The organism is Pseudomonas sp. 2835 (assembly GCF_050435905.1).
Lineage (GTDB): Bacteria > Pseudomonadota > Gammaproteobacteria > Pseudomonadales > Pseudomonadaceae > Aquipseudomonas.
The window spans coordinates 390,993-442,133 of sequence record NZ_JBNDLE010000002.1 but is presented as its reverse complement, the minus strand read 5'-3'; the positions used below and the strand labels follow the sequence as shown (position 1 = coordinate 442,133).

Here is a 51,141-nt window from a genome sequence, read left to right as displayed (position 1 = left end):
TCTGCATGTACCGGGTGTGAACAAGACCAAGCCGAACGAGCAGACACCGCCGTTGTGAGACCGGGGGACGCTGCGCGCCCCATCGCCGGCAAAGCCGGCTCCCACAATGGATTTGCATAGGCCGGACCTGCGGGAGACCCGCTACGGCTATGCCCACGGTGGTGAGCCGGTGCACTTCGTCGCCAACATCCGCCGCTACTACGACATCCTCACCTGGGTGACCCAGCCGCAGCTTGAAGGCAGCCAGGTGGCCGAAAGCAATCTGCATGTACCGGGTGTGAACAAGACCAAGCCGAACGAGCAGACACCGCCGTTGTGAGACCGGGGGACGCTGCGCGCCCCATCGCCGGCAAAGCCGGCTCCTACAATGGATTTGCATAGGCCGGACCTGTGGGAGCCGGCCTTGCCGGCGATGGGCCGCAAAGCGGCCCCGGGCTCAGGCCTTGGCCCGCCGCGCCTTGAAGAACTCGGACAGAATCGCTCCGCACTCCTCTGCCAGCACCCCGCCCTCGAACAACACCCGATGGTTGAGAAAGCCCTGGGTAAAGAACTGCCCCTGGCTCTGCACCACGCCCGCCTTGGGCTCCAGCGCACCGTACACCACACGGTTGATCCGTGAGTGCACGATCAGTCCGGCGCACATGCTGCACGGCTCCAGGGTCACGTACAGGGTGCTGCCCGGCAGCCGGTAGTTGCTCGCGGCCTGGGCGGCGGCGCGGATGGCGACCATCTCGGCATGGGCACTGGGGTCGCTGCCGCTGATCGGGCAGTTGAAGCCACGGCCAATTACCTGGCCATGCTGGACCAACACCGCGCCCACCGGCACTTCGCCCATGGCCGCGCCTTGCGCCGCCAGCTCCAGTGCCAGGCGCATGAATTGCTGGTCGCGGCTGCGATCGATGATCTGCGGTTGACGCATCAGGCCACCTCGATCGCGGCCATCAGGCCGGTTTCCATATGATCGATCACGTGGCAGTGGAACATCCAGGTACCCGGGTTATCCGCCACCAGGGCTACCCGTGCGCGCTCGTTCTTGCCCAGCAGGTAGGTGTCGGTGAAATACGGTTCGATCTTGCGCTTGTTCGAGCCGATCACCTTGAAACTCATGCCATGCAGGTGAATCGGATGCTGGTACTGGGTCATGTTCTTCAGCTCGAAGATGTAGCTCTTGCCCTTTTGCAGCGTGGCGATCGGCCGGTCGGCACAGGTCTTGTCGGTGATGTCCCAGGCCTTGCCGTTGATCTGCCAGAGGCTCGGCGGCTTGCCGTTGTCGGTATTCACCGAGACCGAGCCGACCCACTCGAAATTGAAGTTGAGCTTTTCGGCGTTGGCCAGGTCCGGCTCGGCGATCGGGTTGGCCGGCAACGCTGGCGGCCAGTCACCGGGGGCTTCGCTGCTGGCCACCGAACGCAGGGTGCCCAGACGCACGGGGCCATCACGCAGCGACAGCTCTTCACCGGCTGGCGGCATCTTGATTGCCAGGCAGATGCGCATGCCCGGGCCCAGCCAGTAATCCTTGCCCAGCGGGCGCGGAGCGATGGGGTTGCCATCGAGGGCGTAGACCCGCGCCTCGAAGTTGCCCTTGAGGTTGATGCGATAGGTCAGGGTATTGTCGAGGTTGAGCAGGCGCACCCGCACGATCTGCCCGGCGGGCATCTCGACCACGGCGTTGGCCTGGCCGTTGATGGTGATCAACCGCCCGGCGGTGCCGCCACGGGCAGCCTCACGGGGGATGCTGAAGGGCAGGTAAGCGCCCTGCTCGTCGACGTGCCAGTTCTTCAGGCTCAGGGTGCGTTCGTGCTTGAAGCCGGTGGGCTCGCGCTCCTCGACGATCAGCGGGCCGACCAGGCCGCGGCCGAGTTCTTCGGAGCTGTTGACGTGCGGGTGGTACCAGTAGCTGCCGGCATCCGGCACGCGAAACTTGTAATCGAAATACTCGCCCGGCAACACCGGCAGTTGCGATACGTAGGGCACGCCGTCCATTTCCAGCGGCAGGCGGATGCCGTGCCAATGGATGGTGGTGGCCACTGGCAGGTGGTTGATGAAGCGTACCCGCAGCCATTCGCCCTGGCGCACCCGCAACTCGGTACCCGGCGCCGACGGGCCGAACGCCCAGGCTTGTGTCTTGAACCCGCAGACCAGCTCGACATCCAGCGGCGCGGCGATCAGCTCGTAGTCATGCCCGGCATTCGGATCGGTACGCCCCAGCCAGTAACGGGACGCACCACCGGCGCCCAGGCCAATCGCCACCAGGCCGCTCAGGCCACCGAGAATTTGTCGCCGGGTAAAGGACATGCCGCAGGTACCTCACATCGCAGGAACAACATGCCGGCACCTGGCGGCAAAGTGCCAAGGTACCGGCGATGAAGGGCGAATACGATACACCTGCAATTGAGAAAGATTAAGTGAAGAGTTGCCGCAGGACCAGGTCAGCCTCCTGGGCGGATTACCCCCGGTGGCGCTGTAGCCGGATCGAGAAACACCGCCGGCCGCTCCAGGGTTTGCAGCGCCAGGCGCAAATCCCCCTGAACGATACCGTCAGGGTTGCCCATGCTTGGCAGGAAGTACTCACCCGGATCCAGGGTGATGCCGCTGGCCTGCCCCGGCCCGGCATCGACCACGCGCAGGCCGGGGACACCCTGCAACTCGGCCAGCCCCGGGACGCGTTTGTACAGGTTGCTGTGGGTATTGCCGACCAGGGCCACCCATTTATCTGCAGGGTGTTCAGCTTGCCTGGCAGAAATAACCTGATTGGCATGGTAGTTCATGACTTTTTGCCGCAAGGGGTTGCCCGGCTGTTCCACGGTCAGCCCCTCCAGTTGATAGCTGGCGACACAATCCACGGCCTGTACGCGGATACCGCTGGCGCGGGTTTTCCTTACCAGTTCGAGAAAGCTGTAGCGCCCGCCAGGGTCGGTGGCATGGCCGGTGTCCAGCCGCTGCAGGTAGCGCCTGAGCTCGACGCTCATGCGCCCGCTGCGGTGAAACACCTCGAGATCAGCCTGGTGCAGGTCAGTCATCAGGTGCTCGAGGTAAAGGGTGCGCACCCCTTTGGCGTACATCGGATTGAGGTTTTCCATGAGCCAGCGCTTGCTGGCAATCGAGGCATGCGACTCACCGAGCACCACGCCGGCATGCTCATCGAGCAACTGCATGAACGCACGTTGCGGGCTGACCGTTGCCACTGGGGCATTCACCCTGAGCCTGGGCAGCATCACGTGGACAAAGAAGTTGCTGGCATCGGTTCGCAAGCGCTGGCGTATCTGTTCAAGGCTGTCGCGCACCTGCATCAGCGGCGAGGCAGGATCATAATAATCACCGCCGATTGCCCGGCGGTTGCCGGCACTGATCAGCTCTCGCACCGCGGGACGGGCACTTTCGGGCACCTCGTAACTGCCGGGGCTGGCGACAAAGGGCGAGTAGTCCGCCACCCCAGCTGGCTGCTCGGGGGTCAACCCACCCAGGCACTGACCGCCGCCGCGCAGACAGGCAGATTCGAGCACTGCCCACTGGCCCTGCTCGTCAAGACGAATCGGGATGCCATTGAAGGCAAAGGGGTTATCTTCCGGCACAATCAGCCAGGCGCCTATGGCCTTGTCAAAGCGCACCCGGTACGGCACCCCGTCCATTTCCACGTACTGGCCACCATCGGCAAGCGTACTGACGCCCCGCCCGGCGCCGCTTTGCGCCGGCGCCACGTCGATGATTTCATTCCCTTCACGCTCGCGCAGCAACTGGCCAACATCGCGCCCCAGGGGTATCAGGAACGGCAGGTTGAGCAGCACATCGACCCCGGCCAGGATCGCCCCGAGCAAGCCCGCTTTGCGCTCCTCGGGACTATCGCCATCAACGGCCTGTGCGATGTTCACCCCCAGGCTGGCGCTGCCAACTGCCACCGCCAGAAGTGCCAGCGGCCACCCCGCCGGCGCCACATAGCCAAGCAAGCGGCGCGCCACCCCGAGGTAGCCTACCCACAACTGCAGGCGCAGCTCGGCATTGGTACGCAAGGCAGCATCGGTTTCAGCCTCCATATGTTGCCTGGCGTTATCGCGCATCCAGGTGAAGACCTCGCCGTTGATCGGTGCGGGTCGCACCTGGGCAGCAAATGCCTCAACCGAGCCTTGCGCCCAAGAGGCGAGTTGATCACGCAGCCTCTGCACCTGTTGCGGATCGCTGGAGAAATAAGCCAACAATTGCTCACGGCTGGCGGCCACCTGCAGCCAGCCAAACAGCCATTCGACCAGTTCCCGCTGGCTACCGAAAGGATGGAACGACGGCACAGCACCGGGCATATAGAGCACATGCTGCGCCCCCGGCCCCTGCAACCAAACCAGCGCCGATGATGCTTGCCCAGCCAGGCTCAAGGTCGCAAGCCGAATGCCGGCGGCAGGTTGCTGGAGCTGTTCAATATGCTGCAGACGCGTTGCGACACCGCTGTCGAAGCCGACAGCGTCGAACACCAGTTGCAGCTGCTGCTCGTTCAGTTGCCCGCCCAGGCCAGCCTGCAACGCTTGCGCGAGGTAAGTGAGCTTGCTGAGGGATCGCACGTGCTCACCGTGCTCGACCCAGAACGCCTTGCGCCGACGCTGGAATCCTGCGCCAAAGTCCATCTGCCACAGGGCGTTGAGGACCTTTTGCGGATCCAGACGCACTTCATTGCTTTCATCGAAACGCTGCGCCTCTGGCCCCTCGGTATAGAAGCCGCCGTACAACTGCAGAAGGTCGGCGTTGTCCTGGTCACTGACGCGAAAGCGGCGCATGACTAATTCAGTCAAGGTCCAAGACTGATCAGGCGTTCCATAGTGCTCCCAGCCGGTGTAGCTGCGGTTGCTGCTGGCGGCGTGGGAAAAACGATTCCAGTAGATCTTGTCCGGATCCCCGTGCTGGTTGGTTTGTGTGACTAGCAGTTGCATCGCCGCAGCGCGAGCGCTGGCATGCAGGTCTGGAAAGGCGGCGAACACCGTTTCGGCAAGCTGGCGCAGCGATGCACGCGCCGCCTCCAGGTGCAGGTTGGACTGATCAACAGACTGCGAATGTTCCATGACATGAGTTCCTTTGCGTAAGAACCCCTCAGCCTGGGTCATGCGTCGTTGCCATCAGTCCTAAATAAGTATCCCCGTCAGTCATCAGCTAAACAGCGAAACGGCTTAGAAAGACGTCAGGAATATCTGTTTCGTCGTAACAACAAATAACTATGACAACAGGTATGACGCAGACTTTCTCAATGGGCATTCGCCTACAAGGAGATGCACATGCCTTATCAATTAAATGTTCATGCCGATTCCCTGGCCTCCAGCCAAGCTCAGAAGCAAGCGCTCGACACGATCGCCAGCACGCTGGTGACTAAATGCCCGGATATGTGGGAAATGGCCCGCGAGGTTGCCCGAAACCTGTTACTCAAATTCACCGAAAAGACCCCGGAACCAGACTCAATCTACTGGCACCGCTTCGATGGCGCGGTAAGCAGTACACGAAGTTTCACCGGCTGGGAGCATTACGGCCCACCGATTGAATCGATGACTTTGCCGCAGTTGGTCATGCGCCGTTTCAACAGCCACGACCAGGACAACAGCGATCTTCTGCAACAAAACAGCGGCTTTTACCGGGCCGGGCCGCACAGCCCGGTTTTCAACGAAACCAATGAAATACGCATGCTGGGCCAGGATGTGCTCAACGAACTCTGGCACATCGACTTCAGCACGCTGTTCAAACACAGGCTTGATACCTTCTGGCAAGCCCATGCCGATGATTTTCGTCTGATGGCAAAGGTCAACTTCCTCGCCAAGGCGTATGAGGACTACCAAAGCGGTGCACTGTACCCGCAGCACTGCCAGGCGATCTTCAAGGCAGTGGCGGGCGACTTGCGTGCACCGATCACCCGCAAGCAATTGGCTGATGAGGTGCAGGCGGCGCAGGGCTGGAGCTTGCGGACCTTCGACATTGGCGGTTACCTGGCAAGCGACATCGTGCGTATTGTCTCCCCTGAAGGTCATCAGTTTGTCTATGTGCCCGGGGAAACAACCAGCCTGCACAGCTTCGAAACCAACAACGACCTGCACATCTGGGTGCTGCAACAGGCCTGTACCGACTTGGTCAGCCTCGCCCGCTTCGAATCGCATTTTCCATTGTCGGCCCATCCGCCACGGGGCTCGGGTGTCGGCCTGAACAACCTTATCGAACTGTTAGTCACCAGTTACGGTCATGGTGACCATTCGTTGATCAACCAGCTCGACCGGCCAATCAGCGCAGATCTGTTCAGCTACCTGCGAGACCAGGCCCGCGAACGCATGTATGCCGACGCTGATACGGCACTGCGCTCGAACACCGAACTGCGCAAGCAGATGTGGATCGGTTACCTCAATGCCTTTACCAACACCTTTGGTGTCATCGGTGCAGTGTGCTGGCCAGTGGCTTTGGCGGTGGTCGGCGCGGACCTGGCCAGCCTGGGGCTGAACATCGACCAGGCGGTCAACGGCGACACCACGGCAGAACGCAAGGCCGGTGTTACTGGCGCGATCATCAGCGCCGTCAGTGCCGCTTTCGATGCCACCCTCGTATTGGGTGCCAGCGCAGCCGGCGAAGTCGCTGAAATAGCCGACCCACTTGAAGCCGAGCGCAGTGCCAGCGGCATACGCACACCTCGACCAGCCTTCGCCAGTGAATCCCGTCCCCTGCCAGAGATGCTTGATCTGCCCTTGGAGCGACCACTCGCCAATGTCATTGTCGATGGGCAAAGCCTGCAACTGGAAGGCAACCTGCGCGGCACATATCTGCTCGATGGGCAGACCTACATCACCCTCAACGGTGATCCTTATGCAGTTCGCTACGTTGGTGAAATGAAAACCTGGGTGATCATCGATGAACAGAACCCGTACGCGTTCTACCGCAGTCAACCCGTGAGGCTCAACGCCAATGGCCAGTGGGAACTGCTGCCCAAGCCTGGCCTGCAAGGCGGCGGCAAGTTCTGGAGCAAACATCCCTGGGGCTCGAGCTCGGCAGCGCAAGCACCCGTCGTTCTGCCCCCGTCGCCCTACGAAGTACCCGTCGAACTACGCGCAAAACTGCAAAGCGCCGCCAGCAAGCCAGGCGATAAGTTGCTCGAAGGCTACGTCGTCATGAATGATCCCGAGCTCAACGCAGCGGGCAGATCTTTCATCCGGATACGCGAGCAGTTGGCAGAGGAAAGCCGCACGTACCTTGGTACGGTACAGGTGCCGCCCCGGGTAGAGATCCCATCGCTCCCGGCAAGCAGCACGCCCAAGTCAATTATCCAGGAGGTTTTTCAGCGCGCCGAGGGGCTGGTGATTGGCGAGCGTCACAGCTCGATTGCGAGCAAGAAGTTCCTGATCGAGAACATGGAGCTACTTGCCAAGCAAAAAGTCCGCACGCTGTACATGGAGCATTTACTGACCGACTTCCATCAGGCCGACCTGGATACTTTCATGCGCACAGGGAAAATGCCCAAGAGTTTGAGCAAATACCTGGAAAGCCTTGATCGCGGGTTCGGAACCGATCCGTCAGGCCAGTTCACTTTTCTCAACCTGGTCAAGGCTGCGCAGCGCAACCACCTGCGCATCCAGGCCATCGACTGCATGGCCAGCTACCGTCAGACGGGCCTGGTGGATCCGGAGGGCACCCTGCGCATCGAAATGATGAATCGCTATGCCACTTCAATCATCAGTGCTGTAGAACAGCAAAGCCCGGGGCGCTGGATTGCGCTGGTAGGAGAGTCCCACGCCAATACCTTCGAACAGGTGCCAGGGCTCAGCGAGCTGAACAAGGCCATTGGCCTGCGGGTAGCCGATGCCGAAGCAGGAACCACCGTCGGCCTGTTTGTCGATGAAGGCAGGTTTGGCGAGCTGTCCAAAAGCGAGCCACCACGCTTCGTCAAGAACGACCTGGTCTTGCGAATGGTAACTACGGGCTCCTGGCCTGCTGATGTAGTGGCTACCCACGAAGCTCGCCTGCCGCGGACCGGTATGTTCCTGATCGAACGCCAGGGCGACCAAACCCTGCTGTTCCATCGCAGCAACAACCGTTCGATCGTACGCACCGTTATTCGCGTTACCGAGGACCATGTCTCAATCGACCGACCCTCCTGGCGGAGCGTCCACAAGCGGCGCTTCAACGACCTGCGCGAACTGGCCGCGGCGCTCAAGCTCATAGGGCTGACCGAGGCCTGAAAAAACAAACGCCCCGACATGTCGGGGCGTTTGCTTCACGCGCTACAGCGGTTCACGCAGCGGGATCATTCCCACTCGATGGTCGCTGGCGGCTTGCTCGACACGTCGTAGGTGACGCGGGAGATGCCTTCGATCTCGTTGATGATCCGGCCGCTGACGGTTTCCAGCAGCTCGTAAGGCAGGTGCGCCCAACGGGCGGTCATGAAGTCGATGGTCTCGACCGCACGCAGGGCCACGACCCAGGCGTAACGACGGCCGTCACCGACCACGCCCACCGATTTCACCGGCTGGAACACCACGAAGGCCTGGCTGACCTTGTGGTACCAGTCGGCCTTGCGCAGCTCTTCGATGAAGATGTGGTCGGCGCGACGCAGCAGGTCGGCGTACTCCTTCTTCACTTCGCCGAGGATGCGCACACCCAGGCCCGGGCCTGGGAACGGGTGACGGTAGACCATGTCGTACGGCAGGCCCAACTCCAGGCCAAGGCGACGGACCTCGTCCTTGAACAGCTCGCGCAGCGGCTCGACCAGCTTGAGGTTCATCTCTTCCGGCAGGCCACCGACGTTGTGGTGCGACTTGATCACGTGGGCCTTGCCGCTCTTGGCGCCAGCCGACTCGATCACGTCCGGGTAAATGGTGCCCTGGGCCAGGTACTTGATGTTGTGCAGCTTGCTCGACTCGGCATCGAACACGTCGATGAAGGTGCGGCCGATGATCTTGCGCTTCTTCTCGGGGTCGGCTTCGCCGGCCAGGTTGCCGAGGAACTGCTCTTCGGCGTTGGCGCGGATTACCTTGACGCCCATGTTCTCGGCGAACATGGCCATTACCTGCTCGCCTTCGTGCAGGCGCAGCAGGCCGTTGTCGACGAATACGCAGGTGAGCTGGTCGCCGATGGCCTTGTGCAGCAGCGCTGCGACCACCGAGGAATCAACGCCGCCGGACAGGCCGAGCAGGACGTTATCGGTGCCGACCTGGGCGCGGATCTGGGCAATGGCGTCTTCAGCGATGTGCGACGGGGTCCACAGCGCTTCGCAACCGCAGATGTCGAGGATGAAGCGCGAGAGGATACGACCGCCCTGCTTGGTGTGGGTCACTTCCGGGTGGAACTGCACGCCGTAGTAGCCACGGGTGTCGTCGGCCATGCCGGCGATCGGGCAGCTCGGGGTGCTGGCCAGGATGTGGAATTCTTCCGGGATGCGGGTGACCTTGTCACCGTGGCTCATCCATACGTCCAGGCCAAACACGCCATCGGCGTCAACGTGGTCTTCGATGCCGTCGAGCAGGCGGCTCTTGCCGACTACATCGACGCGGGCATAACCGAACTCACGCAGCTCGGAGCCTTCAACCTTGCCGCCCAGCTGTTCGGCCATGGTCTGCATGCCGTAGCAGATACCGAATACCGGTACGCCCAGGTCCCAGACCGCCTGTGGCGCGCGTGGGCTGTTGGCTTCGTGCACGGACTCGGGGCCGCCGGCGAGGATGATGCCGCGCGGGGCGAATTCGCGAATCGCTTCATCGTCCATGTCGAACGGGTGCAGTTCGCAGTACACACCGATTTCGCGCACGCGGCGGGCGATCAGCTGGGTGTACTGGGAACCGAAGTCGAGGATCAGGATGCGGTGAGCGTGAATGTCGAGGGCCATGACTCAATCTCTGATGCAGCTGCAAGCTTCAAGCCGCAAGCTGCAAGTTGTTCGGGAATTACGCGGTAGCCGCTGCAGAGCAACTACCGCTTGGAGCTAGAAGCTTGTCACTTGCCGCTGGAGGCGTTAGCCGACCCGATAGTTTGGCGCTTCTTTGGTGATTTGAACGTCATGCACGTGGGACTCGGCCATGCCGGCACCGGTGATGCGCACAAATTCTGGCTTGGTGCGCATTTCTTCGATGTTGGCGCTGCCGGTGTAACCCATCGAGGAACGCAGGCCGCCCATCAGCTGGTGGATGATCGCGGTCAGGGTGCCTTTGTACGGCACACGGCCTTCGATACCTTCCGGTACCAGCTTCTCGGCACCGGCCGAGGAGTCCTGGAAGTAACGGTCGGAAGAACCCTGGGCCTGGGACATGGCGCCCAGCGAGCCCATGCCGCGGTAAGCCTTGTAGGAACGGCCCTGGAACAGCTCGATCTCGCCCGGAGCCTCTTCGGTACCGGCGAACATCGACCCCATCATCACTGCCGAGGCACCGGCAACGATGGCCTTGGACAGGTCACCGGAGAAGCGGATACCGCCATCGGCGATCAGCGGGATGCCCGTGCCTTCGAGGGCAGCGGCAACATTGGCGATGGCGCTGATCTGCGGCACGCCGACACCGGCGACGATACGGGTGGTGCAGATCGAGCCAGGACCGATACCGACCTTGACCGCGTCAGCGCCGGCTTCGGCCAGGGCCTTGGCAGCAGCGCCGGTGGCGATGTTGCCGCCGATGACCTGAACCTGCGGGAAGTTCTCTTTTACCCAGCGAACGCGATCGATCACGCCTTTGGAGTGACCGTGGGCGGTGTCGACCACCACCACGTCAACGCCGGCGGCAACCAGTGCCGACACGCGATCACCGGTGTCCTTGCCGGTACCGACCGCGGCACCGACGCGCAGGCGACCCTGGTCGTCCTTGCTGGCCAGCGGGTAGGCCTTGGCTTTTTCGATGTCGTTGACGGTCATCATGCCCTTGAGGGCAAATTTGTCGTCGACGATCAGTACGCGCTCGATGCGGTGCTTGTGCAGCAGCTCACGGGCTTCGTTCTTGTCGGCGCCTTCCTTGACCGTGACCAGGCGCTCTTTAGGCGTCATCACTTCACGGACGGTGGCATCCAGACGGTTTTCAAAGCGTACGTCGCGGGAAGTGACGATGCCGACCAGGTCGCCATTGTGCAGCACCGGAACGCCGGAGATGTTGTTCAGCCGGGTCAGCTCGAACAGGTCACGGACCGTGGCATCAGCCTCGATGGTGATCGGGTCCTTGACCACGCCCGCCTCGAACTTCTTGACCTTGCGCACTTCGGCAGCCTGCTGCTCGATGGTCATGTTCTTGTGGATGATACCGATGCCGCCTTCCTGGGCCATGGCAATGGCCAGGCGGGCTTCGGTCACGGTATCCATGGCGGCGGAAACCAACGGAATATTCAGCTCGATGCCACGGGTCAAACGGGTCTTGAGACTGACTTCATTGGGTAGCACCTCTGAATAACCAGGCACTAGGAGAATGTCGTCGAAGGTCAGGGCTTCTTGGCTGATACGCAGCATCGCGGGGGCTCCCGGGCGGGAAAAATGGAAGCGCGCCATTATACTCATCCAGTGCCCTTCGCTCAATGCAAAGATGGGCCTTCGGTCAGTTACCTTCGCGGCTTACCTGCACCACGGCCACCGGCTGGTCCAGCCAATCGGCGAAGTTATCCAGAAAACCCTGCTTGAACCCCGCCGCGCTCCAGTTATTGAAGATGAAACCGAGGTTGGAAAACGCACAGGGCTGCAGGAACAGAAAGCCGTTGATGTCATCTTCATGACCGCACAGCGGGCAGACGAAGTTTTCCGTGCGCCCGGGCATCCAGTCTTCCAGGCTCTCGAACAGCGCCACGCCGACTTCCTTGCGGCACTCGGCGCAGCCGGCTTCTTCGAGAAAGCCCTCGGTGGGGGTATAGATGCAGCGCTTGGTAATCACTTCGAGGCCGTTGACCGGCTGCCCGAATGGCAGCAGTTCGGGCCGCTCGACCACCTTGCGCGCGCCCTCGGCGATGGCATAAGCCATGCGGTTGCCGGTGCTGCCACAGGTGCTCAGTTGCTCCTCGATGACTTTTTCGCGCACCAGCCAGCGCAGGGTCGCCCGGGCGCGGGCCTCATGGACGGGTACGGTGGAAATCTTCGGGACAATAATGCTCTGGTTTGTCATCACAGCGGCCAAACAGGTTCAAAGATGCCAGTTTACCTCACTCAGGTAACGGCCGATCAGGGCAATGCCGCTGGCCAGCACCAGCCAGGTGACCAGGCGCACGAAGCTCTCGCGCGACATGTTCAGGGTCAGGCGCCGGCCCAGGTACACACCGGCCAGCATCATCGGCGCCAGGCACAGGGCCAGCAGCAACAGCGGCAGGTCGGCATACACGCCGGCAATCAGGAACAGGCTCAGGCGTACCACGGTGCTGCAACTGATCAGCGCGCTCTGGGTGGCCCGCACCTGCTCTTTGGAGGGCAGCCGGGCATTGAGGTAGAGGGCATAGAGAAAGCCGCCGCTGCCGAACAGCGCGCCGAACAGGCCACCCGCCGTGCCCATCGGCACCGACCAGGCCGCCGACAGCTGCGCCGGCTTGACCTTCACCGCCAGGCTGTAGAGGGCATAGGCGCTGATAAACAGCCCCATCAACAGCAGCAACACGTCGGACTTGAGGTTGAGCAGGAACACCACGCCGAGGGTGCAGCCCAGCGCCATGCACGGTAGCAGGCGCATCAGTTCCGCGCGCGCCACCGCCTTGCGCGCCGGCAGCCAGTTGCCGAAGGCGGCGACAAAATCCAGCAGTACCAGCAACGGAATGATCCGCGACAACGGCATGAAGTTGATCAGCACCGGGCCGGCCACCAACGCCGTGCCGAAGCCGGCGATGCCGAAGACGATATAGGCGGCGCCAATACCCAGCAGGATTGGCAGCCAGTCAAGGGTGGTAAACGGCAATTGGGCAAACAGGGTCGAGAGCATGGCGGTCTTCACCAGAGGAGGTGTGGAAACTTTTGCCAGCCGCAAGCCATGCCGACTAATATGCAATTACCTTACAAGCCATCTTGAAACGGCATAGCAGCGATGATCTCTACCCGTCAGTTGCGTTACTTTGTCGAAATTGCCGAAAGCGGCAGCTTCAGTGCGGCCGCCCAACGCCTGTTCATTGCCCAGTCGGCCTTGAGCCGGCAGGTCAAGGAGCTGGAGTCGCAACTCGACACCTTGCTGTTTGAGCGCACCGCCCGCCAGCCGCGCCTCACCGCTGCGGGCCAGGCTTTTTTGCCACGAGCACGGACCTTGCTGGTGGACCTGGAAAAAGCCGAACGTCTGGCCCGTGAGGTTGGCCAGGGCGTGCGTGGCAGCCTGCGCCTTAGTCATTCCAGCACGGTGCCCCTGACCGGGCAGTTGCTCGCGCGTCTCAGTGGCTATCTGAATGACAACCCGGGCGTATCCATGGAAATCGCCCAGCAGTCGTCCGAGGCGCAGCTTGAGGAACTGGCCGAGGGTCGCCTGGAGCTCGGCCTGCTGCGCTTGCCGGTGTTGCGTCAGCACGAAGGGCTTTGTATCCGGCCATTGTTCGAAGAACCCTTGTTGCTGGCGGTCGCCGAGGGTCATCCATTGGCTGAAGAAAGCAGCGTTTGCCTGGCGCAGCTGCGTGACGAGCCTTTTATCTCCATCCCCCATCGCCAGCGTGGCGGTTTGAGCTACCTGTCTGCCGAATTGTGCATGGGTGCAGGGTTCTTTCCGCAATCGGCGCGCGTGGTGTCGCGCAAGACCACTCAGCTGCAGTTGATCCAGGCAGGTTTTGGGGTGGCGTTGTTGCCGCAGTGCATGGAGGAGATTGCCCCGGCTTCGCTGCGTTTCATTGCCCTGGCCGATGAGGGTTGCCGCAGTACGGTGGCCCTGGCCTATCGGCGCGATGCCGGGGCTTTGGTTGAGCAGTTCATCCTGCATATGGGGGCTGCTGCGCAGCCCATCGCCGGCAAGGCCGGCTCCCACAATGGGCCGGAGTACACAGCTCCCGTGGGAGCTGGCCTTGCCAGCGATGAAGACACCGCCGAGCCACTGCCACCCCAGCGCCACAATCCTTTATGATGCAGCCCATGATCAAAGACCCCTTCGAAAGACTCGGCCTGGACCGCGAAGTCCTGACCGTCAGCCAACTCAACGGCCGCGCCCGGGTGCTGCTGGAAGACGTGTTCCGCAATGTCTGGGTCGAAGGCGAGATCTCCAACCTCGCCCGCCCGGCCTCCGGTCATGTCTACTTCACCCTCAAGGACAGCGGTGCCCAGGTGCGCTGTGCATTGTTCCGCCAGAACGCCGCAAGGGTCCGCCAGGCCCTGCGCGATGGCCTGGCGGTCAAGGTGCGCGGCAAGGTCTCGCTGTTCGAGGGCCGTGGCGACTATCAACTGATCCTCGACACCGTCGAGCCAGCCGGCGACGGGGCCCTGCGCCTGGCTTTCGAAGCGCTGAAGGAAAAGCTCGGCGCCGAGGGCCTGTTCAGTGCCGAATCCAAACGCGCCCTGCCCGCTCACCCGCAGCGCATCGGCATCGTCAGCTCGCCTACCGGCGCGGTGATCCGTGACATCATCAGTGTGTTCCGCCGCCGCGCGCCGCAGGTCGAGCTGACCCTGATCCCCACCGCCGTGCAGGGCCGCGAAGCCATCAACCAGATCGTCCGCGCCCTGCAACTGGCCGACAGCCGCGGCTTCGACGCGCTGATCCTGGCCCGCGGCGGCGGCTCGCTGGAAGACCTCTGGTGCTTCAACGAAGAAGCCGTGGCCCGCGCCATCGCCGCCTGCCAGACGCCGATCGTCAGCGCCGTCGGCCATGAAACCGATGTCTCGATCAGCGACTTTGTCGCTGACGTGCGCGCCCCGACGCCGTCTGCCGCCGCCGAGCTGCTGGCCCCGGACAGCAGCGACCTGCAACGGCGCATCGACAGCCTCAAGCGCCGCCTGCTGCTACGCATCCAGAGCCGCCTGATGCACGACCGCCTGCGCCTGGACAGCCTGACCCGGCGCCTGCGCCACCCGGGCGAGCGCCTGCGCCAGCAGGCCCAGCGCCTGGACGACCTGGACATGCGCCTGCGCCGCGCTTTCGAGCAACGTCTGAACCAGCGCCGCGAACGCCTCGCACGCCTGGACACGCGCCTGGCCGCGCAACACCCCGGGCGTACCCTGGCCCTGCTCAAGCAACGTCTTGACAGCCTCGCCGAACGCCTGCCACGGGCCATGCGCGAGACCCTCAAGGACCGCCGCCAGCGCCTGCAGGCGCAGGTCCAGACCCTGCACGTGGTCAGCCCCCTGGCGACCCTGGGCCGTGGCTACAGCATCTTGCTCGACGAGCGCGGCCAGGCCATCCGCAACGCTGCCCAGACCCACAACGGCCAGCGCCTGACCGCTCGCCTGGGCGAGGGCGAACTGCAGGTGCGGGTCGAAGACAACCACCTGACCCCGGTCACGCTCTCTTTACTGGACTGAACCATGCCGCGTCTATTTACCCCGCTGTTGCTGCTGTGCCTGGTGTTCGCCAGCAGCGCCCAGGCCAGCTACATCACCCGCCAACTGAACAAGCCGGTACCCGGCGGCGTCGCCGTCGTCGACCTGGGCCCGGCCGCCACGGCACCCGGCGCCCGCTTCGATGGCAAGCCGGTGCTGGTGGTCAGGGAACAGGACACCTGGCTGGCCATCGTCGGCCTACCTCTGACGCAAAAGCCCGGCACCGCGCAGCTCACCCTGGGCAGCCGCACCCTGAGCTTCAACGTGGGCAGCAAGAAGTACCCGGAACAGCGCATCACCTTGAAGAACAAACGCCAGGTCAACCCCGACCCTGCCGACCTCAAGCGCATCGACGCCGAGCTGGCCGAGCAGATCAAGGCCTACCGCAGCTTCAGCCCCACCCTGCCGAGCAACCTGATCCTCGACAAGCCGGTCAACGGCCCGCTGTCGAGCAAGTTCGGCGTGCGCCGCTTCTTCAATGGCGAAGAACGCAACCCGCATGCCGGCCTGGATTTCGCCGTACCCGCCGGCACGCCGATCAAGACCCCGGCCAATGGCAAGGTAATCCTGATCGGCAATTACTTCTTCAACGGCAACACCGTGTTTGTCGACCATGGCCAGGGCTTTATCAGCATGTTCTGCCACATGTCGAAGATCGACGTGAAGCCCGGCCAGCAACTGAGTCGCGGCGCCGTGGTGGGCCGTGTCGGCTCGACCGGACGCGCTACCGGACCGCATATGCACTGGAACGTCAGCCTCAACGATGCGCGGGTCGATCCGGCGATCTTCATCGGCGCCTTCCAGCCCTGATGTCTGGCTTGCGCCATTCAAAAAGACCGCGCAACTGGCGCGGTCTTTTCATTCATGTAGCGCCATAAAAACTCGACAATTCGCATTTTTTAAGCATTTCTCTCAATTTTCTCGCAAGGCTTGCCATCTTTAACCCCACTGGTTAGGGTTGAAGCCATGAAAACCTTTCAGACCCTCATCCTGCTTCGTCAACACCGCAGCCTCTGCCTGGTCAGTGCACGACTACCAAGCTGAATCGCGTCGCCTCGCCTTTTCATCTCGTTTTCGTTCGGCGGGCCCCTTTCAAGGCCGCACATTCAAGGATTGCTTTCATGACCATGCTCAAAGACCCTTCGAAAAAATACAGCGCCTTCGCGACCGTGAACTTGCCGGACCGCACCTGGCCTTCGAAGACCATCACCCAGGCGCCGATCTGGTGCAGCTCGGACCTGCGCGATGGCAACCAGTCGTTGATCGAGCCCATGGATGCGGCAAAGAAACTGCGCTTCTGGAAGACCCTGGTCAGCGTTGGCGTGAAAGAAATCGAAGCCTCGTTCCCATCTGCTTCGCAAACCGACTTCGACTTTGTTCGCACCCTGATCGAAGACGGCCACATCCCGGACGACACCACCATCCAGGTGCTGACCCAGGCCCGTGAAGACCTGATCGCGCGCACCTTCGAATCGCTGCGCGGGGCGAAAAAAGCCATCGTTCACCTGTACAACGCCACCAGCCCGTCGTTCCGCCGCATTGTCTTCAACCAGGACAAGCAAGGCGTCAAGGACATCGCGGTGAACGCGGCGAAACTGTTCGTCAAATATGCCGCCCAGCAGCCACAAACCCAGTGGACCTTCCAGTACTCGCCGGAGACTTTCAGCGCCACCGAGCTTGAGTTCGCCAAGGAAGTCTGCGATGCCGTGATCGAGGTGTGGAACCCGACCCCTGAGCACAAGATCATCCTCAACCTGCCGGCTACCGTCGAAGTCTCGACGCCGAACATCTATGCCGACCAGATCGAGTGGTTCGGCCGCAACGTCAACCGCCGCGACAGCGTGATCATCAGCCTGCACACCCACAACGACCGTGGCACTGGCGTCGCCGCCACCGAGCTGGGCCTGATGGCCGGCGCCGACCGTGTCGAAGGCTGCCTGTTCGGTAACGGCGAGCGTACCGGCAACGTCGACCTGGTGACCCTGGCGTTGAACCTCTACACCCAGGGCATCGACCCTGAGCTGGATTTCTCCGACATCGACGGCGTGCGCAAAGTGGTCGAGGAGTGCAACCAGATCCCCGTGCACCCGCGTCATCCGTACGTGGGCGACCTGGTGCACACCGCGTTCTCCGGCTCGCACCAGGACGCCATCCGCAAAGGCTTCACCCAGCAGAAAGACGATGCCAAGTGGGAAGTGCCGTACCTGCCGATCGACCCGGCCGACATCGGCCGCAGCTACGAGGCGGTGATTCGCGTCAACAGCCAGTCGGGCAAAGGCGGTATCACCTACCTGCTCGAGCAGGAATACGGCATCAGCCTGCCACGGCGCATGCAGATCGAGTTCAGCCAGGTCGTACAGGGTGAAACCGACCGCCTGGGCCTGGAGATGACCGCTCAGCAAATTCACTCGCTGCTGCACCGCGAGTACCTGCAAGCCAACGCGCCGTACGCGCTGGTCAGCCATCGCCTGCAAGAAGAGAACGGCCACAGCGCGGTGGAAGTGGAAGTTGCCGGTGAAGGCGAAACCACCCTGCACTGGCGCGGCAAGGGCAACGGCGCCCTCGAAGCCCTGGTGGCCGGCTTGCCGATCGCCGTCGAGATCATGGACTACAACGAGCACGCCATCGGCGCCGGCACCAACGCCAAGGCCGCGGCCTACATCGAACTGCGCGTAGCCGGTGGTCGTCCGGTACACGGCGTGGGTATCGATGAAAACATCACCACCGCGAGCTTCAAGGCACTGTTCAGTGCACTGAACCGTTCGCTGAGCCAGCAGGCGGCCAAGGCGGCCTGAAGCCACTGCCAGTACTGAATAAGCCCGCCTCGGCCAACGAGGCGGGCTTTTTTTTGGGGCGCCAGAGAGTTGCCATCATTTCGCCCTGTACTATCGGTATACTCGCTTGCAAGTGTCACTGACACTGCCCAAGGAAGACAGATAAACGCACAAGGCTGAGCCTATGACCTCCGGCACTATCATGGCCGCCGTGGAAGACAACGCCCTGCACTTCGAAGAGATTCTTGGTAACGCCGAGCAGGCTCTCGTCGACGCCCAGGAATTCCAGGTGCTACTGGAGCAAGACATCATTGCGGGTCTGCGCTGCACGCCTTCAGCACGGCTCAAGGATGACCCAGCGCCGGAGTTCGAGGTTCGTCAGGCGTTGCGCGAACGGCAAATGGAGCACGCACGTTTACGCCTGCAACAGAAACAGGCGCAGCAAGATGTAGTGCAGTCGCTACATGCATTGCGGAGTTTGCATAAACAACGCGAGGTGCTCGAGCAAAAGGTCCGCGTTGAGCTGTCAAATGCGCCTGAGTCCATAAGCCTGTCGCAACAACTGCAGCTAGCTAAACAAGCCCGGCAATCCGTGGCCGCTCACTACGGGGCAATCCTCGAAGAGTGCACAACCAAGCTACCTGTGTTCGATAGCAGCCCTGTTTACAGCTTTTTGCGAAAACGCCAGTTCGGCACCTCTCAGTACCATAGTTTTCCGGTGCTTCGCGCGCTCGATGGATGGTTGGCGAAAAAGGTCGGTTACCTGCAGAACCGTGGCAATGAACAAATCCTCCTGGCCATGCGTGCACACATCGACAACGAGCAAGCGGAGCGCACTGGGCTGATCGCCTCCCTGGAACAACAGATACTCGAACAGTCGCGTGTTGCGCAGCGCCAATCGGGCCTGGAGGCCTTGCACGTTAAAAGAAGTCTTTTGGCCAAGCACGTTGTCATGGCCAAGGAGCGTGTCCTCGAGATTGACTGTCTACTGGATGAGTTCAGCGAATTCAAAGACTCACGAGCGCTGGATATCTACAAATGGCTCACCTATCAACTGCATTATCGCGATCTGGAGGCTGTGCTCGAACAGGTAGGCAAGTTTTCGCCCTCCGACTACCACTGGACTTCCCGGCAAAGGCAGGCGCTCAGAGACCACTTCCTGCATCTGCGCAGCCTGGAAGAAGACCGGCAGCAGGCACGCCAAACCCATCACCTTGCGGCCCAGCTCGAACACACCCTGCGCGCCAGCCTGTTCGCTGAACAAAGTTGCGAGCAGCAGTGCGATTGTCACTGCCAACAGGCTGATTGTCATTGCAACGCTTCCTGCAGCGACGCATGCTCATGCCGCTGTCACAACTTCTGTGCCTGCACCTACAATTATGACCTGCATGCCATTTGCATCGACACGCAAGACTATCCGCAGATGCTCGCAAGCTACATGAAAGGCAACCTTGCCCTGGACGACCTGATGAAGCTGTTCGCACGCCCGCGCGCCAGGGCGACCCGGCCAGCCTCACACAGAAATAAGCGTGACCGTTCAACGCCAGTGAATGATCAGTGGCGCGCCCCTCCTGAAGAAGAGTGGCTCGCCCCGCCTGAAGAACTCGATGAATGGGGCCTGCCACGCAGGATCCGACGATGAAGAAGCCTTTGATTTCCGAGCATCTGGGCGCCATGGCGCTCGTCGACGAGATGCGCCACCAACAACTGCAACTAAAGGAACACCTTGATCTGCCACGCCGCCAGGCCGAGGTCGCAGAGCGGATCAGGACCCATTACCTGCAGCAGGGGATCCAGTGCGATGACGAACTGGTCGAACAAGGTGTGCACGACTTTTTTGCCCGGCGCCTTGAGTTCGAAGCGCCCGACCTTGCCTGGCATGAAAAGCTGCTGGCGCGAATTCTGATGGCCCGCAGGTCGCTGGCACACCTGGTTTTGGTGGCGCTTCTCGCCTCGGCCCTTTTTGAACTTGCGGGATTAATTTGACCGTAGAATTTTTTCTGCCATTTCACTGCGCTTCTGCCGGCTGGCCGCTAAGCCTGAAAATGCCTGCCCCCCTTCAACAGATCAACAGAGGCAGGTATTTTCTTTTCATCCCTCGGTATACTAGCGCCCTGCACCTCACGCAGAACTCGACAGGATGTTGGATCGGCATACGTTATGACTTTCTTCCCTGAAGCCCTTTCGCCAGATCCACGCGAGCAAGGCATACATCCGGCGGACACCCAAGCTGCGCAAAACTACGCAGAGATCCGTCAGGAATGCCGTGACAAGCTGAACGCCTTCAACGCCAGTCAGGCCTACGTGTTCCTGCGTAACCGCGGCTACGGCACCGAGGGATACGCCTACAATTTTTTCCAGCGCTGGCTGGACGGTTTGCTCGCCAAACGCATCAACTACCAGGCCAATCGCGAGAACGAATTGTTGTTGCTTGCCATGCAGGCACGCAATGAAGAGCTGCATGCCAAGGCTCGACAGATGAGCAGCGCAAGCTGATGATAAACGTACCGCTCTCGGAAAAACTGGGTGCCATGGCCGTGGTCGACCGCCTGCGCCATCAGCAATTGCAAGTGCAGGAGTGCCTCGACCTGCCCAGACGCCGCGACGAAATCGCTGTCGGTATCCGTGACTACTACCAGACCCATGGCATTGCCTTCAATGACGCGCTGGTCGAGCAAGGCGTGCGTGAATTCTTTTCCCAACGCCTGGCCTTCGCACCTCCAAAACTGGGCGGGTTCGGCAAACTGCTGACCCGGCTGCTACTCCTTCGCGATACGCTCAACCGACCCGCAGCAAGGCGCGGTGCAGACCTGGGTTGGCTGATACCCGTGCTGCTCGGCGCTCTGCTACTGCTGACGTTCTTTGCCTTTGTGATTGCCCAGGACATCAAGAGCAAGCAGGCTGCCGCGCCCGAAACCAGCCCCGTGACAACCATCACCGCACCTGTCGAAACGACTCACTCGCCAGCACCTCAGGGCTCACCCCGCGCCCAGCAAGCCCAGCCACCCGCAATGGTACAGACCGAGCCACCGGCTGCTGATCCGGGCAAGGACATGCCACGTCAGGCCGAGCCAAGCCAGGACCTGCGCACCATCGAACTCCACCCGTTTTGAGCACCGGTATACTCGCCGCAAGACTCCGCCCCTCTCAGACTGCAGACATTAGTAAGGACACTCGATGAGCAACTATCTTGAACGCGCGCTGAGCAACCTGCGCACCATCGGCATCAACCTCTTGCGCCCCGTCCAGGACGCTCCCGTACTGGTGCTGCTCGACCGCGTTGCGCAGTACGACAGCAGCAAGGTCACCTCGATCGCCGCCGTGCTGCAGCAAGCCACCGCCTTCAACAGCATGGTCCGCGAGCAGATCGAGGGCATGGACATTTCCACCCGCTTCATGGACATCACCCAGAGCTTTACCTCGATCCGTGAAGACGCCGCCGCCATGGCCGGCTGGATGGACGACGGGCGCCTGGACAGCATGGAAAAACTCAAACTGGCGTGGATGAATGTACGCCGTGGCTCGATCCCCAGCCGCTTCAACGACATTCGCCACAATTACCTGCAAGTGTGCAAGTCGGCCAACGACCAGATCAGCCGCGAGACGGTGATTCTCGAGTCCTACATGGACTTTCGCATGGCCATGAAAGCCGCCGAGGTGGAGGCCCAGCAGGTGCTGGTGATTGCAGGCCAGACCCTGCAACAGCGTACCGCGGAACTGGACCAGGCCAACCAGCAGGTCGCCGCTGCCGAGTCCGCCGAGCCTGCCCAGCGCTCGGCCCTCGAGCTGCGCCGCGACGAAGCCGTTCGCGCCCTGCAGGACGAAGACAAGCGCTATCAAATCGTCAAGGATATCGCCGATGACCTCAAGGTCGGCTACAACACTGCCGAGATGGTCTTCGCCCGCATCAACCAGGTGCATGTGATCAAGGAGCGCCAGTACCAGCGTATGGTCTCGTTCTTCTCGACCAATGAGGTTGTGCTCACCGGCCTTGCGGTTTCGTTTACTGCCAACAGCGGCCTGGCCGAAGCCACTCATACCCTCAATGCCACCACCGATGGCATCAGCAAGGGCCTCGAGGCCCTGGGCACTACCGGCAACCAGCAACTCGAAGCGGCGGTCAAGGCCAGCTACGGCTCGACCATCAAGGTCGACTCGGTACGCGCCCTGGCCGATGCCACGCTGTCGTTCCAGAACGATATGCACAGCCTGACCGAAACCTATCGGGCCGAGTCGAGCAACGCATCGCGTGACATTGCTGCCGCGGTCGAGGACTCCAAGCGTAAATTTGCCGCGCTGCTCAGCAAGGCGGCCTGATGAGTAGCATTCCACTCTCCGAACAGCTCGGAGCGATGGCGTTCGTCGACGAGTTGCGCCATCAGCAAATGCACGTTCAGGAACACCTGAACCTACCCAAGCGCCGCGCCGAAGTCGCGGCGCGCATCCGAACCTATTACCAAAGCCACAACATCGCCTTCGATGAGGCGTTGATCGAGCAAGGCGTGCGTGACTTCTTCGCCCGCCGCCTGATGTTCGAGGCCCCACCGCTGAGCTGGCGGCAAAAGCTGCTGAGCAAGGCGTCGATGGCGCGCAGCCAACTGTTCAAGCTGGTCCTGGCGTTCATCGCCGCAGCGCTGATCACCCAGTGCACACGTATTGTCCATGACAGCGGCATTACCGTCGAAATCGAAAACAGCGCCAACGACCTGCGCCGCCATGATGAAGACGTGCGCGCTGACATCCAGCTCAAGCACGAGCAGCTCAAGCAGTGGCAGCAAAAGGCGCTGGCCCAGCCCGATGCCGCTGTCAGCCGCATTCTCGATCAGGTCCGGCAAACCTTGCCGCCGCTGGAGCAGAACTTTGCCAGCGATGTACCGCAGTTCGTCAACAAGACCAACCGCGACAGCGTCAAAGCCCTGGTCAGCAAGCATGAGGCGCAGATCGAGCAGGCCGCCAAGGCCGTTTCTTCGGCCCGCTCGGCGTTTACCACGGTAGAGGGCATCTACGAGCAGCGCGATAACCTGACCAGGCTCCTGGCTATACCGGCCTACCTCGAAGGCCTGAAGCCGTTCCCCGAGCTCAAGGAGCTTGCCGAATCGGCGGACCGGCAACTGTTGCAGGTTACCGATAGCGCTACGCTCAAAGTGGCCGGCCAGCAAGTCGCCAAACTGAATCAAGAGATCTATCGCATCACTTACTGGCTGGAACAGAGCACCCTGCGCGATCAGTTGCAGCAGCGCCTGCAAGCGATGCCGCTGGCCGCCGGTGACCGCGCGCAACTGCAAGCGTTGCTGGCACAAGCCAACAATACCCTGCATGAGCAGAACGTCCCCCAGGCCCGTTATCAGCTCGAGCACCTCAAGCAGATGCTCGACTTTGCCGCCGTGCCATTGACTGTGCAGATCGTCGACCGCACCGGGATCAAGTCCGGGGTCGAACGATGCTACGACCCTGCCGGCTGCAACCGCGGCGAGGAAACCGACAAGGGCAAGAGCTGGTTCCTGGTGGTCGAGGCCACCGACGCTGGCGGCATCCGCGCTGAAGTGCCGGTTACCAGCGCCGAAACCGGTGAACAGCGCTGGACCCACCTGTTCGCCGTGCGTGTCAGTCAGGCCGAATACCTCAAGGTCAAAGTCGACAAGCTCGACGATGGCCACGTCGACGACCGGCTGATGGGCAGCAAGGCTGCCAACTCGCTGACCCTGCGCTTCAACCAGCGCACCACGGGCCACCCTGACATGATCATGGACTGGTGAACACATGACCCCTTCTACCCTCACCGGCACCGTGGCGCAGAACGCTCGCAGTTGCGAGGCCGTGCTGCGTAGCGCCGAACAGTTGCTGTCGGCCCTGAGCAGTCAGGAAGCGCGCCTGGAACAGGACATTCTTACCCGCCTGAGCAACATCGCCACACTCAAGCTCGAACATCGCCCGGCCCTCGATCAGGACACCCTGCAGCAACTGCAGGCACGCCAGGACGCCGAAGCGCAATCGCGCGCCGAACTTGCCCGGGTCGAAACGGATATCGCCGAGTCGCTGGCCGCCCAGCACCAGGTGCGCAGCCGCATTGAAAGCATCGATCGTCAGGTCAAGGAGCAACTGGCACTCGAACCTGACTGGTGCGAGCTGGGCGTGCAGTTGCTGGCCGCGCAAGAGGCCAACAGTGAAGTGAATACCGGCTACCAGGAGATCCGCCAGGAGTGCGTCGACAAGCTGCCGACGTACAGCGCCAACCCGATCTACTACCACCTGCTCAAGCGCGACTATGGCACTGAGCAGTACCGCCACAACTTTCTGCACCGCTGGCTCGACAACAAGCTGGCCAAGCGCGTCAACTTTGCCGGCAACCGCAACAACGAGCTGATCCTGCGGGCCATGCAGACCCGCAACGAAGAAATGCAAGGCGAGCGCCTGAGCCTGATTGCCGGGCTGCAGAAGGCTGTCGACCAGCGCCTTGCCCAGGCCCGTACAGCGGCAGGGATGGACCCGCTGAGCCATGAAGACGTTACCCTGAACAAGCACATCGTCGCCGCCAAGGCCCGGGCCAACGAGCAGCACCTGCGACTGGCCAATTTTGCCGGCAAGCAGGACCCGCATTACCTGCGCATCCGCCAGAACATCACCGAGCGCCTGCAGGCGCAAACCATCGAGCAACTGCTGGTCGAAGTACAAAAGACCCCGGACAGCAACGACGACAAGATCGCCGCCCAGCTCAAGGAACTGTACCCGCGCCTGCGTGACGTCCAGGACCGCCTGCCAGAGCTGCGCGCCCAGCATGACCGCGCCCTGCGCGATTATGAGCGAGCCAAGGAACTGGAGCGGGCGCTGCGCACCGACTATTACCGGGACAGCGACTACACCTACAACACGACCTTGAGCATCGAGCGCCTGCTGGCCGACTTCATGACCCGCGACCTCAGCCTGCACGCCCTGGAAACCGTGCTGCAAAGTGGCCGACGCCTGGTGCCGCGCAGTTCTTCGTCGAGCAGCTCTTCGTCATTCAGCTGGTCGAGCTCCGGCTCCAGCAGTTCGAGCTCAAGCTCAAGCTCCAGTGACTTCTCCACCTCCAGCAGCAGCGGTGGTGGCAGCTTCAGTACTACCGACAGTTTCTGAGAGCCTGGCCCGTCACGCCCGGATATCAGGCGTGATGGGTTGTTGACCATCAGTTTGGGTTAGTCAGAAGCCCCAGAAACCGATATCACCTTGCTCGCCATAGTGTTGGTAGCCTTCAAACAGGACCGCCTTTTTGATCTGCTCCCAGCTGAAAGGATTGATGGAATCGGCGCTGGGTAACATGACAATCTTCTGGGTGGCAAACGAAGTGAGAAAGACCAGGTCTTGCCGTACTACGCGGTCATAATCATCGACGACCAGATCGACGAGATTGTCATCCGCCGCCCGTTTCAGTTTGCCGCCTGCCAGCATCTTGTGCGCATATACCATATTGACTTGATATACATAGTTCGTCTCTCGAGCGGGAACCGCCAATGAACACTCGTCAGTGCTGGACTCTGAAAATGCCTCGCCATAGACACTTGCCTCGGTGATATCCGCCCCCAGTTTGATCGCCCCCAGCTTTATCCCGGCGCCGTAGGTTTTCGAGACGGCGGTCGCGTAGCTTTTGCTCATACCCTGGTGGGTGGTTACTTTAAAGGTTTGTTCAACACTGAGTTTGTTGACCAGTGGCTTGAGGTATTCCAGATAAGCAAATATAGGACGTGTCAAAACGTTCCATGAGGATCCCAGGTAGCTGACATCACCTTCGACTGTCATACCCTGCACCCAGCAGCCATAACTGGATGCACCCTCTGCAAACAAGTAGCGATCAATTTCGTAAGTGCCTTCTTTGAACGGCAGGTTTCGTATTTCCGGTTGATGATTCATAAGTGCATTCCTTGTCGTAACGGGTAGTGTTTTTATGTCCGAGCACGCCTGCTGATCAGTAGCGTCTTTTCGGATCGTTCAGAGCTTCCATGTCAAAACTCCAGGCGCCGGTATTCGCACCCGCAGCGTGCTTGTCGAGCAGTAAAAGTTTGAACAGCTCTTCTCTGGAGGGCGGCTGGTTTACCTCTCGGTCCAGCGCGTGGGCGCAAAGCCGGCTAGTGGCAACCGAGGACAGGAACAGCAAGTCCTTTTTTCTCTCAGCCTGGGCGACGCAGGTATGGGAGGAACTGAACAGGCTACCGACGGTTTCAGCGGCATTGAAAGAACGATGGGCGTACACCAGTGCCACTTGATAGATCACGTACGTAGCCTTTCCCGGAACCAGCAATGATTGTTTATATGGCCTCGCTGGCGCCCAGGCCCGCTCGGAACTCATGCCGGTTTGAAGGTTTGAGAACGCATTGACTTGATCAATTGCAGCAGACACCGAACAGTCTTTGGCTGTGCCTTTGAAAAACCAGAGTTGATGCCCCTGAACAGCGGTGACCTCCAGGGACTGATTGCCAGCCCCCTGCATGACCCGCGTGTCTACATGTGCCAGATAGGCAAACACCGGCCGGCTGATGGTTGGCCACTTGCGCCCTTTGAAATTGACTTCGCCATAGATCGACTGCCCGGTAACCCAGCAGCCGCGGGCAAGGCTTTGATTACCCACCAGATAACGTTCAATTTCGTACGAACCGCTCATGAGCGGGTAGCCGAGCAGCCCGGCTTTGTCGCTTGCTTCTTCGTCTTGCATAACGCACCTCAGTTGAAAGTCGTTCAGCCTTTCAACCGTACGGCGCTGTCGACAATCACGACAGCCGGACGTCCTTCCTTGCAGCATCGAGAAATCACAGGCAAAAAAAAAGGTGCGCCGACCAAGCGCACCTCAAAGCCGTGTAGCACACAACGAATTTGCTTTCAGTCCAGCAGTGCCAGGGCCTCGGCGCTGCAGGCTTGAATACGGGCCCAGTCGCGGTTGTTGATCCAGCTGCTGTCGAGCATCCAGGTACCGCCCACGCACATCACATTGGCCAGGGCCATGTACTGTTTCACATTGCCCGGGTTGACCCCGCCGGTGGGGCAGAAGCGCACGTCGCCGAACGGCCCGCCATAGGCCTTGATCGCCGCTACACCGCCGCTGATTTCAGCCGGGAACAGCTTGAAGCGCCGGTAGCCCAGGGCATAACCCATCATGATTTCCGATGGCGTGCTGATGCCTGGCAGCAGCGGGATGCCGCTGTCGACACCGGCCTCGAGCAAATCCTGGGTGATGCCCGGGGTGACCACGAACTGCGCGCCGGCCGCTTGCACGGCGGCAAACATGTTGCGGTCCAGGACCGTGCCCGCGCCGATGCACAACTCGGGGCGCTGCTCGCGCAGCACCTGGATGGCCTTGAGGCCATGGGACGAGCGCAGCGTCACTTCCAGGGTCTTGATACCACCGGCTGCCAGGGCGTCGGCCAGGGGCAGGATGTCTTCTTCGCGGGCGATGGTGATTACCGGCAGAATGCGCGCCTGGGTGCAGATCTGATCGATCCGGGCAATCTTGTCGGCCATGGAAGCTCCCGGCTGTTTCAGTTCATGCGTGGTCATAACGGCAGATCCTTGGCTCATGGGCACCAGTAAATATCCAGAGGGTCTTGTAAGAAGGCACGAATCGGCATCTCGGCCAGGTCATCGCCAGCCAGCGCGGCGCGCAGGGTAGCGAGTTTGCCCGGGCCCTGCACCGACAAGGCGGTAAATTCAGCGCTCGCCAGCAGCGCCCGGGTCATGCTCAGGCGCTGATGCGGCACGCTTGGCGCCAACATCGGCAGGCAGCGACGAACACTGGCCGGGTCGAGGCCTTCGGCCAGGTTCGGACTGTTGGGGAACAGCGAAGCGGTATGACCGTCATCGCCCATGCCCAGAACCAGTACGTCGATTGCCGGCAGCTCGGCCAGTGCCTGGTCGGTTTCCTGCGCAGCTGCTTCAAGGTTCGCAGCAGCGTTGTAAAGATTGAGAAACCGTGCCTTGGCAGCAGGGCCAATCAACAGGTGGCGCTTGAGCAGGCCAGCATTGCTGTCGGCATGCTCCACTGGTACCCAGCGCTCATCGGCCAGGGTCACCAGTACCTTCGACCAGTCAAGCGGTAGCTTGAGCAGCGCACTGAAGAACGCCACCGGGCTGCGGCCGCCCGACACTACCAAGGTGGCCTGGCCCTTGTCGGCAATCGCCGCATTCAGGCGCCCAGCGACGTCCTTGGCCAAGCCCTCGGCCAGCAGCGCGGGTGTCTTGAAATCATGTGCCGCGACGTTTGCCGGCAGTTGCAGTTCAGATATCGCCATACCAGGAGCTCCCATCGCGGGTAATCAGTGCAATCGAGCTCATCGGCCCCCAGGAACCGGCGGCATAGGGCTTGGGCGCGTCGCCCGACTGTTTCCAGCCGGCGATCAGTTGATCGCACCACTTCCACGCGTATTCAATTTCGTCTTTGCGCACAAACAGGTTCTGATTGCCGCGCATCACTTCCAGTAACAACCGCTCGTAGGCGTCGGGGATCCGCGCGCTACGCCAGGTGTCGGAAAAATTCAGCTGCAAGGGCCCGCTGCGCAGTTGCATGCCTTTGTCCAGGCCCTGCTCCTTGGTCATCACCCGCAGCGAGATACCTTCATCCGGCTGCAGCCGGATGATCAGCTTGTTGCCGATTTGCAGGCGCTGCTCCGGGGCGAAGATGTAGTGCGGGGTTTCCTTGAAGTGGATAACGATCTGCGACAGCTTTTGCGGCATGCGCTTGCCGGTGCGCAGGTAGAACGGCACTCCGGCCCAGCGCCAGTTGCGGATATCGGCGCGCAGGGCGACAAAGGTCTCGGTGTCGCTCTGGGCGTTGGCGTTGTCTTCTTCCAGGTAACCGGGCACCGGCTTGCCTTCGCTGTAGCCGGCAATGTACTGGCCACGCACCACCTGGGTGCTCAGGCCCTCGCCCTTGATCGGCGCCAGGGCCTTGAGCACCTTGACCTTCTCGTCGCGGATGCTGTCGGCCGAAAGGTCGCTGGGCGGGTCCATTGCAATCAGGCAAAGCAGCTGCAGCAGGTGATTCTGGATCATGTCGCGCAGTTGCCCGGCCTTGTCGAAATAGCCCCAGCGCCCTTCTATGCCGACCTTTTCGGCAACGGTGATTTCCACATGGGAAATCGAGTTCTGGTTCCACTGGGTTTCGAACAGGCTGTTGGCAAAGCGCAGGGCGATGAGGTTCTGCACCGTCTCCTTGCCCAGGTAATGGTCGATGCGGTAAACGCGATTTTCCGGAAAGTACTGGGCCACGGCGTCATTGACCCGCCGCGAGGACTCCAGGTCATGGCCGATGGGCTTTTCCAGCACCACCCGGGTACGGGCACTAAGGCCGGCCTTGTCGAGGTTCTCGCAGATGCCGCCATACACCGCCGCCGGGGTGGCGAAATAGGCGATCAGCTGGCTGTAGCTGCCGACCTGCTCGGCCAGGGCCTGGTAGTCCTCGGCCTTGAGGAAATCGACGTGCAGGTAGCTCAGGCGGGCGAGAAAGCGCAGCAATACCGGCGCCTCGATCTGCCCGGCGGGCACGAACTCCTGCAGGTGCGCCTCGATCGATGCCAAGTGCTCATCGACACTGCCCGGCTCGCGGGCCAGGGCCAGCACGCGGGTATCGGCGTGCAGCAAGCCGGCCCGGTCGAGCTGGTAGAGCGCCGGAAACAGCTTGCGCAAGGCCAGGTCGCCAAGGGCGCCAAACAGGGCAAAGGTGCAGGGTTCAACGCTGATCGAAGCCATGATGTTGGTTCTTTTATCAAGTTGACGTAGAAATACCGTTTTCAATCGCAGTTTTCAAGGAATAATGTAGTAAAAACCACAACATTTTACCCAGTGGACAGATTCAAGTGGTGTGCCATCCATGCCATCAGTACGATAGGCCACCGTGTCAAAAGCCCGCTGCTGTCGCCAGCCGGCTGTCTCAACGACCCAAGGAAAACACCCATGGACCGCGTGCGAAACCTCCTGGAGCAGATCCAGGGCCGCCTCGAAGAGCTGAACAAGGCTGAGCGCAAAGTCGCCGAAGTCATCCTGCTCAATCCCCAGCAAGCCACCCGTTTCAGCATCGCCGCCCTGGCCCAGGCCGCCAAAGTCAGCGAACCGACGGTCAACCGTTTCTGCCGCTCGTTCGGCGTCAGCGGCTACCCCGAGCTCAAGCTGCAACTGGCACAGAGCCTGGCCAGTGGCGCCGCCTATGTCAGCCGGGCGGTGGAAGCCGATGACGATCCGGCCTCCTACACTCAAAAAATCTTCGGCAGCGCCATCGCCTCGTTGGACAGTGCCTGCCAGCAACTTGATCCACAGTTGATCAGCCGCGCGGTCGACATGCTGATCCAGGCCCGGCAGATCCACTTCTTCGGCCTTGGCGCCTCGGCGCCGGTGGCCCTGGATGCCCAGCACAAGTTCTTCCGTTTCAACCTGGCGGTGTCGGCCCATGCCGATGTGCTGATGCAGCGCATGCTGGCCTCGGTGGCCCACACCGGCGAGCTGTTCGTAATCATCTCCTACACCGGGCGCACCCGCGAACTGGTCGAAGTGGCACGCCTGGCCCGCGAAAACGGCGCCTCGGTACTTGGCCTGACGGCCGCCGACTCGCCACTGGCCAAGGCCAGCAGCCTGAGCCTGAACATCCCGCTACCGGAAGACACCGACATCTATATGCCGATGACCTCGCGGATCATCCAGCTGACCGTTCTCGACGTGCTGGCCACCGGCATGACCCTGCGCCGCGGCGTCGATTTCCAGCCGCACCTGCGCAAGATCAAAGAAAGCCTCAACGCCAGCCGTTACCCGATCGACGACGAACTCAACTGAGTAGGTGCGCCTGCAGCCGCAGGTGCGCTTGCTCGCCGGGCGCCAGGCTCAGGCTGTCACTGCTGCCGCTGGCCGCCTCGACGCAGACGAAACCCAGGGTTTCGCTGCCACTGACGCCCATCAATGGCCGGCTGCCGGGGTGCCAGACCACGGTGTCCTCGCTGTCACCGGTATCGATGCACAACTGGCGCTGCCAGGCCGGGTCGTGCAGTTGCAGGGTCGCCGCATTGGGGAATACCCGCTGGCAACCACCATGGACCTTCAAGGCGCCCTTCTGACGGCAGGCCTGACGGTTCAAACGGTCGTAACCCTCAATGTTTTCTAGCCCAGACAGCGCTATCTCGGAAACGTCACTAATACGCCAGTAAGCCAGCAGAGCATGACTCAACTGACAAGGCTGGCTGTCCTGGTGTTCGGTACTCAGTTGCAGCTCCATGCGTTTGCCCAGCTTGGCCAGCAGATCAACCTGCCAGTCGCACAATTGCAGGCGCCACTTCAGGGTCACGCCGTCGTCCTCTTCGCTGCTGTCGATCAGCTTCCAGTCGAGCAGCCGCGCCCAGCCATGGGCCGGCCACATGTCTTCGCTGGGGTGACGGCCGTACCAGGGCCAGCACACCGGCACACCACCACGGATGGCGCCGACTTGTGGCCACTGCGCCGCACACCACAGCCAGGGGCGCTCGCCCTGGGGCTGGAAGTGCAACAACTGCGCGCCCTGACGGCTGAATACCGCCTGGCATTGCGGGTGATCGATGATCAGCACATCGCGCTGCTGGTAACGCTCCCACTCGAAGGTCGGCCTGGGCCTCTGTGAGGTGAAGAAGCGTTGTAGCGGGTGCTCTGGCATGGCGGGAAACTCTTGTTATTCAGTGGGAACGCTATCGCTGGCAAGCCAGCTCCCACAGGTTCTGCGCAATCCATGTGGGAGCTGGCTTGCCAGCGATCGACCGCACAGCGGTCGCAATATGCGTAAATTTACAACATATCGCCTCAGAACGACGACTGAATCTTCAACCCGGCGACCAGCGCGTTATCCACCTCATCCACCCCGCCCGGGCTCTTGATGTACTGCAGGTTCGGCCGCACGGTCAGCCAGTTGGTGACGTGGAAGCCGTAGTACAGCTCGGCGTTGTACTCGGTCTTCTGGATCGGCACGAACGCCGGATTGTCGTAATCGTCGATGCCGCTCTGCTGGTTGAGCAGTTTTGCCCTGTCCTGCACATCATCGTTGACGTGGATGCGCGCCACGCCAAAGCCGATGTCATCCTTGGGCCGGCCATCGAAGGCACCCTTGTAGACCATGCCCACCTGCTGGTAGTTGTCGACCACGTTGGTGGCCTTGTCGTGCACAGTGAAGTTGGCGAACAGGCTCAGGCCACGGTTGGCATCACCGTTGTGCGTAGTGACTTGCTGCTGGGCCACCACCCACCAGCCATGTTTGCTTGAATGCGATTTGAAGGCGGCGCCAGTCAATGCCTGGGGCTGGCCATTGAGGTCGTCGTAGACGTCATCGGCCTTGGCCGTGCTGTAGTAGTAACCCAGGCGGTACTCGCCCGGCAGGCCATTGACCTGCGGCGACCAGACCAGCTCCACCGGCAGGATCATGCCCTTGGTGCCGCTGCCGCTGAGCTTGAAGCCGTTGCCGGTCTCAAGGTTGGAGGGGTTCTGTTCATACACGCCGACCTGGGCGAAAAACTCCGGGGTGATGTTGTACTTGACCCGCATCGCCCACTGGCTGACCGGCCAGTTGTACCAGATGCCGCCCACCCAGTTGCCCACTTGCGAGCCGCAGAACGCCAGGTTCTGGAAGTCGCAGGGAAAGCTGTTGAAATCCTCGCCCTCACCGAAGCGCCCGACCTTGATGTCCAGGGCGCCATCGAAATACTTCTGCTTGACCCACATCTGCGTCAGGCGCCAGGTCTGGCCACGACCCCAGACTTCCTGCACCGAACTGAACTGGCCGGCGCGCGGGTCGCTGATGCGGTCGTTGGACAGGTTGCGACCGCTACGTTCGGTGATCGCCAGTTTGAACTCGGCATCGTGCCAGCCGAAGATCTTCTCCAGGTCCAGGTGTGCGCCAAGGGCGAACTGATCGCTGTAGCGCGCAGTCTTGTCGTCGTTGTAGCCACCGTTGAGGTTACCGGCCACCTCGCCGACGTAATCGAGGGTGAAGTCGTAGCCCTTCTCCAGCAATTCGGTGCGGGTGCCGCCCCAGTCACCGCTCATCCATTTCGACTCCGGGGCAAAGGCGCCGGCCGCCTGCGCCCCGCAACTGACGCCCAGGGCCGCCAGCAGGGTCAGCGGCGCCAGTGGCTTGATACGCTTGAAGTGATCCATCCCTTGTTTCCTCGTTTTATTGTTCTCGATGGGTTTCTACGTTCTATAACGAATTCAACGGCCTTTGAATTGGGCGACATTGTCGTTGCCGGCCTGCACGGGCGCGGCAACCCCAAGGCGCTCGCCAGTAGCGGCATCGAACAGCAGCACCCGCGCCGGGTCGAACTGCAGGTTGAGGGTGTCGCCGACCTGGGTCGGCACATCCGGGGCCAGGCGGCAGCAGACCTTGGTCTGGTTGAGCATGACGAATACCAGCAGGTCCGGCCCGGTGGGCTCGGTGATCTGCACTTCGGCACGAATGCTCGGCAAACCGTTGGCCTGGGCCGGGGCCAGGGCGATCTGTTCGGGACGAATGCCAAGGATCACTTCGCGCTCCTCCAGCCCCGCCACGTTGAACCCCAAGGGTAGCTCGCAACGGGCCTGGCCACTGTCGAGCAGCGCCAGCAGGCGGCCGTCCTTGCGCTGCAGGCGCAGGGGAATGAAGTTCATCGGTGGCGAGCCGATGAAGCTTGCGACGAACAGGTTGGCCGGATCGTTGTAGATCTGCTGCGGGGTGCCGAACTGCTGGATCAGCCCGTCCTTCATCACCGCTACCTTGTCGCCGAGGGTCATGGCTTCGATCTGGTCGTGGGTGACGTACACCGTGGTGGTTTTCAGGCGTTGGTGCATCAGCTTGATTTCGGTGCGCATCTCGACCCGCAGCTTGGCGTCGAGGTTCGACAGCGGCTCGTCGAACAGGTAGATCTTCGGCCGCCGCGCCAGCGCCCGGCCCATGGCCACGCGCTGCTGCTGGCCGCCGGACAGTTGTCCGGGCTTGCGTGCCAGCAGGTGTTCGATCTGCAGCAGCTTGGCCACCCGCGCCACTTCTTCATCGATGGCGGCGGCGGGCATCTTGCGCATTTTCAGGCCGAAGGCGATGTTGTCGCGCACGTTCATGGTCGGGTACAGCGCGTAGGATTGGAACACCATGGCGATGTCGCGATCCTTGGGGCTCATGCCACTGATGTCGGCATCGTCCACCAGGATCGCCCCGCCGCTGATCTGTTCAAGGCCGGCGATGCAGTTCATCAGGGTCGATTTACCGCAGCCGGACGGACCGACCAGGATCAGGAACTCGCCGGAGTCGATCGACAGCTCGATGTTCTTCAGGGTATCCGGCAGACCGCTGCCGTAGCTCTTGTTGACGTTGCGCAGTTCAAGCGTTGCCATTGTGTTTACCCCTTGACCGCGCCGGCCGTAAGCCCGCGCAGGAAATACTTGCCAGCCAGCACATAGACCAACAGGGTCGGTAACCCGGCGATCATCGCCGCCGCCATGTCGACGTTGTATTCCTTGACCCCGGTGCTGGTGTTGACCAGGTTGTTCAGGGCCACGGTGATCGGTTGCGCATCGCCGCTGGCGAACACCACACCGAAGAGAAAGTCGTTCCAGATCTGGGTGAACTGCCAGATCAGGCAGACCATGATGATCGGCACCGACATCGGCAGCAGGATGCGCCCGAAGATGGTGAAAAACCCCGCGCCATCGAGCCGCGCCGCACGCACCAGCGCCTCGGGTACGCTGCAGTAGTAGTTGCGGAAAAACAGCGTGGTAAAGGCCAGCCCGTAGACGATATGCACCAGCACCAGGCCAGTGGTGGTGCTGGCCAGGCCCAGCTTGCCGAGGGTGAACGAAGCGGGCAGCAGCACGGTCTGGAACGGCAGGAAGCAGCCGAACAACAGCAACCCGAAGAACAACTGCGAACCCCGGAAGCGCCACATCGACAGCACATACCCGTTCAGCGCACCGAGCAGGGTCGAGATCACCACCGCCGGCACGGTGATCTTCACCGAGTTCCAGAAGTAGCCGCCGACTGTGTCCCAGGCCTTGATCCAGCCGATGCCGGTGATCACCTCGGGCCAGCTCAGCAGGTTGCCGGTGCGAATGTCTTCCGGCGACTTGAAGCTGGTCAGCAGCATCACGATCAGCGGGATCAGGTACAGCGCGCAGGCCAGGATCAGGGTCGAGTAAATCGCCAGGCGGCTGAAGCTCAACGAGCGGGGAGCGAGGGACCTAGTCATGGCGCTTGTTCCTCAGTTCCGAATACAGGTAAGGCACCAGGATCGACAAGATCGCGCCGAGCATCAGGATCGCGCTGGCCGAGCCCATGCCCATCTGCCCGCGGCTGAAGGTGAAGGAATACATGAACATCGCCGGCAGGTCAGAGGCATAGCCCGGGCCGCCTGCGGTCATCGCGGCGACCAGGTCGAAACTCTTGATGGCGATGTGCGCAAGGATCATCAGTGCGCTGAAGAACACCGGGCGCAGGCTCGGCAAGACAATACGCAGGTAGATGCTCGGCAGGCTGGCGCCATCGACCTGCGCGGCGCGGATGATCGATTGATCGACGCCACGCAGGCCGGCCAGAAACAGCGCCATGACAAAGCCCGAGGCCTGCCACACGGCGGCGATCACCAGGCAGTAGACGACCCGGTCGGGGTCCACCAGCCAGTCCAGGCGAAAGCCTTCCCAGCCCCAGTCGCGAAGCATTTTGTCCAGGCCCAGGCCGGGGTTGAGCAGCCACTTCCAGGCGGTACCGGTGACGATCATCGACAGCGCCATGGGGTACAGGTAAATGGTGCGAATGAAGCCTTCGCGGCGGATGCGCTGGTCGAGCAGCACCGCCAGCAGCACGCCAATCACCAGGCTGATGGCGATGAACATGCCGCCGAACAGCAGCAGGTTCTTGCTCGCCACCCACCAGCGGTCGTTCTCCATCAGCCGCGCGTATTGCGCCAGGCCCACCCATTTGTAGCTGGGCATGAAGCTTGAGTTGGTGAATGACAGGACGAAGGTCCAGAGGATGTAGCCGTAAAAGCCCACCAGAACGATCAACATGCTTGGCGCCAGGACCAGTTTCGGTAACCAGCGTTGCAGGGCGTCGAGGGGGGAGGCCTTGTTGAGTGTGGCAACAGTGCTCATCAGGATGATCTCGTGTGGAGGCTGTCGCGGGGCAAGCCCGCTCCTACAGGGATGCGTTGCTGTTGTGGGAGCGGGCTTGCCCCGCGAAGGGTCCGAAAGCCCGCCCCCACATATCAGCCCATCACTTGGCCGACTTGATCGCCGAATTCAGCTGCTTGACCGCCGTCGCCGGGTCGGCTTTCGGGTCGTTGAAGAAGTTGGTGACGACATCGAAGATCGCCCCCTGTACCGCCAGCGAGGTCGCCATGTTGTGGGCCATGCTCGGTTGCAGGCCGTCGCCTTTTTCCGCTTCCTTGAAGTCCACCGACGACTTCTGCGTGCAGGCGTCGAACGCGCTCATGTCCATGTCCTGGCGCACCGGCAGGGAGCCCTTGTTCTGGTTGAACACGGTCTGGAACTGCGGCTCCAGGGCGACCTTGGCCAGGTCGTTCTGGGCCTTGATGTCGTCCTCGTTCTTGAGCTTGAACATCGCCAGCGAGTCGATGTTGTAGGCAAAGCTGCCCTGGGTGCCGGGGAAGGCCACGCACTGATAGTCCTTGCCCGCCACCTTGCCGGCGGCGGTCCATTCGCTCTTGGCCCAGTCGCCCATGATCTGCATGCCGGCCTTGCCGTTGATGACCTCGGCGGCGGCGATGTTCCAGTCACGCCCGGCGCGGTTGGGGTCCATGTAGGTGCCCAGGCGTTGCAGAGTTTTGAACACCTCGACCATCTTCTCGCCGGTCAGGGTGCTTTCATCCAGTTCGACAAAGGCTTGGTGATAACCCTGGGGCCCGAGAATGCTCAGCACCAGGTCTTCAAACACAGTGCTGTCCTGCCACGGCTGACCGCCATGGGCCAGCGGGATGAAACCAGCCGCCTTGAGCTTGTCGGCGGCAACGAACAGCTCATCGAGGGTGGTCGGCACCTTGGCCCCGGCCTTGTCGAACACTTGCGGGTTGATCCACAACCAGTTGACCCGATGGATGTTCACCGGCACCGCAACGTAGTGGCCGTCGTACTGCATGATCTGCGCGACTTTCTTCGGCAGCAGGGCGTCCCAGTTGTTGGCCTTGGCGACATCGTCGAGTTCGGTGAGCAGGCCCAGCGCGCCCCATTCCTGGATGTCCGGGCCCTTGATCTGGGCGGCGCCTGGAGGGTTTCCGGCCACGGCGCGGCTCTTGAGTACGGTCATGGCCGCAGCACCACCGCCACCGGCGACGGCGTTGTCCTTCCAGGTGAAGCCGTCTTTCTCGACTTGTTCCTTGAGGGTTTTCACCGCTGCGGCTTCACCACCGGAAGTCCACCAATGAGTGACTTCAACGGTACCGTTGGCGGCAATTGCACTGAGGGGCAACAAGGAGGCGAGGGAAATGACAGCGGCGAGGCGATTGATCGCATTCATCGAGAGAAACCTTTTCTTGTTGTTATGCAGGTGCAAGTCGTGGTGCTTGCGCTTGCATCGGAGTCTAACCAGCGGCGTGGGCACCGGAGGTAACGAAGGGATGCGTAAATGTCACCAGTTGGTGACATTCGCCCAAAGAAGGTTTCAGTCACTGCTGCGCGGCAAGCTCAAGGTCACCCGCAGGCCACCTTCGCGCAAGTTGCGCAGGCTCACCTCGCCGCCGTGACTGTGGGCAATGTTGCGCGCGATACCCAGGCCCAGGCCGTAGCCCTGTTGCTGCCCGGCCAGGCGAAAGTGCGGCTCGAACACCTGCTCCTGACGTTGCTCGGGTACGCCCGGGCCTTCGTCATCGACCTGCAAGACAAAGCCGCTGTCACTGTCGAGGATGCGCAGGTGGGCGCGCTCGCCGTATTTCAGGGCGTTGTCGATCAGGTTGCCGATGCAGCGCTTGAGTGCCAGCGGCTTGCCCGGATACGGCGCCAGGGCGCGGCCTTCAAGGGTGATCTGGCCACTGCCCAGATACGGCTCGACCAGGCATTCGAGCACCTGGTTGAGGTCGATACGCTCGATGTTCTCGTGGATGTCGGTGTCTTTCACGCATTGCAGCGCGCCCTTGACCAGCATCTCCAGCTCATCGAGGTCGCGGCCGAACTTGGCCTGCAACTGCTCGTCATCGAGCAGCTCGACCCGCAAGCGCAAGCGCGTGATCGGTGTGCGCAGGTCGTGGGAGATGGCGCTGAACAACTGGCTGCGCTCGGTCAGGTAGCGGCTGATGCGCTCGCGCATGGCGTTGAAGGCGCGGCCCACCTCCTCCACTTCACTGCCACCGCCTTCGGTCACCGGCTCGACGTCAGCGCCCAGCGACATCTCCCGCGCAGCCAGGGCCAGGCGCTTGAGCGGGCGGCTCTGCCAGTGCACCAGCAGGCCGATGAACAACAGCAGGAATGAACTGGTGAGGACGATGAACCATAGTTGCTGGCTGGGCAGGCCCTGCTCTTCGAGGCTGGTGTAGGGCTCGGGCAGCAGTGAGGCAATGTACAACCACTCGTCTTCGGCGAGGTGGATCTGGGTCACCAGCACCGGCGGGTTGATCGGCTCCAGGGTCAGCGCGTAATGGGCCCAGGAGCGCGGCAGTTCATCGAGTTTCAGGCCACTGTTGAAAATGCGCAGATCCTGCGGGCTGACGAACTGGATGGAAATTTCCAGCGGCGCGCCCAGGCGCTGATGCAACACATCGCCGACGGCATCGATCACCGCGGCCTTGCGCGGCGTGGTGGGCAAGACCTGCATGTCCAGGGGTTTATCGTTGAGGGACACGACAAAACGGGTGCCGCCCATGCTGCGCAACTGGTCAAGCACCATCGGCCGGTACGCCACCGGCAGCGAACGAAAATAACTGACGCTGGCACCCATCGAATGGGCCAGGCTGCGTGCGCTGGCAACCAGGCCTTCCATCTGGCTGGCGCGCAATTGCGACAGCCAGATCAGGCTCGATAACGCTTGCGCCAGCAACACCACCAGCAGGGTCAACAGCAGCATGCGCCCCAGCAGCGAACGCGGCAGCGGCAGGCGCCAGCGCCCCTCAGTGCGCGGGCGCAACGCTGGCCGCCAGCAGGTAACCACTGCCGCGCACGGTACGAATCAAGCGTGGCGGCTTTTCGGTATCGCGCAGGCGCTGGCGCAGGCGGCTGACGGCCATGTCGACGATACGGTCCAGCGGCATCGGTTCGCGGCCACGGGTAGCGTTGCCGATGGTGTCGCGGTCGAGAATCTGTTGCGGGTGATCGAGGAACAGCTTGAGCAAGGCGAAGTCGGCGCCGGACAAAATCACCTCTTCACCGTCGCGGTGGAACAAGCGGTGGCTGATGGTATCCAGGCGCCAGTCATCGAAGGCCAGCACATCACTGCCATTGCGCTCCTGGCCAAAACCGGCACGGCGCAGCAGCGCCTTGATCCGCGCCTGCAGTTCGCGCGGGCTGAAGGGTTTGCCCAGGTAATCATCGGCACCCAGCTCCAGGCCGATGACCCGGTCGGCTTCGTCGGAGCTGGCGGTGAGCATGATGATCGGCACCTGCGCCAGGCGCGGATGCTGGCGCACCCAGCGACACAGGCTGAAGCCGTCTTCGTCGGGCAGCATCACGTCGAGGATCACCAGATCGCAGTCACTGGTGTCCAGGGCCTGGCGAAAACCACGGCCGTCGGCCACCGCCTGGACGCTGAAACCGGCGCGGCTCAGGTAGGTTTGCAGCAGTTCACGGATGTCCTGGTCGTCGTCGACCATCAGTATCGACTTGCTCACGAGTCACTCCTTGCTCCCGTACCTCAACCGGCTTGCTGCAGCGCCACGCCAGCCCCGAGCAAGCCGGAGAACTCGGCGGTCACCAACCATACCGGGACATCCTTGAAGTAGCCACTCATGCAGCCCTTGTCGGCAAAGCTGGCGCCAAAGCCGCTGGCCAAAAACAGCTCGGCAAAGCGCGGAATGATGCCGCCGACGATAAACACCCCGCCACGCGCGCCGAGGGTCAGGACGTTGTTGCCCGCCACCCGGCCGAGAAAACGGCAGAACTGCTCGATCACCGCCAGGGCAACCGGCTCGCCGGCCAGCGCCGCGTCGGTGATCGCTGCCGGATTTTGCAGCGGCGCAGGCAGGCCATCCAGGGCGCAGATGGCATGGTACAACCGCAACAAGCCGCCGCCGCTGAGCACAGTCTCGGCGCTGACATGGCCGATTTCATTTTCAATCTGCTGGCGGATCTGCGCCTCGCGGGCACTGCCCACCGGCAGGTCGACATGCCCGCCCTCGCCCGGCAGCGCCATCCAGCGCTCGTCACCCAGGCTTAGCAAAGTGCCGACGCCAAGGCCGGTGCCCGGGCCAATCACCAGCGCCGGGCGGCCAGCAGCTGCCGTGCCTTGGCAGACAGTGCGGTACTCGTCCGCCTGCAAGCGGGTCATGCCCAGGGCCATGGCGGTGAAGTCGTTGATCAGCAGCAACTGCTCGACCTGCAAGGTCTTGCAGAACGCCTCGCGGCTGAGGCGCCAATGGTTGTTGGTAAAGCGAAATTCATCGCCGTCGACCGGCCCGGCCACCGCCAGGCACACCGCGCCCAGCTCGCCGCGGGCCAGGCCCTGGTCGGCCAGATAAGCGCCGATGGCCTGTTCCGGGCTGGTGTAGTCGGCCGTGGCAAAAACCTGCACCGCGTGCATGCGGTTGTCTTCCCAAAGGGCAAAACGTGCATTGGTGCCGCCGATATCGCCGACCAGTGCGCGCTTCATTTGAGTGTCTCCAGCGCCGAGGTGAAGGCACTGGCGCCCTTCTCTGCCGGGCTCAGGGCGGTACGCAAGAAGCCGAATAGCTCGCGGCCGCAACCCAGGTCGTTGCCGGTCGGCGCCGCGGGCAGTTCACGATCGGCCAGCTGCGCTGCACTGAGCTTCACCGTCAGGGTGCCGGCGACGCCGTCGACACGGACGATATCGCCATCACGCAGGCGCGCCAGCGGGCCACCGTCGAAGGCTTCGGGGCAGACGTGAATGGCCGCGGGGATTTTCCCCGAAGCACCAGACATGCGCCCGTCGGTCACCAGCGCGACCTTGAAGCCACGGTCCTGCAGCACACCGAGGAACGGGGTCATCTTGTGCAGCTCGGGCATGCCGTTACAGCGCGGGCCCTGGAAACGCATCACGGCGACGAAATCACGCTCAAGCTGGCCGGCCTGGAAGGCATCGGCCAGCGCCTGCTGGTCATGGAACACCAGCGCCGGGGCTTCGACCACCTGATGCTCGGGGGCGACGGCGGACACTTTCATCACCCCGCGACCGAGGTTGCCTTCCATGACCCGCAGACCGCCTTCGGGCGAGAACGCCCGCGCCACCGGGCGCAGGATCGCTTCGTCGAGGCTGGCCTGCGGGCCTTCGCGCCAGACCAGTTTGCCGGCCTCAAGAAACGGCTCCTGGGTGTAGCGGCGCAGGCCGTGGCCCGCGACGGTGTTGACGTCTTCGTGAAGCAAACCGGCATCGAGCAGTTCGCGAATCAGGAAGGCCATGCCGCCGGCAGCCTGGAAGTGGTTGATGTCGGCCTTGCCGTTCGGATAGACGTGGGACAGGGTCGGCACCACTTCCGAAAGCTCGGCCATGTCCTGCCAGGTCAGCTGGATGCCAGCGGCCTGGGCAATCGCCGGCATGTGCAGGGTGTGGTTGGTCGAGCCGCCGGTGGCGTGCAGGGCCACGATGGAGTTGACCAGGGACTTCTCGTCGACAATCTCGCCCAGCGGCATGAAGCTGCCACTGGCCTTGGTCATGCGCGTGACCTGCTGCGCAGCCTCGACGGTCAGGGCATCGCGCAGTGGCGTGTACGGGTTGACGAAGGAGGCACCCGGCAGGTGCAGGCCCATCACTTCCATCAGCAGCTGGTTGGTGTTGGCGGTACCGTAGAAGGTGCAGGTGCCGGGGCTGTGGTAGGACTTCATCTCCGACTCCAGCAGCTCTTCGCGGCTGGCCTTGCCTTCGGCGTAACGCTGGCGGACGTCGGCTTTCTCCTTGTTGGAGATGCCCGACGGCATCGGCCCGCCGGGGACGAACACGGTCGGCAGGTGGCCGAAGCGCAGCGCGCCCATCAGCAGGCCGGGGACGATCTTGTCGCAGATGCCGAGCATCAGGGCGGCATCGAACATGTTGTGCGACAGGGCGATGGCGGTGGACATGGCAATCACTTCGCGGCTGGCAATGCCCAGTTCCATGCCCGGCTCACCCTGGGTGACGCCGTCGCACATGGCCGGCACGCCGCCGGCGAACTGGCCGACCGAGCCGATTTCGCGCAGCGCCTGCTTGATCTGTTCGGGGTAATGCTCGTAGGGCTGGTGCGCCGAGAGCATGTCGTTGTAGGCGGAGACGATAGCGACGTTGGCCGCGTTCATCATCCGCAGGCTGTCCTTGTCCTGGCTGCCGCAGCCGGCGACACCGTGAGCGAAGTTGGCGCATTGCAGCTTGGCGCGCATCGGCCCGTCGCTGGCGGCCCCGCGAATCAGCTCAAGGTAGCGTTCACGGGTGGGGCGACTGCGGGCGATCAGCCGTTGGGTGACCTCAAGAATGCGCGGATGCATGTACTGGACTCCAGGCTATCGGTGGTTGCGACCTCTGCGGCGGTTTCCCTTATCAACGATCGCGGCCTAGGCTCAAGGGCAGGGGCGATGCGTTGCGGGAGGAACGGCTTGGCCGATCGCTCGTTGTAGATTGAATAAAATATTGCCAGCAAAAAGGCTTGTTTTCTATTTTTTTACGAATAATCTTGTAATTCCAACAACAAAATCAGATGCAGTGAAGCAAAACTTCAATTGCCACGGGCTTCACCCGGTCTGCCAGAGGTAGCTCCATGACCCTTCGTATCGCAATCAATGGCTTTGGCCGCATCGGCCGCAACATCCTTCGCGCACTCTATACCCAAGGCTACCGTCAGGACCTGCAGGTCGTCGCCATCAACGACCTGGGCGACAGCGCGATCAATGCCCATCTGCTCAAATACGACAGCGTCCACGGCAGCTTTGCTGCCACCGTTGAATCCGATCACGAGAGTATTACCGTCAACGGCGACCGCATCGCCGTCAGCGCCATCCGCAACCCGGCGGAACTGCCGTGGAAAGCCGAAGCCATCGATGTGGTATTCGAATGCACCGGGTTGTTCACCGAACGCGCCAAGGCCGCCGCCCATCTTACTGCCGGGGCCGGTAAAGTCATTATCTCGGCGCCGGCCAAGGGCGCGGATGCCACCGTGGTGTACGGGGTCAACCATGACATCCTGCGCCCTTCGCACCAGATCATCTCCAGCGCTTCGTGCACCACCAACTGCCTGGCACCGCTGGCCCAGGTGCTGCACCGCGAGTTCGGTATCGAGCAGGGGCTGATGACCACCATCCACGCCTACACCAACGACCAGAGCCTCACCGACGTCTACCACAGCGACCCGTATCGCGCCCGCTCGGCAACCCAGTCGATGATCCCGAGCAAGACCGGCGCCGCCGAAGCCGTGGGCCTGGTGCTGCCGGAGCTGGCCGGCAAGCTCACCGGCATGGCCGTGCGGGTCCCGGTGATCAACGTGTCGCTGGTCGACCTGACCGTCAACCTTGAGCGCGAGGCCACGGCCGAGGCCGTCAACGCGCTGTTCAAGGAAGCCAGCCGGCATTCCAAGGTGCTGGGCTACAACAGCCTGCCGCTGGTGTCCTGCGACTTCAACCACAACCCGCTGTCGTCGATTTTTGACGCCAACCACACCCGCGCCAACGGGCGCATGCTCAAGGTGCTGGCCTGGTACGACAACGAGTGGGGCTTCTCCAACCGCATGCTGGATAACTGCCTGGCGCTGTGCAACGCCCGCTAGGATCATCCCTTGCGGGGAGGCAGTACTTGACCAAAGCGTTGATGATAAGCATTATCATTCGCCACGCCATGGTCGGGTACCGCTGTGAGTCAGTCCCAGTTCAACGCCGTTTTCCTCGCGCAGCGGGTCAGCCTGCTGCGCACCTTGCAGCGCATGGTAGATAACCCCAGCACTGCCGAAGACCTGTTGCAGGAGACTTACCTGCGGGTCACCCGCGCCCTTGGCGAACGGCCCATCGAGCATCTTGAACCCTTCGTGTTCCAGACCGCGCGCAACCTCGCCCTCGATCACCTGCGCGCGCGCCGGGCGCAGTCGCGCAACCTGGTGGAGGACGTGCCCGAGCAAGTCCTGCACAACGTCGCCGCACCCAGCAGCAGCGCCGAAGATGCCGCCCACGCCGAACAACTGCTCAGGCGCCTGAGCGTCAGCCTCGCCCAGTTGACCGAGCGCCAGCAACGCATTTTCATCCTCAGCCGCCTGCACGGCGCCAGCTATCTGGAAATCGCCGAACAGTTAAAAGTGTCGGCAAGCACGGTTCAGAAGGAACTGAAACTGATCATGGCCATCTGTGTAGGGGTAGCTGACCGGCTGAAGTAAACAGCCCGTCGTGGATCGCAGCTAAAACCTTGCCATCCCCATGGATACCCCGGATCATTCGCAAAAAGCGCCAGCCCCGCCAAGGACCCACCCGTGACCGACAGTCCCCCTCCTCGCCCCTCGCCGCCTGGCCAAGCCGCCAGTGATCAGGCCATGGACCAGGCCCTGGACTGGCTGATCCGCCTGCAATGCGCCAGCGCCGAAGACACCCAGGCCTTCGCAGCCTGGCTCGAGGCCGACCCGGCCAATGCCCGCGCCTATGTCGAAGCCGAAGCCATCTGGAACGGTGCACCGCTGCGTCAGGTGGCCGGGCAACTGCACCAGGTGCAACGGCGCAGCCTGCGCTCACGCATCCGCCCGCACTACAAGCCCCTGGCCGCAGCCGCCGTGCTGCTGGTGGGGATTTTCACCGTCGGCAACCTGCCGGTGCGCCTGCAGGCCGATCACCTGACCGTCGTCGGTGAACGCCAGCGCTTGCAATTGGACGACGGCTCCAAGGTGCTGCTCAACACCAATTCGGCCTTTGCCAGCGACCTGCGCGACAACCGCCAGGTCGCCCGGCTGCTGCAGGGCGAGGCCTATTTCGAGATACCCGCAGGCGCCCAGCCGCCCCTGGAACTGCAGGCCGGCCCGCTGCGCGCCAGCGTGCGCGACACCGACTTTGCCGTGCGCTACCTCAATGGCGAAGCCCAGGTGCGGGTGCAGCGCGGTGACGTCGACCTGCAGGCCAGCAGCGACCAGCGCATTCGCCTGTCGGCCGGCGACAGCATCAGCGTCGGCCCCAACGGTTTCGGCCAGCGCGGGCGCCTGGATGCGCAAAAAGACCTGGCCTGGGTCCAGGGCCGGCTGGTGTTCGAGAACTGCCCGTTGAGCCAGGTACTGGCCGAATTGCGCCGCTACTACCCCGGCTGGATCATCAACGGCAACCAACACCTGGAAAACGTCGCGGTCACCGGCAACTACCGCCTCGACCAGCCGCTGGAAACCCTGCGCGCCCTGGCCCACATCACCTCGGCGCAGCTGCACGAGTACCCGGCGCTGGTGATTCTCAACTGAGGCAAAAGTTTTTTTACGCGATCCCTGACGCTGTTACGTCTCGTTATAGCCAATGCAACTGATTCTTATTTTTGAATCAGCCAGCACCTATAACATTCGCGCGACAGGGAGCGCTTTCGATGTCCACTGGTTTCACTCGTCGATCTTCAGCCACTTCACGTACCCCCGGCCTGCAGCGCTGCACGCTCTCCCTGTTGACCCTGGCCATGCTCGCCAGCGGCGCCTGCAGCCTGCCGGCACTGGCCGCTGAGCCGGCCCAGGCAAGTGCCCCGCGCATGGGCGACTATCGCTTCGCTATCAGCCAGCAGCCGCTGGTGTCGGCGCTCAATGCCTTTACCACGGTCACCGGCTGGCAAGTGGGCTTCTCTGCTGAACTGGCCGAGGGCGTCGCCTCGCCGGGCGTGCACGGCTCGCTGAAACCTGAGGCCGCCCTGCAGCGCCTGCTGGCCGGCACCGGCCTGAGCTACCGCACCTTAAGCAGCGGCAACGTGGTGATCGAACGCAGCGCCGGCAAGGCCATCGCCCTGCAGCAGATCACCGTCAGCGCCACTCGCAGCGCCCAGGACATCAGCCAGGTGCCGAGCACCGTCAGCGTACAGACCCGCGAACAGCTCGACCGCCAGAACGTCAACAACATCAAGGAACTGGTACGTTACGAGCCTGGCGTTTCGGTCAGCGGCACCGGCCAGCGCAGCGGCCTGAACGGCTACAACATCCGCGGTATCGACGGCGAGCGGGTGCTGACCCAGATCGACGGCGTGTCGATCCCCGACAGCTTCTTCTTCGGCCCTTACGCCCAGACCCAGCGCAACTACGTCGACCCTGAAATCGTCAAGCACGTGGAGATCCTCCGTGGCCCGGCTTCGGTGCTGTACGGCAGCAACGCCATTGGCGGCGCGGTCAGCTACTTCACCCTCGACCCCGACGACATCATCAAGCCCGGCCAGGACGTCGGCGCACGCCTGAAGACCGGCTACAGCTCGGCAGACGAAAGCTGGCTGAACTCGGCCACCGTCGCCGGCCGCCAGGGCGAATTCGACGGCCTGCTGCACCTAAGCCAGCGCAACGGCCACGAAACCGAGTCCTACAGCAGCCACGGCGGCACGGGCCTGGCGCGCACCGCCGCCAACCCGGAAGATGTGCGCACCACCAACATCCTCGCCAAGGCCGGCTGGAACTACGCCGACGACGCGCGTTTGGCCTTCACCTATGAAAACTACAAGGACGACCGCGACCTCAAGCAGAAGAGCGCCGTGGGCGGGCCGTTCATTCCTGGCTTCGGCGCGATGAACTCGTACCGCGACCGCACCGGCAACGACACCGTGACCCGCGAGCGCTTCGGCATCAACCACGAGTTCGCCCTGGGCAGCGTGCTGGCCGACAACATGAAGTGGAGCCTGAACTACCAGATCGGCAAGACCGACCAGCGTACCGAAGAGCTCTACTTCGCTTCCGGCCGCCAGGTGTTCCGTGACCGCCAGACCACCTACAAGGACCGCCAGTGGGTGTTCGACGCCCAGTTGGACAAAGCCTTCAGCCTCGGCGCCACCGAGCACCTGCTGACCTACGGCACTACCCTCAAGCACCAGAAGGTCACCGGCTCGCGCAGCGGCACCGGCACCTGCCTGAACGTCGGCGGTACCTGCCGCTTCATCGGCCAGGTCAGCGCCAGTGACAGCCAGGCGCTGGTCAGTGACTTCCCTGATCCAACCGTCAACACCTACAGCCTCTTCGCCCAGGATGAGATCCGCTGGAACCAGTGGACCTTCCTGCCGGGCGCGCGCTACGACTACACCGAACTCAAGCCGCACATGACCGACGAGTTCCTCCGTGGCGTTGGCGCCAGCCCTACCGACCCGGTTGATGACGATGCGAAGAAATGGCACCGGGTCTCGCCCAAGTTCGGCCTGACCTACGCCTTCAACGACAACTACACCTGGTATGGCCAGTACGCCGAAGGCTTCCGCACGCCGACCGCCAAGGCGCTGTATGGCCGCTTCGAAAACCCGGGCCTGGGCTACAGCGTGCGCGGCAACTCCAACCTCGAACCGGAAAAGAGCAAGAGCTACGAGACCGGCCTGCGCGGCAACTTCGAAGCGGGTAACTTCGATGTCGCGGTGTTCTATAACAAGTACCGCGACTTCATCAACGAAGACGCCGTGCAGGGCAGCAACCTCGGCCAGACCTTCGAAGCCAACAACATCAAGCACGCCACCATCAAGGGCGCCGAATTCAAGGGCCGCCTGAACCTCGACGCCTTTGGTGCGCCGCACGGCCTCTACACCCAGGGCTCGCTGGCCTACGCCCATGGCCGCAACGACGACACCGGCCAGCCGCTCAACAGCGTCAACCCGCTGACCGCAGTGATGGGCCTGGGTTACGAGCAAGAGCAATACGGTGCGCTGCTGAGCTGGACCCTGGTCAAGCGCAAGGACCGCGTCGACGACACCACCTTCTTCGCCCCCGACGGCACCAGCAAGCAGTTCCGCACCCCGGGTTACGGCGTACTCGATTTGACCGGGTTCTACAAAGTCACCGATGACATCACCGTCAACGCCGGCCTCTACAACCTGACCGACAAGAAGTACTGGCAGTGGGATGACGTGCGCGGCTACGACGGCCTCGGTGAAGCGGCGGTAACCGCCCCCGCCAACCTCGACCGCCTGACCATGCCGGGCCGCAATTTCGCCATCAACCTGGTCTGGGACATCTGATCAGCCACCTGCAGGAGCGGGCTCGCCCCGCGACGGGCTGCCAACGCAGCCCCCTGCAGGTGAGGTTTTTTTACTGTCGCCCGTCTTCTCATTCGTCTAGTCATCAGGCACGCCCATTTCGCAAGGAATCACCATGACCGCCGCTACCACCGCCGAACGCGCCAGCCTGCGTTCGCAACGCTTGAACCAGCTGACCCACGCCCCGCACACCGAGCTGGACGCCCTGGTCAAATCCCACGCGCCGTTCGAGACCCGCGAGAGTTTCGCCCGCTTCGTGGTTGCCCAGTACCTGTTCCAGTCCGAGCTCAAGGCGCTGTACACCGACCCGGCACTGATCGCCATCGTCCCCGACCTGGCAGCACGCTGCCGCGCCGAACAGGCCGGCCTGGACCTGGCTGACCTGAACACCGAGATCCCCGCCGACTTCGCCGGCGCCCTGCAAAACCCCAGCCTGGGTGAAGCCATGGGCTGGATCTTCGTCTCCGAAGGTTCCAAGCTCGGCGCCGCCTTCCTGATCAAGCGTGCCGTCGGCCTGGGCCTGTCGGACAGCTTCGGTGCCCGTCACCTGGGCGAGCCGGCCGGTGGCCGCGCTGAAGGCTGGAAGCAGTTCACGCGCATCCTCGACGGCCTGGAATTGAGCGCCGAAGAAGAAGCCAAGGCCGAGCAAGGCGCCGTGGCCGCCTTCGAGCGTTTCACCGAGCTGCTCAAACACGCTTACGCAACTGCGCCTAAAGCCGAACTGGCCTGATGCGCCGTACCCGGTTACCCTCGTGGTAACCGGGCCTTGCCCGTGCACACCGACAAGCCCATGACCCGCCCAGCCGCTTCAAAACTCTCGCGCCTGCTCTTCGGCCTGCTGGCTTACGTAAGCCTGGGCATCGGCCTGGTGGCGATCGTGATTCCCGGCCTGCCCACCACCGAGTTCATCCTCCTCGCCGCCTGGGCCGCCACCCGCAGCTCGCCGCGCCTGAGCGCCTGGCTGGAAAACCACCGGCTGTTCGGGCCAATCCTCAGCAACTGGCGCAACGGCAAGGTGATCCAGCGCCGGGCCAAAGTCAGCGCCACCGTCAGCATGCTGCTGTGCGCTGGCCTGATGTTGGTGTTTCTCGAGCACCGCTGGCCGGTGTTTATGGCCATCGCCGGCATGACCCTGGGCAACCTGTGGATCTGGTCGCGGCCAGAAACCGCGCCCTTGAGCCTTTCCGACCGTTCATCGGCAAGCACTCATGGCTAACGCTATAAGGCCGATGAACTGTTATCGCTAAAAGGATGTAGCGAATCGAGCCCGCCCGTGGCTCGGTCCTCTACCGGCCTGCCTTTTAGCGAGTACGTCCATGCTCGACACGCTCTCGATCCGCCTGAAAATCGTCCTGCTCTCCGGCCTCTGCCTGCTTGGCGTGGTCGCACTCGTCGTCGGTATCAACCTGTATCAATCGCACCAGAGCGATGAACTGGTCGGCGACGCCAGCACCACCATGCTCACCCGCAATGTCCAGGCCCTGCTGCAAGCCCGCGCCGGCGAAAAGGCCGAGATGCTGCGGCGTACTTTCAGCGACAGCCAGACGGTCATCACCGCCCTCGCCGACCAGGTCCAGGACCTGCAGCAACTGGCCCGCGACCGCGGTCTGAGCGGCGGCGACCTGCGTGAAGCGATCAACCAGAGCCTGGCCACCAGCTTCAAACGCAACCCCGACGTGCTGGGCGTATGGCTGGCCTTCGAGCCCGACGGCCTGGACGGCGGCGACAGCGCCTTTGCCAATGACTCCAAGCGCCTGAGCAACGAGAGTGGCCGCTTTGCCAGCTACTGGAGCCGTGCCCAGGGTCAGGCCCTGAACACGGTGATCAGCGATGTCGACCTGAACAAGACCGAGATCAACCTCAGCGGCACGCCCTACAACGTCTGGTACACCTGCTCGCGCACTAGCGCGCGCTCCTGCCTGCTCGAGCCCTACTCCGACACCGTCGGCGGCAAGCAGATGCTGATGACCAGCATCACCATGCCGCTGCTGCACAACGGCAAGGTGATCGGCGTGGCCGGTGTGGATATTTCCCTCGATGCCCTGCAGTCGGCTGCCGCCAAGGCCCAGCAGGAGCTGTTCAATGGCGCCGGGCGCTTGATGATCGTCGCCCCCAGCGGCCTGCTGGCCGCCAACAGCAACGATGCCGGCAAGGTCGGCAAGGCCATCGACGAGGACGGCCAGCAGGCGCTGCAGAAGCTCGCTGCCAACCAGCCGCTGATCCTTGAGCAAGGCGAGACCATCCGCGCCGTCAACCCGGTGCAGCCGATTGCCGACAGCAAAACCTGGGGCATCCTTATCGACCTGCCCAAGCAGGTACTGCTGGCCGACGCCATCAGCCTCCAGGCAACCCTTGAAGACGCCCGTACCAGCGGCACCCTCAAGGTGGTGCTGTTCGCCACCCTGGCCGGCCTCGGCGGCCTGTTGCTGATGTGGCTGACCGCCACCGGCGTGACCCGCCCGCTCAACAGCGTGGCGAGCATGCTCGAAGACATCGCCAGCGGCGACGGCGACCTCACCCAACGCCTGCGTTATGCGCGCAAGGACGAACTGGGCCGGCTGACCGGCGGCTTCAACCGCTTCCTCGACAAACTGCAGCCGACCATCGCCCAGATCAAGCAGAGCATTACCCAGGCCCGGGCTACGGCTGATCAGTCCTCGGCAATTGCCCAGCGCACCAGCGAAGGCATGCAAGTGCAGTTTCGCGAGATCGACCAGGTGGCCACCGCCTCCAACGAAATGAGCGCCACCGCCCACGACGTCGCC

General features: G+C 62.4%; 41 protein-coding genes and 3 pseudogenes (1 of these 44 cut by a window edge). 22 read left to right on the top strand and 22 right to left on the bottom strand.

What is annotated here, in order from left to right:
- Positions 1–133 precede the first annotated feature (133 nt).
- A pseudogene (locus ABIE20_RS04115) lies at positions 134–319 on the top strand (membrane-bound lytic murein transglycosylase MltF); the annotation flags it as partial.
- 117 nt (positions 320–436) lie between these two features.
- Here the strand turns inward: ABIE20_RS04115 and tadA are convergent.
- From tadA to ABIE20_RS04100, 3 genes are all read right to left on the bottom strand, one after another.
- On the bottom strand, positions 437–919 hold the full coding sequence (tadA, locus tag ABIE20_RS04110) for a tRNA adenosine(34) deaminase TadA (protein WP_093386979.1): 483 nt from the start codon (positions 917–919) through the stop codon (positions 437–439).
- On the bottom strand, positions 919–2,295 hold the full coding sequence (locus ABIE20_RS04105; RefSeq protein ID WP_429502996.1) for a multicopper oxidase family protein: 1,377 nt from the start codon (positions 2,293–2,295) through the stop codon (positions 919–921). The genes tadA and ABIE20_RS04105 overlap by 1 nt, the downstream gene beginning before the upstream one ends.
- A gap of 134 nt (positions 2,296–2,429) precedes the next feature.
- Complete coding sequence (locus ABIE20_RS04100; RefSeq protein ID WP_429502994.1) at positions 2,430–5,042, bottom strand: membrane-targeted effector domain-containing toxin; 2,613 nt, start codon at positions 5,040–5,042, stop codon at positions 2,430–2,432.
- 210 nt (positions 5,043–5,252) lie between these two features.
- Here ABIE20_RS04100 and ABIE20_RS04095 point away from each other — a divergent pair, with 210 nt between their 5' ends.
- Entirely contained in the window at positions 5,253–8,183 is a 2,931-nt protein-coding gene (locus tag ABIE20_RS04095) for a dermonecrotic toxin domain-containing protein (RefSeq protein ID WP_429502992.1), read from the top strand.
- Between the two features lie 65 nt (positions 8,184–8,248).
- Here ABIE20_RS04095 and guaA read toward each other — a convergent pair whose 3' ends face one another.
- From guaA to ABIE20_RS04075, 4 genes are all read right to left on the bottom strand, one after another.
- Entirely contained in the window at positions 8,249–9,826 is a 1,578-nt protein-coding gene (gene guaA / locus ABIE20_RS04090; protein ID WP_429502990.1) for a glutamine-hydrolyzing GMP synthase, read from the bottom strand.
- A 126-nt stretch (positions 9,827–9,952) separates the two neighbouring features.
- Complete coding sequence (guaB, locus tag ABIE20_RS04085) at positions 9,953–11,422, bottom strand: IMP dehydrogenase (protein ID WP_045196472.1); 1,470 nt, start codon at positions 11,420–11,422, stop codon at positions 9,953–9,955.
- Between the two features lie 85 nt (positions 11,423–11,507).
- Positions 11,508–12,065, bottom strand: a complete 558-nt coding sequence (locus ABIE20_RS04080; protein WP_429502988.1) for a sugar ABC transporter ATPase — start codon at positions 12,063–12,065, stop codon at positions 11,508–11,510.
- A gap of 18 nt (positions 12,066–12,083) precedes the next feature.
- Complete coding sequence (locus tag ABIE20_RS04075; protein ID WP_429503024.1) at positions 12,084–12,854, bottom strand: sulfite exporter TauE/SafE family protein; 771 nt, start codon at positions 12,852–12,854, stop codon at positions 12,084–12,086.
- Positions 12,855–12,968: 114 nt separating this feature from the next.
- Here ABIE20_RS04075 and ABIE20_RS04070 point away from each other — a divergent pair.
- From ABIE20_RS04070 to ABIE20_RS04020, 11 genes and pseudogenes are all read left to right on the top strand, one after another.
- Positions 12,969–13,841: pseudogene (locus ABIE20_RS04070) on the top strand (LysR family transcriptional regulator); the annotation flags it as partial.
- Positions 13,842–13,987: 146 nt separating this feature from the next.
- On the top strand, positions 13,988–15,367 hold the full coding sequence (gene xseA, locus ABIE20_RS04065; RefSeq protein ID WP_429502986.1) for an exodeoxyribonuclease VII large subunit: 1,380 nt from the start codon (positions 13,988–13,990) through the stop codon (positions 15,365–15,367).
- 3 nt (positions 15,368–15,370) lie between these two features.
- Positions 15,371–16,195 (top strand): peptidoglycan DD-metalloendopeptidase family protein, encoded by an 825-nt coding sequence (locus tag ABIE20_RS04060; RefSeq protein ID WP_429502984.1) that lies wholly within the window; start codon positions 15,371–15,373, stop codon positions 16,193–16,195.
- 311 nt (positions 16,196–16,506) lie between these two features.
- On the top strand, positions 16,507–18,180 hold the full coding sequence (leuA, locus tag ABIE20_RS04055) for a 2-isopropylmalate synthase (protein WP_429502982.1): 1,674 nt from the start codon (positions 16,507–16,509) through the stop codon (positions 18,178–18,180).
- 163 nt (positions 18,181–18,343) lie between these two features.
- Complete coding sequence (locus tag ABIE20_RS04050) at positions 18,344–19,801, top strand: hypothetical protein (protein ID WP_429502980.1); 1,458 nt, start codon at positions 18,344–18,346, stop codon at positions 19,799–19,801.
- On the top strand, positions 19,798–20,145 hold the full coding sequence (locus tag ABIE20_RS04045) for a DUF6384 family protein (protein ID WP_429502978.1): 348 nt from the start codon (positions 19,798–19,800) through the stop codon (positions 20,143–20,145). Before ABIE20_RS04050 ends, ABIE20_RS04045 begins: the two co-directional genes overlap by 4 nt.
- Before the next feature lie 174 nt (positions 20,146–20,319).
- Complete coding sequence (locus ABIE20_RS04040) at positions 20,320–20,655, top strand: hypothetical protein (RefSeq protein ID WP_429502976.1); 336 nt, start codon at positions 20,320–20,322, stop codon at positions 20,653–20,655.
- Complete coding sequence (locus ABIE20_RS04035; RefSeq protein ID WP_429502974.1) at positions 20,655–21,272, top strand: DUF6384 family protein; 618 nt, start codon at positions 20,655–20,657, stop codon at positions 21,270–21,272. The genes ABIE20_RS04040 and ABIE20_RS04035 overlap by 1 nt, the downstream gene beginning before the upstream one ends.
- Before the next feature lie 64 nt (positions 21,273–21,336).
- On the top strand, positions 21,337–22,476 hold the full coding sequence (locus ABIE20_RS04030; protein WP_429502972.1) for a merozoite surface protein 3b: 1,140 nt from the start codon (positions 21,337–21,339) through the stop codon (positions 22,474–22,476).
- Positions 22,476–23,915 carry a DUF6384 family protein gene (locus tag ABIE20_RS04025; RefSeq protein WP_429502971.1) on the top strand — a complete coding sequence of 480 codons (1,440 nt, stop codon included), beginning with the start codon at positions 22,476–22,478 and terminating at the stop codon, positions 23,913–23,915. The genes ABIE20_RS04030 and ABIE20_RS04025 overlap by 1 nt, the downstream gene beginning before the upstream one ends.
- Positions 23,916–23,919: 4 nt before the next feature.
- The gene (locus tag ABIE20_RS04020; protein WP_429502969.1) at positions 23,920–25,272 is read left to right on the top strand and encodes a hypothetical protein; all 1,353 of its coding nucleotides are present in this window, start codon (positions 23,920–23,922) and stop codon (positions 25,270–25,272) included.
- Between the two features lie 63 nt (positions 25,273–25,335).
- On the opposite strand, the gene ABIE20_RS04015 is transcribed toward ABIE20_RS04020, so the two are convergent.
- The 5 genes from ABIE20_RS04015 to zwf form a co-directional block, all read right to left on the bottom strand.
- Positions 25,336–26,043 (bottom strand): monalysin family beta-barrel pore-forming toxin, encoded by a 708-nt coding sequence (locus ABIE20_RS04015; RefSeq protein WP_429502967.1) that lies wholly within the window; start codon positions 26,041–26,043, stop codon positions 25,336–25,338.
- A 55-nt stretch (positions 26,044–26,098) separates the two neighbouring features.
- The gene (locus ABIE20_RS04010) at positions 26,099–26,842 is read right to left on the bottom strand and encodes a monalysin family beta-barrel pore-forming toxin (RefSeq protein WP_429502965.1); all 744 of its coding nucleotides are present in this window, start codon (positions 26,840–26,842) and stop codon (positions 26,099–26,101) included.
- Positions 26,843–27,006: 164 nt separating this feature from the next.
- Positions 27,007–27,681, bottom strand: a complete 675-nt coding sequence (locus ABIE20_RS04005) for a bifunctional 4-hydroxy-2-oxoglutarate aldolase/2-dehydro-3-deoxy-phosphogluconate aldolase (protein WP_429502963.1) — start codon at positions 27,679–27,681, stop codon at positions 27,007–27,009.
- Positions 27,682–27,698: 17 nt separating this feature from the next.
- Entirely contained in the window at positions 27,699–28,412 is a 714-nt protein-coding gene (pgl, locus tag ABIE20_RS04000; protein ID WP_429502961.1) for a 6-phosphogluconolactonase, read from the bottom strand.
- Positions 28,399–29,868, bottom strand: coding sequence for a glucose-6-phosphate dehydrogenase (gene zwf, locus ABIE20_RS03995; RefSeq protein WP_429502959.1), 1,470 nt, complete (start codon positions 29,866–29,868; stop codon positions 28,399–28,401). Before zwf ends, pgl begins: the two co-directional genes overlap by 14 nt.
- A gap of 213 nt (positions 29,869–30,081) precedes the next feature.
- On the opposite strand from zwf, the gene hexR reads away from it, so the two are divergent.
- On the top strand, positions 30,082–30,942 hold the full coding sequence (gene hexR / locus ABIE20_RS03990; RefSeq protein ID WP_174242320.1) for a DNA-binding transcriptional regulator HexR: 861 nt from the start codon (positions 30,082–30,084) through the stop codon (positions 30,940–30,942).
- On the opposite strand, the gene ABIE20_RS03985 is transcribed toward hexR, so the two are convergent.
- From ABIE20_RS03985 to edd, 10 genes are all read right to left on the bottom strand, one after another.
- A complete protein-coding gene (locus ABIE20_RS03985; RefSeq protein ID WP_429502957.1) occupies positions 30,935–31,789 on the bottom strand; it encodes a D-hexose-6-phosphate mutarotase in 855 nt (284 codons plus the stop codon). The two genes, hexR and ABIE20_RS03985, sit on opposite strands and share 8 nt — an antisense overlap.
- A gap of 143 nt (positions 31,790–31,932) precedes the next feature.
- Entirely contained in the window at positions 31,933–33,279 is a 1,347-nt protein-coding gene (locus ABIE20_RS03980) for a carbohydrate porin (RefSeq protein WP_429502955.1), read from the bottom strand.
- 54 nt (positions 33,280–33,333) lie between these two features.
- Positions 33,334–34,488 (bottom strand): ABC transporter ATP-binding protein, encoded by a 1,155-nt coding sequence (locus tag ABIE20_RS03975; RefSeq protein ID WP_429502953.1) that lies wholly within the window; start codon positions 34,486–34,488, stop codon positions 33,334–33,336.
- Between the two features lie 5 nt (positions 34,489–34,493).
- Positions 34,494–35,339 carry a carbohydrate ABC transporter permease gene (locus ABIE20_RS03970; RefSeq protein ID WP_429502952.1) on the bottom strand — a complete coding sequence of 282 codons (846 nt, stop codon included), beginning with the start codon at positions 35,337–35,339 and terminating at the stop codon, positions 34,494–34,496.
- Entirely contained in the window at positions 35,332–36,240 is a 909-nt protein-coding gene (locus ABIE20_RS03965) for a carbohydrate ABC transporter permease (RefSeq protein ID WP_045196443.1), read from the bottom strand. Before ABIE20_RS03965 ends, ABIE20_RS03970 begins: the two co-directional genes overlap by 8 nt.
- Positions 36,241–36,361: 121 nt before the next feature.
- A complete protein-coding gene (locus tag ABIE20_RS03960) occupies positions 36,362–37,621 on the bottom strand; it encodes an ABC transporter substrate-binding protein (protein ID WP_429502949.1) in 1,260 nt (419 codons plus the stop codon).
- A gap of 144 nt (positions 37,622–37,765) precedes the next feature.
- A complete protein-coding gene (locus tag ABIE20_RS03955) occupies positions 37,766–39,160 on the bottom strand; it encodes an ATP-binding protein (RefSeq protein WP_429503022.1) in 1,395 nt (464 codons plus the stop codon).
- 43 nt (positions 39,161–39,203) lie between these two features.
- Positions 39,204–39,902 carry a response regulator gene (locus ABIE20_RS03950; RefSeq protein ID WP_429503020.1) on the bottom strand — a complete coding sequence of 233 codons (699 nt, stop codon included), beginning with the start codon at positions 39,900–39,902 and terminating at the stop codon, positions 39,204–39,206.
- Positions 39,903–39,943: 41 nt separating this feature from the next.
- Complete coding sequence (locus ABIE20_RS03945) at positions 39,944–40,897, bottom strand: glucokinase (RefSeq protein ID WP_429502947.1); 954 nt, start codon at positions 40,895–40,897, stop codon at positions 39,944–39,946.
- Positions 40,894–42,720 (bottom strand): phosphogluconate dehydratase, encoded by a 1,827-nt coding sequence (edd, locus tag ABIE20_RS03940; protein ID WP_429502945.1) that lies wholly within the window; start codon positions 42,718–42,720, stop codon positions 40,894–40,896. Before edd ends, ABIE20_RS03945 begins: the two co-directional genes overlap by 4 nt.
- Before the next feature lie 269 nt (positions 42,721–42,989).
- Between edd and gap the strand changes: the two genes are divergently transcribed.
- The 8 genes and pseudogenes from gap to ABIE20_RS03900 all read left to right on the top strand — a co-directional run.
- Entirely contained in the window at positions 42,990–43,991 is a 1,002-nt protein-coding gene (gap, locus tag ABIE20_RS03935) for a type I glyceraldehyde-3-phosphate dehydrogenase (protein ID WP_429502943.1), read from the top strand.
- An 84-nt stretch (positions 43,992–44,075) separates the two neighbouring features.
- Positions 44,076–44,588, top strand: a complete 513-nt coding sequence (locus ABIE20_RS03930; protein ID WP_429502941.1) for an RNA polymerase sigma factor — start codon at positions 44,076–44,078, stop codon at positions 44,586–44,588.
- A gap of 93 nt (positions 44,589–44,681) precedes the next feature.
- Entirely contained in the window at positions 44,682–45,644 is a 963-nt protein-coding gene (locus tag ABIE20_RS03925) for a FecR family protein (RefSeq protein WP_429502939.1), read from the top strand.
- Positions 45,645–45,763: 119 nt separating this feature from the next.
- Positions 45,764–48,358 (top strand): TonB-dependent receptor, encoded by a 2,595-nt coding sequence (locus ABIE20_RS03920; protein WP_429502937.1) that lies wholly within the window; start codon positions 45,764–45,766, stop codon positions 48,356–48,358.
- Between the two features lie 133 nt (positions 48,359–48,491).
- Positions 48,492–49,106 (top strand): biliverdin-producing heme oxygenase, encoded by a 615-nt coding sequence (locus tag ABIE20_RS03915; RefSeq protein ID WP_093387105.1) that lies wholly within the window; start codon positions 48,492–48,494, stop codon positions 49,104–49,106.
- A gap of 60 nt (positions 49,107–49,166) precedes the next feature.
- Positions 49,167–49,592, top strand: a complete 426-nt coding sequence (locus tag ABIE20_RS03910) for a YbaN family protein (protein WP_429502935.1) — start codon at positions 49,167–49,169, stop codon at positions 49,590–49,592.
- A 100-nt stretch (positions 49,593–49,692) separates the two neighbouring features.
- A pseudogene (locus tag ABIE20_RS03905) lies at positions 49,693–50,961 on the top strand (HAMP domain-containing protein); the annotation flags it as partial.
- Between the two features lie 102 nt (positions 50,962–51,063).
- Positions 51,064–51,141 carry the 5' portion of a methyl-accepting chemotaxis protein gene (locus ABIE20_RS03900; protein ID WP_371128687.1) on the top strand. 678 nt of this gene lie beyond the right edge of the window, so only the first 78 of its 756 coding nucleotides appear in the window; its start codon is at positions 51,064–51,066; the stop codon falls past the right edge of the window.

Bases quoted from the DNA above. Each gene is read 5' to 3' on its own strand.
- tadA (WP_093386979.1), bottom strand. From the start codon at position 919: ATGCGTCAACCGCAGATCATCGATCGCAGCCGCGACCAGCAATTCATG.
- ABIE20_RS04105 (WP_429502996.1), bottom strand. From the start codon at position 2,295: ATGTCCTTTACCCGGCGACAAATTCTCGGTGGCCTGAGCGGCCTGGTG.
- ABIE20_RS04100 (WP_429502994.1), bottom strand. From the start codon at position 5,042: ATGGAACATTCGCAGTCTGTTGATCAGTCCAACCTGCACCTGGAGGCG.
- ABIE20_RS04095 (WP_429502992.1), top strand. From the start codon at position 5,253: ATGCCTTATCAATTAAATGTTCATGCCGATTCCCTGGCCTCCAGCCAA.
- guaA (WP_429502990.1), bottom strand. From the start codon at position 9,826: ATGGCCCTCGACATTCACGCTCACCGCATCCTGATCCTCGACTTCGGT.
- guaB (WP_045196472.1), bottom strand. From the start codon at position 11,422: ATGCTGCGTATCAGCCAAGAAGCCCTGACCTTCGACGACATTCTCCTA.
- ABIE20_RS04080 (WP_429502988.1), bottom strand. From the start codon at position 12,065: ATGACAAACCAGAGCATTATTGTCCCGAAGATTTCCACCGTACCCGTC.
- xseA (WP_429502986.1), top strand. From the start codon at position 13,988: ATGATCAAAGACCCCTTCGAAAGACTCGGCCTGGACCGCGAAGTCCTG.
- ABIE20_RS04060 (WP_429502984.1), top strand. From the start codon at position 15,371: ATGCCGCGTCTATTTACCCCGCTGTTGCTGCTGTGCCTGGTGTTCGCC.
- leuA (WP_429502982.1), top strand. From the start codon at position 16,507: ATGACCATGCTCAAAGACCCTTCGAAAAAATACAGCGCCTTCGCGACC.
- ABIE20_RS04050 (WP_429502980.1), top strand. From the start codon at position 18,344: ATGACCTCCGGCACTATCATGGCCGCCGTGGAAGACAACGCCCTGCAC.
- ABIE20_RS04045 (WP_429502978.1), top strand. From the start codon at position 19,798: ATGAAGAAGCCTTTGATTTCCGAGCATCTGGGCGCCATGGCGCTCGTC.
- ABIE20_RS04040 (WP_429502976.1), top strand. From the start codon at position 20,320: ATGACTTTCTTCCCTGAAGCCCTTTCGCCAGATCCACGCGAGCAAGGC.
- ABIE20_RS04035 (WP_429502974.1), top strand. From the start codon at position 20,655: ATGATAAACGTACCGCTCTCGGAAAAACTGGGTGCCATGGCCGTGGTC.
- ABIE20_RS04030 (WP_429502972.1), top strand. From the start codon at position 21,337: ATGAGCAACTATCTTGAACGCGCGCTGAGCAACCTGCGCACCATCGGC.
- ABIE20_RS04025 (WP_429502971.1), top strand. From the start codon at position 22,476: ATGAGTAGCATTCCACTCTCCGAACAGCTCGGAGCGATGGCGTTCGTC.
- ABIE20_RS04020 (WP_429502969.1), top strand. From the start codon at position 23,920: ATGACCCCTTCTACCCTCACCGGCACCGTGGCGCAGAACGCTCGCAGT.
- ABIE20_RS04015 (WP_429502967.1), bottom strand. From the start codon at position 26,043: ATGAATCATCAACCGGAAATACGAAACCTGCCGTTCAAAGAAGGCACT.
- ABIE20_RS04010 (WP_429502965.1), bottom strand. From the start codon at position 26,842: ATGCAAGACGAAGAAGCAAGCGACAAAGCCGGGCTGCTCGGCTACCCG.
- ABIE20_RS04005 (WP_429502963.1), bottom strand. From the start codon at position 27,681: ATGACCACGCATGAACTGAAACAGCCGGGAGCTTCCATGGCCGACAAG.
- pgl (WP_429502961.1), bottom strand. From the start codon at position 28,412: ATGGCGATATCTGAACTGCAACTGCCGGCAAACGTCGCGGCACATGAT.
- zwf (WP_429502959.1), bottom strand. From the start codon at position 29,868: ATGGCTTCGATCAGCGTTGAACCCTGCACCTTTGCCCTGTTTGGCGCC.
- ABIE20_RS03985 (WP_429502957.1), bottom strand. From the start codon at position 31,789: ATGCCAGAGCACCCGCTACAACGCTTCTTCACCTCACAGAGGCCCAGG.
- ABIE20_RS03980 (WP_429502955.1), bottom strand. From the start codon at position 33,279: ATGGATCACTTCAAGCGTATCAAGCCACTGGCGCCGCTGACCCTGCTG.
- ABIE20_RS03975 (WP_429502953.1), bottom strand. From the start codon at position 34,488: ATGGCAACGCTTGAACTGCGCAACGTCAACAAGAGCTACGGCAGCGGT.
- ABIE20_RS03970 (WP_429502952.1), bottom strand. From the start codon at position 35,339: ATGACTAGGTCCCTCGCTCCCCGCTCGTTGAGCTTCAGCCGCCTGGCG.
- ABIE20_RS03965 (WP_045196443.1), bottom strand. From the start codon at position 36,240: ATGAGCACTGTTGCCACACTCAACAAGGCCTCCCCCCTCGACGCCCTG.
- ABIE20_RS03960 (WP_429502949.1), bottom strand. From the start codon at position 37,621: ATGAATGCGATCAATCGCCTCGCCGCTGTCATTTCCCTCGCCTCCTTG.
- ABIE20_RS03955 (WP_429503022.1), bottom strand. From the start codon at position 39,160: ATGCTGCTGTTGACCCTGCTGGTGGTGTTGCTGGCGCAAGCGTTATCG.
- ABIE20_RS03950 (WP_429503020.1), bottom strand. From the start codon at position 39,902: ATGGTCGACGACGACCAGGACATCCGTGAACTGCTGCAAACCTACCTG.
- ABIE20_RS03945 (WP_429502947.1), bottom strand. From the start codon at position 40,897: ATGAAGCGCGCACTGGTCGGCGATATCGGCGGCACCAATGCACGTTTT.
- edd (WP_429502945.1), bottom strand. From the start codon at position 42,720: ATGCATCCGCGCATTCTTGAGGTCACCCAACGGCTGATCGCCCGCAGT.
- gap (WP_429502943.1), top strand. From the start codon at position 42,990: ATGACCCTTCGTATCGCAATCAATGGCTTTGGCCGCATCGGCCGCAAC.
- ABIE20_RS03920 (WP_429502937.1), top strand. From the start codon at position 45,764: ATGTCCACTGGTTTCACTCGTCGATCTTCAGCCACTTCACGTACCCCC.
- ABIE20_RS03915 (WP_093387105.1), top strand. From the start codon at position 48,492: ATGACCGCCGCTACCACCGCCGAACGCGCCAGCCTGCGTTCGCAACGC.
- ABIE20_RS03910 (WP_429502935.1), top strand. From the start codon at position 49,167: ATGACCCGCCCAGCCGCTTCAAAACTCTCGCGCCTGCTCTTCGGCCTG.